44 protein-coding genes, 1 tRNA gene, 3 other RNA genes and 1 pseudogene (2 of these 49 running past the window's edge) are annotated in these 57,671 nt (G+C 64.3%); 17 read left to right on the top strand and 32 right to left on the bottom strand.

Annotated features, from left to right (window positions below; all coding sequences use genetic code 11):
- A protein-coding gene (locus ACZZ0O_RS21910) for a hypothetical protein (protein WP_463591839.1) crosses the window boundary here: on the bottom strand, positions 1-523 show its 5' portion. 125 nt of this gene lie to the left of the window's left edge; the window shows 523 of its 648 coding nt (coding positions 1-523); the start codon lies at positions 521-523; the stop codon falls past the left edge of the window.
- Between the two features lie 357 nt (positions 524-880).
- Between ACZZ0O_RS21910 and ACZZ0O_RS21915 the strand changes: the two are divergent.
- Positions 881-1,021, top strand: a pseudogene (locus tag ACZZ0O_RS21915) (integrase); the annotation flags it as partial.
- A gap of 122 nt (positions 1,022-1,143) precedes the next feature.
- Here the strand turns inward: ACZZ0O_RS21915 and ACZZ0O_RS21920 are convergent.
- From ACZZ0O_RS21920 to aspS, 20 genes are all read right to left on the bottom strand, one after another.
- Positions 1,144-1,219, bottom strand: a tRNA-Lys gene (locus ACZZ0O_RS21920).
- A gap of 47 nt (positions 1,220-1,266) precedes the next feature.
- A complete protein-coding gene (queC, locus tag ACZZ0O_RS21925; protein WP_323518465.1) occupies positions 1,267-1,941 on the bottom strand; it encodes a 7-cyano-7-deazaguanine synthase QueC in 675 nt (224 codons plus the stop codon).
- Between the two features lie 492 nt (positions 1,942-2,433).
- Positions 2,434-2,510, bottom strand: a non-coding RNA gene (locus ACZZ0O_RS21930) — sX9 sRNA.
- A gap of 61 nt (positions 2,511-2,571) precedes the next feature.
- Positions 2,572-3,255, bottom strand: coding sequence for a 7-carboxy-7-deazaguanine synthase QueE (gene queE, locus ACZZ0O_RS21935; protein WP_228323938.1), 684 nt, complete (start codon positions 3,253-3,255; stop codon positions 2,572-2,574).
- A gap of 42 nt (positions 3,256-3,297) precedes the next feature.
- Positions 3,298-4,116: a tol-pal system protein YbgF gene (gene ybgF / locus ACZZ0O_RS21940; RefSeq protein WP_055849101.1), complete on the bottom strand. Its 819-nt coding sequence runs from the start codon at positions 4,114-4,116 to the stop codon at positions 3,298-3,300.
- A gap of 6 nt (positions 4,117-4,122) precedes the next feature.
- On the bottom strand, positions 4,123-4,641 hold the full coding sequence (gene pal, locus ACZZ0O_RS21945) for a peptidoglycan-associated lipoprotein Pal (RefSeq protein ID WP_039423449.1): 519 nt from the start codon (positions 4,639-4,641) through the stop codon (positions 4,123-4,125).
- A 57-nt stretch (positions 4,642-4,698) separates the two neighbouring features.
- Positions 4,699-6,018, bottom strand: a complete 1,320-nt coding sequence (gene tolB, locus ACZZ0O_RS21950) for a Tol-Pal system beta propeller repeat protein TolB (RefSeq protein ID WP_115513619.1) — start codon at positions 6,016-6,018, stop codon at positions 4,699-4,701.
- Positions 6,019-6,285: 267 nt separating this feature from the next.
- On the bottom strand, positions 6,286-7,323 hold the full coding sequence (gene tolA / locus ACZZ0O_RS21955; RefSeq protein ID WP_115513620.1) for a cell envelope integrity protein TolA: 1,038 nt from the start codon (positions 7,321-7,323) through the stop codon (positions 6,286-6,288).
- Positions 7,313-7,762 carry a protein TolR gene (gene tolR, locus ACZZ0O_RS21960; RefSeq protein ID WP_005996094.1) on the bottom strand — a complete coding sequence of 150 codons (450 nt, stop codon included), beginning with the start codon at positions 7,760-7,762 and terminating at the stop codon, positions 7,313-7,315. The genes tolA and tolR overlap by 11 nt, the downstream gene beginning before the upstream one ends.
- 178 nt (positions 7,763-7,940) lie before the next feature.
- Positions 7,941-8,720, bottom strand: a complete 780-nt coding sequence (tolQ, locus tag ACZZ0O_RS21965; RefSeq protein ID WP_005996093.1) for a protein TolQ — start codon at positions 8,718-8,720, stop codon at positions 7,941-7,943.
- Positions 8,721-8,731: 11 nt separating this feature from the next.
- On the bottom strand, positions 8,732-9,190 hold the full coding sequence (gene ybgC, locus ACZZ0O_RS21970; RefSeq protein WP_463591840.1) for a tol-pal system-associated acyl-CoA thioesterase: 459 nt from the start codon (positions 9,188-9,190) through the stop codon (positions 8,732-8,734).
- A 52-nt stretch (positions 9,191-9,242) separates the two neighbouring features.
- The gene (gene ruvB, locus ACZZ0O_RS21975; RefSeq protein ID WP_055849093.1) at positions 9,243-10,283 is read right to left on the bottom strand and encodes a Holliday junction branch migration DNA helicase RuvB; all 1,041 of its coding nucleotides are present in this window, start codon (positions 10,281-10,283) and stop codon (positions 9,243-9,245) included.
- A gap of 39 nt (positions 10,284-10,322) precedes the next feature.
- Positions 10,323-11,444, bottom strand: a complete 1,122-nt coding sequence (locus tag ACZZ0O_RS21980; protein WP_463591841.1) for an SMI1/KNR4 family protein — start codon at positions 11,442-11,444, stop codon at positions 10,323-10,325.
- A 2-nt stretch (positions 11,445-11,446) separates the two neighbouring features.
- Positions 11,447-13,354, bottom strand: a complete 1,908-nt coding sequence (locus ACZZ0O_RS21985) for a potassium transporter Kup (RefSeq protein ID WP_055849087.1) — start codon at positions 13,352-13,354, stop codon at positions 11,447-11,449.
- 54 nt (positions 13,355-13,408) lie between these two features.
- On the bottom strand, positions 13,409-13,993 hold the full coding sequence (gene ruvA / locus ACZZ0O_RS21990; RefSeq protein WP_055849084.1) for a Holliday junction branch migration protein RuvA: 585 nt from the start codon (positions 13,991-13,993) through the stop codon (positions 13,409-13,411).
- A 118-nt stretch (positions 13,994-14,111) separates the two neighbouring features.
- The gene (gene ruvC / locus ACZZ0O_RS21995) at positions 14,112-14,636 is read right to left on the bottom strand and encodes a crossover junction endodeoxyribonuclease RuvC (RefSeq protein ID WP_055849080.1); all 525 of its coding nucleotides are present in this window, start codon (positions 14,634-14,636) and stop codon (positions 14,112-14,114) included.
- 129 nt (positions 14,637-14,765) lie between these two features.
- Positions 14,766-15,494, bottom strand: coding sequence for a YebC/PmpR family DNA-binding transcriptional regulator (locus tag ACZZ0O_RS22000; protein WP_115560144.1), 729 nt, complete (start codon positions 15,492-15,494; stop codon positions 14,766-14,768).
- An 89-nt stretch (positions 15,495-15,583) separates the two neighbouring features.
- Complete coding sequence (locus ACZZ0O_RS22005; RefSeq protein WP_115562662.1) at positions 15,584-16,261, bottom strand: alpha/beta hydrolase; 678 nt, start codon at positions 16,259-16,261, stop codon at positions 15,584-15,586.
- 322 nt (positions 16,262-16,583) lie between these two features.
- The gene (locus ACZZ0O_RS22010) at positions 16,584-17,111 is read right to left on the bottom strand and encodes a GNAT family N-acetyltransferase (RefSeq protein ID WP_055849071.1); all 528 of its coding nucleotides are present in this window, start codon (positions 17,109-17,111) and stop codon (positions 16,584-16,586) included.
- A gap of 426 nt (positions 17,112-17,537) precedes the next feature.
- Positions 17,538-19,289 carry an aspartate--tRNA ligase gene (aspS, locus tag ACZZ0O_RS22015; protein WP_463591842.1) on the bottom strand — a complete coding sequence of 584 codons (1,752 nt, stop codon included), beginning with the start codon at positions 19,287-19,289 and terminating at the stop codon, positions 17,538-17,540.
- Between the two features lie 156 nt (positions 19,290-19,445).
- Here aspS and ACZZ0O_RS22020 point away from each other — a divergent pair, with 156 nt between their 5' ends.
- On the top strand, positions 19,446-20,225 hold the full coding sequence (locus ACZZ0O_RS22020; protein WP_463591843.1) for a DUF3011 domain-containing protein: 780 nt from the start codon (positions 19,446-19,448) through the stop codon (positions 20,223-20,225).
- Positions 20,226-20,437: 212 nt separating this feature from the next.
- On the opposite strand, the gene ACZZ0O_RS22025 is transcribed toward ACZZ0O_RS22020, so the two are convergent.
- The 3 genes from ACZZ0O_RS22025 to ACZZ0O_RS22035 all read right to left on the bottom strand — a co-directional run bounded on the left by ACZZ0O_RS22025 (position 20,438) and on the right by ACZZ0O_RS22035 (position 21,543).
- A non-coding RNA gene (locus tag ACZZ0O_RS22025) (sX9 sRNA) lies at positions 20,438-20,512 on the bottom strand.
- 72 nt (positions 20,513-20,584) lie between these two features.
- The gene (locus tag ACZZ0O_RS22030) at positions 20,585-21,193 is read right to left on the bottom strand and encodes a hypothetical protein (RefSeq protein WP_463592510.1); all 609 of its coding nucleotides are present in this window, start codon (positions 21,191-21,193) and stop codon (positions 20,585-20,587) included.
- 32 nt (positions 21,194-21,225) lie between these two features.
- Positions 21,226-21,543: an FmdB family zinc ribbon protein gene (locus tag ACZZ0O_RS22035; protein WP_055849062.1), complete on the bottom strand. Its 318-nt coding sequence runs from the start codon at positions 21,541-21,543 to the stop codon at positions 21,226-21,228.
- Between the two features lie 528 nt (positions 21,544-22,071).
- Between ACZZ0O_RS22035 and ACZZ0O_RS22040 the strand changes: the two genes are divergently transcribed.
- The 4 genes from ACZZ0O_RS22040 (at position 22,072) to ACZZ0O_RS22055 (ending at position 29,473) form a co-directional block, all read left to right on the top strand.
- A non-coding RNA gene (locus ACZZ0O_RS22040) (sX9 sRNA) lies at positions 22,072-22,147 on the top strand.
- Between the two features lie 194 nt (positions 22,148-22,341).
- The gene (locus ACZZ0O_RS22045) at positions 22,342-23,586 is read left to right on the top strand and encodes an MFS transporter (RefSeq protein WP_055849059.1); all 1,245 of its coding nucleotides are present in this window, start codon (positions 22,342-22,344) and stop codon (positions 23,584-23,586) included.
- A 688-nt stretch (positions 23,587-24,274) separates the two neighbouring features.
- On the top strand, positions 24,275-26,746 hold the full coding sequence (locus ACZZ0O_RS22050) for a TonB-dependent receptor (RefSeq protein ID WP_463592511.1): 2,472 nt from the start codon (positions 24,275-24,277) through the stop codon (positions 26,744-26,746).
- A gap of 579 nt (positions 26,747-27,325) precedes the next feature.
- Positions 27,326-29,473 (top strand): phosphocholine-specific phospholipase C, encoded by a 2,148-nt coding sequence (locus ACZZ0O_RS22055; protein ID WP_463591844.1) that lies wholly within the window; start codon positions 27,326-27,328, stop codon positions 29,471-29,473.
- An 86-nt stretch (positions 29,474-29,559) separates the two neighbouring features.
- On the opposite strand, the gene ACZZ0O_RS22060 is transcribed toward ACZZ0O_RS22055, so the two are convergent.
- On the bottom strand, positions 29,560-30,507 hold the full coding sequence (locus ACZZ0O_RS22060) for an alpha/beta hydrolase (protein WP_463591845.1): 948 nt from the start codon (positions 30,505-30,507) through the stop codon (positions 29,560-29,562).
- A 148-nt stretch (positions 30,508-30,655) separates the two neighbouring features.
- Positions 30,656-31,567 (bottom strand): class A beta-lactamase, encoded by a 912-nt coding sequence (gene bla / locus ACZZ0O_RS22065; protein WP_463591846.1) that lies wholly within the window; start codon positions 31,565-31,567, stop codon positions 30,656-30,658.
- A gap of 100 nt (positions 31,568-31,667) precedes the next feature.
- Between bla and ampR the strand changes: the two genes are divergently transcribed.
- The gene (gene ampR / locus ACZZ0O_RS22070) at positions 31,668-32,543 is read left to right on the top strand and encodes a LysR family transcriptional regulator AmpR (protein WP_463591847.1); all 876 of its coding nucleotides are present in this window, start codon (positions 31,668-31,670) and stop codon (positions 32,541-32,543) included.
- Positions 32,544-32,561: 18 nt separating this feature from the next.
- On the opposite strand, the gene ACZZ0O_RS22075 is transcribed toward ampR, so the two are convergent.
- Complete coding sequence (locus ACZZ0O_RS22075) at positions 32,562-33,059, bottom strand: YcxB family protein (RefSeq protein ID WP_055849043.1); 498 nt, start codon at positions 33,057-33,059, stop codon at positions 32,562-32,564.
- Positions 33,060-33,110: 51 nt separating this feature from the next.
- Complete coding sequence (locus tag ACZZ0O_RS22080) at positions 33,111-34,970, bottom strand: ABC-F family ATP-binding cassette domain-containing protein (protein ID WP_463591848.1); 1,860 nt, start codon at positions 34,968-34,970, stop codon at positions 33,111-33,113.
- 181 nt (positions 34,971-35,151) lie between these two features.
- On the opposite strand from ACZZ0O_RS22080, the gene ACZZ0O_RS22085 reads away from it, so the two are divergent.
- From ACZZ0O_RS22085 to ACZZ0O_RS22100, 4 genes are all read left to right on the top strand, one after another.
- Positions 35,152-37,530, top strand: coding sequence for a TonB-dependent receptor plug domain-containing protein (locus tag ACZZ0O_RS22085; protein WP_463591849.1), 2,379 nt, complete (start codon positions 35,152-35,154; stop codon positions 37,528-37,530).
- A 350-nt stretch (positions 37,531-37,880) separates the two neighbouring features.
- On the top strand, positions 37,881-38,306 hold the full coding sequence (locus ACZZ0O_RS22090) for a VOC family protein (protein ID WP_463591850.1): 426 nt from the start codon (positions 37,881-37,883) through the stop codon (positions 38,304-38,306).
- Positions 38,307-38,581: 275 nt separating this feature from the next.
- Entirely contained in the window at positions 38,582-40,969 is a 2,388-nt protein-coding gene (locus ACZZ0O_RS22095; RefSeq protein ID WP_055849030.1) for a TonB-dependent receptor plug domain-containing protein, read from the top strand.
- A 325-nt stretch (positions 40,970-41,294) separates the two neighbouring features.
- Positions 41,295-43,694 carry a TonB-dependent receptor plug domain-containing protein gene (locus ACZZ0O_RS22100; RefSeq protein WP_055849028.1) on the top strand — a complete coding sequence of 800 codons (2,400 nt, stop codon included), beginning with the start codon at positions 41,295-41,297 and terminating at the stop codon, positions 43,692-43,694.
- A 166-nt stretch (positions 43,695-43,860) separates the two neighbouring features.
- Here ACZZ0O_RS22100 and ACZZ0O_RS22105 read toward each other — a convergent pair whose 3' ends face one another.
- Complete coding sequence (locus tag ACZZ0O_RS22105; RefSeq protein ID WP_463591851.1) at positions 43,861-45,054, bottom strand: cytochrome P450; 1,194 nt, start codon at positions 45,052-45,054, stop codon at positions 43,861-43,863.
- A gap of 769 nt (positions 45,055-45,823) precedes the next feature.
- Between ACZZ0O_RS22105 and ybaL the strand changes: the two genes are divergently transcribed.
- A complete protein-coding gene (gene ybaL, locus ACZZ0O_RS22110) occupies positions 45,824-47,518 on the top strand; it encodes a YbaL family putative K(+) efflux transporter (protein ID WP_463591852.1) in 1,695 nt (564 codons plus the stop codon).
- Between the two features lie 248 nt (positions 47,519-47,766).
- On the opposite strand, the gene ACZZ0O_RS22115 is transcribed toward ybaL, so the two are convergent.
- Genes ACZZ0O_RS22115 through ACZZ0O_RS22125 form a run of 3 tightly spaced genes read right to left on the bottom strand, consistent with a single transcriptional unit; the run spans position 47,767 to position 50,257 of the window.
- Positions 47,767-48,336, bottom strand: a complete 570-nt coding sequence (locus ACZZ0O_RS22115) for a relaxation protein (RefSeq protein WP_463591853.1) — start codon at positions 48,334-48,336, stop codon at positions 47,767-47,769.
- Positions 48,337-48,365: 29 nt separating this feature from the next.
- A complete protein-coding gene (locus ACZZ0O_RS22120; RefSeq protein WP_463591854.1) occupies positions 48,366-49,676 on the bottom strand; it encodes an alpha/beta hydrolase family protein in 1,311 nt (436 codons plus the stop codon).
- Between the two features lie 2 nt (positions 49,677-49,678).
- The gene (locus ACZZ0O_RS22125; protein WP_463591855.1) at positions 49,679-50,257 is read right to left on the bottom strand and encodes a hypothetical protein; all 579 of its coding nucleotides are present in this window, start codon (positions 50,255-50,257) and stop codon (positions 49,679-49,681) included.
- A 750-nt stretch (positions 50,258-51,007) separates the two neighbouring features.
- Here ACZZ0O_RS22125 and ACZZ0O_RS22130 point away from each other — a divergent pair.
- The 5 genes from ACZZ0O_RS22130 to ACZZ0O_RS22150 form a co-directional block, all read left to right on the top strand.
- Positions 51,008-51,427: a hypothetical protein gene (locus ACZZ0O_RS22130; protein ID WP_463591856.1), complete on the top strand. Its 420-nt coding sequence runs from the start codon at positions 51,008-51,010 to the stop codon at positions 51,425-51,427.
- A 333-nt stretch (positions 51,428-51,760) separates the two neighbouring features.
- Positions 51,761-52,522: an HpcH/HpaI aldolase family protein gene (locus ACZZ0O_RS22135; RefSeq protein ID WP_463592512.1), complete on the top strand. Its 762-nt coding sequence runs from the start codon at positions 51,761-51,763 to the stop codon at positions 52,520-52,522.
- A complete protein-coding gene (locus ACZZ0O_RS22140) occupies positions 52,523-54,664 on the top strand; it encodes a TonB-dependent receptor family protein (RefSeq protein WP_463591857.1) in 2,142 nt (713 codons plus the stop codon).
- A gap of 342 nt (positions 54,665-55,006) precedes the next feature.
- Positions 55,007-56,233, top strand: coding sequence for a siderophore biosynthesis protein PvsA (locus ACZZ0O_RS22145; protein ID WP_463591858.1), 1,227 nt, complete (start codon positions 55,007-55,009; stop codon positions 56,231-56,233).
- Positions 56,230-57,671, top strand: partial view of an IucA/IucC family protein gene (locus ACZZ0O_RS22150; protein WP_463591859.1) — the 5' portion only. The gene runs 361 nt beyond the window's last position; the window shows 1,442 of its 1,803 coding nt (coding positions 1-1,442); it begins with the start codon at positions 56,230-56,232; the stop codon falls past the right edge of the window. The genes ACZZ0O_RS22145 and ACZZ0O_RS22150 overlap by 4 nt, the downstream gene beginning before the upstream one ends.

A 57,671-nucleotide genomic window follows, 5' to 3' on the forward strand; every position in this document is an offset into this window, starting at 1 on the left:
GGTCTTCCAGCTGACCAATTGGACCGTGTGTCGGCGAACTGACGAAGCCCATGCTCTTGAGCGTTTGATCGTAATAGGCGAAATCTAGGCTGCAGACGGCACTCATGTCAGCGAAGCGATCACCCGTGTTGACGAACGTCAACTTGACCCCCTTTGAGCTGGAAGGCGACTCGGGGAAGTAATCGAATACGTAGCGCCAACCGCCCCCTAGATCACCACTCGGAAATCCGGCGCCTAGCGCGCCTGGCTCAAGCTTCAGCTCGATACCCATCACTTCCCGAACCCTATCCAGACTGATCTCGTCCCGGGATTTCAGGCCCTCGATCAACTTTAACAGGCGCTTGCCAATCTCCTCGGCACTGAGTGCGAAATTCCTACCTGTGTCGGCCTCGTGCGTTGTCATGGTGCTGTGTTCCTTCGGGGGCGGCTGCGGAGAGTGGGCCTGGGGATGCGCACAGGCACAGAGCGCCGTACCGCAGAGGGTCGCGATGATCAGGAACGGGGCGGCTCTGACAGGCCTCATTGACGCATTCCATGCGGGTGAACGATGGAAGCTAGCCAAGTGAGAATGAACGGCCAGTTAAGTTTTGCGGAGAGTCGACAATCGCCCCGCAGCAGCTGGTTTTTCATGGTGAGAGCCTTCTTGGATTCGCTCGCGGCGATCGGAGGTGAGGCTCTCGGCCTTCAGGTGATTGAGCGTGCCGCAACGCGGGCACTTGATCTGGATTTCATCGAAGGCGCCGGCCTTGCACAGCAGGCGGGCGCAGTCGCCACAACGGAGGTTCTTGAGCATTGCGTGGTCTTGCAGGGGGAAAGGATTACGCGGCAGCTGGCGGCGCATAGTCGGCGAAGGCGATTACCTCATCGCCCACTCAATCGTTATGGACTGAAGCACCGCGGCATCACGGATACCGAGGGCACGCGTGCCGACACGCAGGAAGCTGCCGGCCACAGAACGCGGAAAATGACGCAACGTTATTCCCACGATCTGCCAGTGGTGAAGCCACCTCGCCGGCCTTGATCGGCCGTGGTCTTCGACACAATTGCGGCCGAGGAACGCATCTCCGCTCAATTATTTTCCCGGCAATTTTCCCGGAGACACAAAAAAGGCGCCTACGGCGCCTTCTAAGCTGCTGATTTAGTTGGTGGGCCGTGATGGATTCGAACCATCGACCAAAAGATTAAAAGTCTTCTGCTCTACCGACTGAGCTAACGGCCCACTGACCCGACTTTGCGTCGGGGTGCGCATTCTACCCTACACAGGCGTCAAGACGAAATCGCGTAATGCGTGGGGTCCTGAACGCCGGCGTCGGCAAAGCCGGCGGCGCGCAGCCGGCAGGCGTCGCAGTGCCCGCAGGCGCGTCCGTCGGGGTCGGCGCGGTAGCAGGACACGGTGAGGCCGAAGTCCACGCCCAGGCGTACGCCTTCGCGCACGATGTCGGCCTTGCTGAGGAACTGCAGCGGTGCGTGGACGCGTAGGCCGGCGCCTTCCACGCCGGCCTTGGTGGCCAGGTTGGCCAGCACTTCGAAGGCGCGCACGAATTCAGGGCGGCAGTCGGGATAACCGGAGTAGTCCACCGCATTAACGCCGCAGAACAGGTCGTTGGCGCCGACCACCTCGGCCCAGCCGAGCGCCAGCGACAGCATGATGGTGTTGCGCGCGGGCACGTAGGTGACCGGGATGCCGTCGCCGCCGGCCTCCGGCACCTCGATGTCGTCGGTGAGCGCCGAGCCGCCGATGCTGCGCAGATCCACATCGACCACCTTGTGCGCGACGACGCCCTGCGCCGCGGCAACGCGGACGGCCGCATCCAGTTCGGAGGTGTGACGTTGACCGTAGCGCACGCTCAGCGCGTACACGGCAAAGCCCTGCTCCTGCGCGAGCGCAATGACAGCGGCGGAGTCCATGCCTCCGGACAACAGAACGACAGCTTTTTTCATTTCAGGGCGGCATCGACAACGGAAGACGCAAAGGCTAGCAGGGTCGGCGCCGGGCCGCGATGGCAAGCGGTCTGTTTGGCGCACACATCCGCCGAGACGACATGGCGCAGGCGTTGGAGACTGCTTGGTAACCGAAATCAGGCTGCAGACGCGAGTAGCTCAACAGCGCGCCACTGGCAATGACCAATCGCGCCTCGCCTACTTCCAGCGCCATCGCGTTGATCGACCAGCACCATCCGTCACGACGACCATGCAAGTGCGTCCCTTCGGCATGCCGTTTTCCAAGCAGATTGCAGGCCGTCTGTGCGGACCACTGTCAGCTATCGATACGACTCAAAGCACCACCTCGCGATTGCTTCTGAAGGCACGCAAGCTGGTTGGTGCCGCGCGAGCACGGCAAACGTCGGACATTACCGCCGCGGCGGATACAGTCTCCTTCTTCCGGCCACACCCGCGCCAACGCGCCTGCAACGCAACCGGCGTACTCAGGACGGCCGACAAAACGGAGCGAGCAGTCGTCAGGTGGGGGTTGGCGGCACACTCAGAGCAGGCATGTAAGCGTGGTCCATGCCGCGCCGAGCGCCGGCCGAGCCCGCCGGGCGGTGCGCGCAGTCGTTTTACTAGCCGCTCTTAGCGGCCCGGCTCGTCGTCCCAGAGAATCTTGTGCAGCTGCATCTGGAACCTAACCGGCAGGCGGTCGGCCACGATCCAGTCGGCGAGCTGGCGCGGCGTGACTTCGCTCTTGCTGGGCGAAAACCACACCGTGCAACGGCGGTCGAGCGCGTGCGTCGCCACGATCTCGCGCGACCATTCGTAATCGGCGCGGCTGCAGATCACGAACTTGATCTGGTCGCGTGCGGTCAGCAATGCCAGGTTGTCCCAACGGTTGCGCTGCTCTTCGCCGGAAGCGGGCGTCTTGATGTCGACCACACGCGAGACGCGGGCATCGACCTCGGAAACATCCAGTGCGCCGGAGGTTTCCAGCGACACATCGAAACCGGCATCGCACAGCTTCTGCAGCAGTACCAGGCAGCGCTTTTGCGCCAGCGGCTCACCGCCGGTCACGCAGACATGCCGCACACCATGACTGGCGACCTCGGCCACGATCGCGTCGATGTCATGCCACTGGCCGCCGTGGAAGGCGTAGGCGGTGTCGCAGTAGTTGCACCGCAACGGGCAGCCGGTCAGGCGCACAAACACGGTTGGCCAGCCAGCCGCTTCGGCTTCGCCTTGCAGGGACAGGAAGATTTCGGTGATCTTCAATCGCGGCAACGGCGACTGGACGATCTCGCTGGGGACGGCGGCGGCGTTCATGGGCAAAGTATGCGCCGCGCCAACAGGCGACGACGCGCGGGCTCAGCGCAGTTGCTGGCCGAGACGGATGGACTGCAGGCGTTCCTGGGCGACGCGTGCTGCGTCCGAGCCCTGGTACTGAGAGACGACCTGCTGCAAGGTTTGCTGGGCTTCGTTGTTCTTGCCTTCGCCGTACTGCGACAGGCCGAGCTTCAACAGACCGCCAGCGGCCTTGTCATGCGTGGGATAGCGGCTGACGAGATCGCGGAACTGCGCCTCGGCGAGCTGGAAATTGCGGGTGGCGTAATAACTTTCACCCAGCCAATACAGCGCATTGGGGGTGTAGACACCATTGGGATAGAGCTCGAGAAAGCTCAGGAACAGCTGCGACGCGTCGTCGTATTTGCCGTTCTTCAATGCATCGAACGCAACGTTGTAGGCAGTGCGCTCATCGTTACTGACAGCCAGGGTGCCTGCGTCGCCATGGACGGACGGCGGCTTCTCGGAAGTGGCCGCCGCTGCAGGCCGCGCGGCCGGAGCCGGGGCTGGGGGGACGCTGCCGGTGGCAGAAGGCAGCGGAGGCGTTGCGCCACCTGCACCTTCCAACCGGTTCAGACGTCCGTCCAGGTCCAGATACTGGTCCTTGGACTGTTGCTTGAGTTGCTCGTTGTCGTGCTGCAGCTGTTCAACGGTCGCTCGCAAGCCCTGCAGGTCCGAACGCGCCTGCTGCAACTGGTTGAGAAGATCGTTGTTGGCCTGGCTGTTGGCCTGCTGCTGCTCAAGCACCGCCACACGATCAGCGAGACTGGCTCGCTGGGCGTATGCCGGCGCGGCGACCACAAGGGCCGCCGCGACGAACAGAGATGTCACTCGAAAGCGCATCGTTTCTTACTGAGCCGTGTACACGATTTCGACGCGACGGTTCTGCGACCAGCAGCTTTCGCTGGTTTCGGTGCAGACCGGACGCTCTTCACCGTAGCTGACGACGGTCAGCTGGCTGGCCGAACCACCGGCAGCCTGCAGCGACGACGACACTGCGTTGCCGCGGCGCTCGCCCAGGCCCATGTTGTACTCGCGCGAACCGCGCTCGTCAGCATTGCCCTGCAGGGTGATGCGCGAGGACGGACGGTCGCGCAGGTACTTGGCGTGGCACGCCATGATGGCCTGGAATTCCGGCTTCAGGGAGTCCTGATCCAGATCGAAGTAGACAACGCGCTGGCGCAGGCAAGCATCGGTATCCAGGTCGCCCGGGCCGTACAGGCCAGAGGTGGCCGGGCCGGTGGGAACGGAGGAACCGGCGGTGGTGTCGGTTGCAGGAGGCGGAGTTTCCTTCACCTTCTTCGAGCAACCAGCCAGCACGGCAACGGACAACAGGGAGACAAGCAAGACGCGGGTGGACTTGTTCATGGGATACCTATGGAGGCTCTGGGCCAATGAGTGGTTTAACGCAGCGAAATATTAACATTAATGCGCGGTTCGGTAAGGCCCCCAGGCGGGTTCTCTCACATCACCATCGGCCAGAACCAGACGCTGGCGAACCCGAGCGTCGGCGGATACGGCGTAAAGCACGCCCCGGCCACCCTCACGTGCGGCGTACAACACCATGCTGGCGTTGGGCGCAAAGCTCGGCGATTCGTCCAGCGAACCCGGCGAGAGCGTGCTCCAGCTGGGCGAACCCAGGCTGCGATCCATCATAGCGATGCGGTAGCTGTTGCCGCTGCCCTGTGCCACGGCAATCTTCTTGCCGTCGAACGACACGCTGGCGGTCGCGTTGTAATTGCCCTGGAAGGTCACGCGGTTGGCGCTGCCGCCGCTGGCAGCCACCTGGTAGATCTGCGGACGACCGCCGCGATCGGAGGTGAAATAGATACTGCTGCCATCCGGCGCCCAGGTCGGCTCGGTATCGATGCCGAAGTGGTTGGTCAGCTGGGTCAGCTGCTTGCTGCCCAGATCCATCACGTAGATCTCCGGGTTGCCGCTGCGCGACAGCGCCAGCGCCAGGCGACGGCCATCCGGCGAGAACGACGGTGCGCCATTGATGCCGCGGAAGCTGGAGACCAGCTCACGTGCGCCGGTGGCGATGTCCTGCAGGTAGATCGAGGAATTGCCACGCTCGAAGCTCACGTAGGCCAGCTTCTTGCCATCCGGGCTCCAGTTCGGCGACAGCAGCGGCTCGGCCGAGCGCACGATGGTCTGCGGGTTGTAGCCATCCGAATCGGCCACCATCAGCGCGTAGCGCATGGCGCCACCCTTGCCGCTGGCGGTCACGTAGGCGATACGGGTCCAGAACGCGCCGCGCACGCCGGTGATTTTTTCGTAGATCGCATCGGCCATCTGGTGCGACACGTCACGCATCGCATTGGCGCGCGCGGTCATCGCCAGGCCGAGCATGCGCTCGCCCTTGGCCACGTCGAACAGTTCGTACTCGACACGATATGCGCCCTCGCCCGCATCCATCACGCGGCCGACGACGATGTAGTTCTGCTTGAGGGTGCGCCAGGTCTGGAACTGCACCTCGGTGCCGCGGGTGGGCTTTTCGACGATCTGCGCTGCCGGCAACGTACGGAACTGGCCGGAACGATCCAGGTCGGCGCCGACGACGGCAGACACATCGGTCTGCGGTGCGGTGCCGGAGCCCTGGTAGGGCATGGGGATGACGGTGATCGGCGTCGCCGAGGCGCTACCGCCCACGATGTCGATGGTGAGCCCTTGCTGTTGCGCGAGTGCGCTCAGCGGCAACAACAGGGCGGTCAAGGCAGCTAGCCAACGCAGCGGTTTTTTCATGGACGGCTCGGATCGGGCAGGAAAAGTGTGCAAGGGATACCAATCAGCGAGTGAACATACTCGCAATCATGAACGAGACAACGTGAAAATGGAGCGAGCGGTCGAGCGGCGAGGCAACTTCGTCAGGCCTGAATCCGGTCGGGCGCTACCGAGCCGCAATCGACGCCGGCAAGACATGAGACGACAACGCATTGACCCGGCTGTCATCCGGCGCCTCGTCCCCCGGTGCAGCGCTCGCAAGCTGCCACACCGCGATCCACCCAACGATTACTGATCCTGCGCGGTGAATACGAAGGTCAGATTGCGCTGGAACACCGACTCGAACCCGCGATACGGCAGCGGCTGTGCGCTCAACACCGCAGCCTCGATCGAGCGCTGGCCGGCCTCGTCGTACGGGCAACCCGGCGCGACCTTGGCCTCCATCACGCTGCCACCAGGCAACTGACGGATGTTGATCGTGCACTTCTGCCCCGGCGGCACCGATGGCGGGCGCACCCACTGGGCAAGCACCTTCTGCTGGATCGCGGCGGCGTACTTGGCCGACAGGTCGGTGCTGGTGCCGCCCTGCCCCGCGGTCGGCTGCGCACTGGTCGCTGCCGCGGCAGAGGCCTGCTGCGCGCGCGCAGCCGCAACCTGGCGCAGCTTCTGCTCGGCCAGCGTAGCTTCCTTGGTGGCTTGCTCACGCTGGCGGCGGATGTCGGCGATTTTCTTCTGGCGCTCGGCGTCGGCCGCCTGCTCGGCAGCGGCCTGCTTCTTCTTGGCGTCGGCCTCTTCCTGCTGCTTGGCCAGGCGCAGTTTCTGCTCAGCCTCGTCCTGACGCTTGCGCTCGGTCAGGTCGATCTGCTCCTGGCGGCGCTTGGCTTCCTGTTCCTGCTTGGCCTTCTCTTCGGAAATGGCCAACGCATCGACCTTGTCCTGGTCGACCTTGTCCGGCTGGGCAACGCGTTCCTGCGCCTGTGCCTGCTGCTGCGTAGGCGCATCCTGCGGGCGCAGCTCCGGGATCGGCTGCGGCGGCGGCACACTTTCTTCCGGCGCGGGCTCGGGCAACGGTGCCGGCGGCGGGGGTGCTTCCACCGGCGTGGCCTTCAGCGCCTGACGCGCGACGCGTGCCTCGGCGGCGGAGACGTCCAGCGAGGCTTCCATACTGGGATCGCCCGCAGCCGGTTCGACCGAGCGTTCGGGCGACCACAGCCAGCCGGCGATGAACACCAGCGCGACCAGAATATGCACGACCAAGGCCAGCATGACCGGTCGCAGCCAGCCATCCTCGCGCGCGCCCTGGGTGGGGAGTGCGTCAGCGTGCATCGCTGCCTGCAGTGCCGCCGGAGTCGGAGATCAGGCCGACCTTCTCGACCTTGGCCTGCTTGAGCACGTCGATGGCATCCATGATCTTTTGATACGGCGCGGCGCGATCGCCGGCCACCACCACGCGTGCATCCTTGTCCTGCGCCACGATGGCGGCCAGCTGCGCCTGCAGCGCATTGACGTCCATGGCCTGCGGCTTGCCCTTGGGCAGCTGCAATGCCAGTTGGCCATCGGCGGCAACCACCACCACGATCGGGTCCTGCTTGCTTTCCAGCGCCTTGGCGCGCGAGCTCGGCAGGCTGACGTCGGTGCTCAGGGTCAACAGCGGCGCGGTCACCATGAAGATGATCAGCAGCACCAGCATCACGTCGATGTATGGCACGACGTTGATGTCGGATTTGAGCTTGCGCTTCTTACGGCGGGAAATACCGGAAATCATCGCGAAACGTTCCTAATTAATCCCTCGCACAGACGTGTGCGATCTGTCGCCAGTGGCTTGCCTGTCCAGGTGCTGCAGACCAGTGCGTGCGCATTGGCGGCGGACGCATCCAGCCGCCGCGCGGTGCAGGTTCCTGCAACGCGCGCGCGCAGGCCAGAGAGCTTGCGAGAGAGGCGCATTACTCGTCCGCGCCAGCCTGGCGCTGCAGGATGGAGCTGAACTCGTCGGCGAAGGTTTCGTAGCGCACCGACAGCCGTTCCACGCGGGTGGTGAAGCGGTTGTAGGCCCACACCGCCGGGATCGCCACGAACAGGCCGATGGCGGTGGCGAACAAGGCTTCGGAAATACCCGGCGCCACGGCCGCGATACCGGCCTGCTCGCCGCTGCTGACCATGTCGTGCATGGTCACCATGATGCCGAACACGGTACCGACCAGGCCGACGTACGGCGCGGTGGAGCCGATGTTGGCCAGCAGTTCGAGATTGCGCTCCAGCTGATCGACCTCACGGGTGAAGGCGGTCCGCATGGCGCGCTGTGCGCCTTCGAGTTGCACGCGCGCATCCAGGCGGCGGCGATCGCGCAGCCGCGAAAATTCGCGAAACCCGCTTTCGAACATCGATTCCAGACCGCCAACGGTGCGGTTGCGGTCGGTTGCCGAAGCGTAGAGCTTGGCAAGATCGGCGCCGGACCAGAAGCGGTTTTCGAACTCGTCCGCCTCGCGGTTGGCCTGCTTGAACGCACGCGCCTTGCGGAAAATGATCACCCAACTGATGAACGAGCCGATCAACAGCAACAGCACGATGATCTTCACCGGGATGCTGGCGCGCAGGATCAGATCAACATAGTTGATGCTGCTGTTATGCGCCGCCGTGGCGGTTTGCGCCGCGGCCGCGGTGACTTCCTGCGGTAGTGCTTCCACTACCGTGTCCTGCAGGGCCAGGAGCAATGCAATCGACATCCGTTGGTTCCTCAGTAATCTGATTCTGGGGTTTCTAAAGCTTTCAACACGTCATACAGCGCATCGTCCATGCCGCGCGGGCGGAAGTCGCTGGTGCCGAGTGCGGCGATGCGCACCTCGGCAGTCAACAGCACCTCGCCTTCGCGACGGACCGACTGCGCAAACAGCAGGCTGGCCCGTTTGCATTTCAGCAATACCGCCGACACAGACAGCGCGTCGTCGAGCCGGGCCGGCTTGAGGAAATCCAGTTGCATCGAGCGGACCGCAAACACCAGACCTTGGTCCTGGCGCATCAGATCCTGCCCGTAACCGACCGCGCGCATCCACTCGGTGCGCGCGCGTTCCATGAAAGCAACGTAGCGCGCGTGGTAGACCACCCCGCCGGCGTCGGTATCTTCCCAGTAGACGCGTGTCGGCCAACTGAATACAGGCGGGGAATCGGGAGACGGGAATCGGGAATCGGTGGTCATGGGGACGGATTATTGGTCGAGACGGCCTGAGCAAGCGACAAGCGGAGCGTCATCAGAACAGGTCTCCCGGCTCGCCGATGGCTGGTGCGCGGTCGCGCGGCGGCTTCAGGCCCAGGTGCAGATAGGCCTTGGTGGTGACCATGCGGCCGCGCGCGGTGCGGATCAGAAAACCCTGCTGGATCAGGTAGGGCTCGATCACGTCTTCCAGCGTGCCGCGCTCTTCCGACAACGAGGCGGCCAAGGATTCCACACCCACCGGGCCGCCGTCGAAATGCTCGACGATGGTGCGCAACATGCGGCGATCGAGCTCGTCGAAGCCTTCCGGGTCGACCTTGAGCATCTGCATGGCGGCCTGCGCCACCGGCAGATCGATATGGCCGGCGGCTTTGACCTGGGCGAAATCGCGCACGCGGCGCAGCAGCCGGTTGGCGATACGCGGGGTGCCACGTGCGCGACGCGCGATTTCGGCGGCGCCGTCGGGCGTGCAGTCGATGCCCAGAATCGCGGCCGAGCGGATCACGATGCGGGTGAGCTCTGCCGGCGAATAGAACTCCAGCCGCTGCACGATGCCGAAGCGGTCGCGCAACGGCGCGGTCAGCAGGCCGGCGCGGGTGGTGGCGCCAATCAGCGTGAAAGGCGGCAGATCAATCTTGATCGAGCGTGCGGCCGGGCCGTCGCCGATCATGATGTCGATCTGGAAATCTTCCATCGCCGGGTACAGCACTTCTTCCACCACGGGCGACAGCCGATGGATTTCGTCGATGAACAACACATCGTGCGGCTGCAGGTTGGTCAGCAGCGCGGCCAGATCGCCGGCCTTTTCAATCACCGGCCCGGAGGTGGAGCGCAGGTTGACGCCCAGCTCATTGGCAATGACGTGGCTGAGCGTGGTCTTGCCCAGGCCGGGCGGGCCGAAGATCAGCACATGATCCATCGCCTCGCCGCGCGCCTTGGCAGCCTGGATGTAGATCTCCATCTGCTCGCGCACCGGCTGCTGGCCGAGGTAATCGGCCAGGCGCTTGGGGCGGATGCTCGCATCGGCGGCATCGTCTTCGCGGGTGGCGCTGCTGGCGATGATGCGCTGTTCGGTCATCCCGCCATCTTCGCATGCCGCGCGCGGGCGGCGCAGCCTCTAGAAATCAAGATCGGCCTGCCGCAGCGCGCTGAAGAACGCATCGAAGCTGGGCGCGCGCCAGGTCGGGACCAGCCCCTCCCATTTCTCGAAATAGACGACTTCCGGCTCGCCCTGCGGGCCGCGCGCGCGATAGTCCAGACACAGCAGGCAATCGATGTTGTGGCACGACAGCACCAGCACCTGGTCCAGGCCGGCATGCAGGCACGCCATCGCACTGAAGTCGCCCGGGTCTTCGAAGGCCGCGGCCAGGTCCAGCACGCTGCCGATCTGTGCAAGCGGCGATAGATACCGATCCACCAGCACGCATTCCCAATCCACGTGATGCGCGGAAGCAAAGCGCGTGCGCGGCACCCAGCAACAGCCCGTGTCGCCGCCGTCCTGGACGCTGTACAGGCGCTTGAACAACGCTGGCAAGCGCACGCCCAGTCGCGCTTCGGCAGTGTCCAGCGCATCGGCGTCTGCAGCCGCTGCGGTGTCGTTCCAATGCCCGGGCCCGCTCCAGAAGGTGCGCAATGCCGGTGGCTGAGGCTGCCAGTGCACCAGCTCATTCTCATCGTGCTTGGCCTGCAATGCAGGCGACCAGTACACGACATCGACCAGCTGCGACAGCAGAGCGTCCACGTTCTCGAACACGATCAACCGACGGTTCCCGCCGGCATCGACATAGACCAGGGTGGGCTCGGCGCCGGGCACGGAATAATCCAGACACAAGGCCCGACTGGGTGAGCGGTGGTCGGCGGCGATGACGATCAGGCGGCGATCGTCGCCACCGGCGGCCAGACCGGCAAATGCGTCATCGCGGTAGTCCTCGCGGGCACGCACCTGCGCGAAGGAAAACAGCTCCGCGCTGCCAAGCAGGCGCGCGCGCGGAATCAGCCATTCGGCGGTGAGCCAGTCGTCCGGCTGCTCCAGCGACTGACCACGCGCCATCTGCACCGCGCCGCCGTCATAGCGCGCATACAACGTGCGTAGCCACGTCGGCAGATGCACCTCGAGCCGCGCTTGCGCAGCGGCGATGGCGGCCTCGCTGGCCGGTACACGCCCGAGATTCAGCGCTTCGTCCCAGAAGGTGTCCAGGCTCGGCGAGCGGCCGTAGACCATCCACTGCAGACCAGCCACGCTCAGATCTCCACTTGCGCGCCCAACTCGACCAGGCGGTTACCGGGGATGCGGAAGAAGCCGGTGGCCGGGGCGGCGTTGCGATGCATCAGCGCAAACAGCTTGTCGCGCCAGATTGGCATGCCGCGGTTGGCGCTGGCCACGATGGTTTCGCGGCTGGCGAAGAAGGTGGTGTCCATCGGGTCGAAATGGATGCCGCCCTGGTCGCAGGAGCGCATCAGCGCCAGTGGCACGTCGGGCGTTTCCATGAAGCCGAAGCGCACGTAGACGCGGTAGAACTCGTCGCCGATCGATTCGATCTGCAGGCGCTTGTCCACCGGCGCGTACGGGATCGGCAAGGTGTCGACGTTGAGGAAGATGTTGCGTTCGTGCAGCACCTTGTTGTGCTTGAGGTTGTGCATCAGCGCATGCGGCACGACCATCGGGTCGGCGGTCAAGAACACCGCCATGCCCGGCACGCGCGCCGGCGGGGCCAGCATCAGGCCAGGCAGGAAGCTGTCGATGCGGATGCCGTCCTTGCGGATCTCTTCACGCAGCAGCGCGCGGCCACGCCGCCAGGTGCGCATCAGGGTAAACACCACGATGCCCAGCGCCAGCGGGAACCACGCACCCTGCAGCAGCTTGGCGCCGTTGGCGATGACAAACGCCAGCTCGATGATGAAGAACACCACGCACAGCGGCAGCACCCAGTTGCGCCAGCGCGGCCACAACGACCGCGCCACCAGGGCCAGCAGCAAGGTGTCGATCAGCATCGTCATCGAGACCGAGATGCCGTACGCCACGGCCAGATTGGTGGAGCTGCGGAAGATCAGCACCAGCGCGATCACCATCACCATCAACAGCCAGTTGATGCCCGGCACGTAGATCTGGCCGATGGTGGTGCGCGAGGTGTGCTTGATCTGCATGCGCGGGATGTAGCCCAGCTGCATGGCCTGGCGGGCCACCGAATACGCACCGGTGATCACCGCCTGCGAGGCGATCACCGCTGCCAGCGTGGCCAGGATGATCATCGGGTACAGCGCCCAGCTGGGCACCGCTTCGAAGAACGGGTTTTTCAGTGCGGCAGGGTGATTGAGCACCAGTGCGCCCTGGCCCAGGTAATTGAGCAGCAGCATCGGCAGCACGAAGAAGTACCAGCCATGGCGGATCGGGCGTGCGCCGAAGTGGCCCATGTCTGCATACAGCGCTTCACCGCCGGTCACCGCCAGCACCACCGCGCCGAGGATGAACACCCCGTGCCAGCCGTGCTCCATGAAGAAGCGGATCGCCCACCACGGATTGAAGGCTTTCATCACTTCCGGCGCATCGACGATGTTCCAGATGCCGATCGCGCCCAGCGACAGAAACCACAGACAAGTGATCGGGCCGAACACCTTGCCGACCGTTTCGGTGCCGAAGCGCTGCACCATGAACACGATCAGCAGCACCACCACGGTGATCGGCACGATGAAGGGATGCAGGCTGGGCGCGGCGATTTCCAGGCCTTCCACCGCGCCCATCACCGAGATGGCCGGCGTGATCACACCGTCGCCGAAGAACAGCGAGGCGCCGAAGATCCCGAGGATGCCGACCACGTACGCCGAGCGCGAGCCCTGCTTGAGGGTGCGCTGGGTCAGCGCCATCAGCGCCATGATGCCGCCCTCGCCCTCGTTGTCGGCACGCATGATGATGGTGACGTACTTGAGCGTGACGGTGATCATCAGCGCCCAGAACGCCAGTGACAGCACGCCCAGCACGGTGTCGTGATCGCTGGTCAACCCGTAGTGCGGCGAAAACGCCTCCTTGAGGGTGTACAGCGGACTGGTGCCGATATCGCCGAAGACGACGCCGATGGCGCCGACGACCAAGGCCATATGGCTGTTGGCAGGCGCGTGGCCGTGGCCAGCTGCGGGAGTGGAGGTCTGTGACATTGAGTGGGCAGGTTATCGCTGAAGGGCGTGAAGAATGAGAAAGGCCGAGCTCGCTTAACGCAGCGCGGCCTGGAGTGCCTTGCGAATGACCGTGGCGACTTCGTCGCCTTCTGCCCCGGCCTCGCGTGCCATGCGTGCAGCCTCGGCCGGCTTGTAACCCAGTTGCTGCAAGGCGACCGTGGCTTCGGACACCGCATCCGGACCCAGCTGGCCGGTGATCGGCGCGCCGCTGCTGAAGTCGGCGGCGCGGTCGCGCAGCTCGACCACCATGCGCTCGGCGGTCTTCTTGCCGATGCCCGGAATGCGCGTCAGCGCGGTGATGTCGCCGCCGGTGACCAGGCGGGCGAACTCGTCCACGCTGACCCCGGAGAGCACCGCCAGCGCGATCTTGGCGCCGATCCCGGTGACTTTTTGAACGTCGCGGAACAGCCGCCGCTCGCCCTCGCGCAGGAAGCCGTACAGCGCGACGCTATCTTCCTTTTGCGCGTAATGGGTGAACAGGATGACATCGCGACCGACATCGGGCAGATCGTAGAAGGTACTCATCGGCGCCTCCAGCTCGTACCCCACCCCGCCCACGTCGATCACCAGCCACGGCGGCTGCTTGTAGGCCAGGATCCCGCGCAGACGGCCGATCATTGGGCACCGCCTTGGCGGTGCCGGGAATGGGGAATCGGGAATGGGGAATCGAAACAGCACGCGCCGTTATGAACTCCGCTCTGGGCGTTTTCGATTCCCGATTCCCGATTCCCGATTCTCATTTCTTGCGGCTCCAGGCCTGTTGGGTAGTGACGCCCAGACGCTGCGCGGTGGCGCGGACGTGGGCGTGGGTGATGGCGACCGCCAGTGCATCGGCGGCGTCGGCCTGCAGCTTGCCTTTCAGGTTGAGCATGATGCCGACCATGTGCTGCACCTGCACCTTGTCCGCGCCGCCCTTGCCGACCAGCGCGAGCTTGATTTCAGTGGCAGCGTACTCGTGCACCGGCAGATCGCGCATGACGACCGCGCAGATCGCCGCGCCACGTGCATGGCCGAGCTTGAGCGCCGAAGCGGCACTTTTGCCCATGAAGACCTTTTCGATCGCCACTTCATCCGGCCGGTAGGTCTCGATCAACTCGCCCAACCCGTGCAGCAGGCGCTTGAGCCGCTGCGCAAAGTCGCCCTCGCCCAGCAGCACCAGCGGTGCGTGATGCACATGCCGGCTGCGACCGCCCTCGTCGATGTCGATGATGCCGACCCCGGTGCGCTGGGAGCCGGGATCGATGCCCAGGATGCGGGTCATCGAGGGGCCGGGAATCGGGAGTCGGGAATCGGGAATGGGTAAAGCGGCCTACTGGCGTGCTCGACGTCGCCGAGCACCGCAGGATGCAGTCGTTTCGATTCCCGATTCTCCATTCTCAATTCCCGGCACCTACGCGCCGAAACTCGATTGATCGACGTTCGAATACACATCCTGGACATCGTCCAGGTCTTCGAGCAGATCGAGCAGCTTGCGGACCTGCAGCGCGGTGTCGCCGTCGACAGCGATGTCGTTTTCGGCGCGGAAGGTGACTTCGGCGTGGGCCGGTTCCAGGCCGGCCGCGGCCAGAGCGTCCTTGACCTGGGCGAAGGCATCCGGGGCGGTCAGCACGTCGATGGCGCCGTCTTCCGGGTACACCACCACGTCGTCGGCGCCGGCTTCGATGGCCGCGTCGGTGAGGGTGTCTTCATCGATGCCGGCGGCAAAACTGAGCACGCCCAGGCGCTTGAACATGAAAGCCACCGAGCCATCGGTGCCCATGTTGCCGCCGCATTTGCTGAAGGCATGCCGCACGTCGGCCACGGTGCGCACGCGGTTATCGGTCAGGCAGTCCACGATCACCGCCACGCCGCCGGGCGCGTAGCCTTCGTAGCGCACTTCTTCGTATTCCACGCCTTCCAGCTCGCCGGTGGACTTCTTGATGGCGCGTTCGATCACGTCCTTGGACATGTTCGCCGACAGGCCCTTGTCCATGGCGGTGCGCAGGCGCGGATTGTTGGACAAATCGCCGCCGCCGGCGCGCGCAGCGACGCTAATCTCGCGGATGATCTTGGTGAACATCTTGCCGCGTTTGGCGTCGGAGGCGTTCTTGCGGCCTTCGATCGAGGGGCCTCTACCCATGGGTGATTCCAGACTGGCTTGGATGACAGGGCGCGGATTTTACCTGATTGCTTGCACTCACCGGGGCCGCGACATCCGCCAGCGGATGTTCAAGACGAAAAGCGGCCGCTGCGCAGGAAGGCCAACGCCTGCCGGGCGGCCTCGGGCGAGCGCAACAGCCCGCTGTGGCTGGCGTGCACCACGCAGTGGTCGCGCAGCCCCGGCAGACGGGTTTCGGCCAGCGCCACGGTGCCGTCCGAGCCCTCGGCCAGCGGCGCCAGCCAGCGGCCGACCCCGCGCGGCACGCACCCGGCGACCTGGCCGATCTCGACCGGGCCGTCCCAGCGCGCAAACCCTTGCTGCAGCAGGGCGGCGCTGCGCCCCATCGCCCAGACGCCCCCGCGCCGCGCCAGCCCGCGCGCAGCGGCGCTGCCGCACAGGGGCGAGCCCAGGCAGACCACGCGACGCACCGGTAGGTCGGGGGCATCGCACAAGGCCTGCAGGGCCATCAACCCACCCAGGCTGTGACAGACCAGCAATTGCGCGCGGCTGGTGCGCAGGCGTTCGATCAAGCGCGGCACTGCCTGCGCCGGCCCGCCGAGCACGCTGGCATAGCCGAACAACGCAGGCGCCAGCCCATCGGCGCGCATCCGGCGCGCAAGCGGCAACAGCCAGTGCGCGGTATTCCAGATGCCGTGCACCAACAGCACATCGGCGGTGGCGGCGGCCGCGTGCTTACGCGGACTGCGCCGAGGGATGACAGGGATGGCCGACGATGCGTTGGACAAGGACGTGGTTACCGGAAGGGAGGGTGAGCGTCAGGCGAATGTCTGACGCGCATAGGGTCTGCAGCACCGACTGCGCGATTGCGATCGCAGGTTCGCTGCGCCGATCTTGCGGCAAGCGCAGTCGCGCCTGGGCAGGACAAAATGCTTTGCAGCGCCGCGCCGCCACGGCAGGCCTGGCCTGGAGCCGCGCATACACCTTAGCGACGGCTGCCAGGCGGGTGTGGACGGCGCACGGGAGACGGCGTGTACGAGCGACACATGCCGATTCCGCGGCACCGGCCGCGCTGGTCCGATGCGCGTACAGTCGCTTGGGTCGTCGCGCTTAGTCGGCCGCCAGCACCGGCTTGCGGCGCAGGATGAACTCGCGGTCGACGATCTTGCCCACCGGGAAATCGTATTCGCCGATTTTTTCGAAGCCGTAGCGGGCGTAGAAGCGCTGCGCGCCGAAATTCTCCGACCACACACCGATCCACAAGGTGTGTGGGCCGTCGCGTTCGAGCCATTCCAAGGCGGTTTCGAACAACCGACTTCCCCAGCCGCTGCTCTGGTAGTCCTTCAATAGATACAGGCGCTTGAGTTCCCTGTCGCCGGGGCGCACCTCGTCGTGCGGCAGGCCGCATGGGCCGGCGGCGGCGTGGCCGACCAGCAGGTTGTCCAGCTCCAGCAACCAGATCGCGTAATCCGGATGCGCCAGCACGATGCGCGCACGCTCCACCGCATAGGTCTCTTCCAGAAAACCGCGCAGGTCTTCTTCCGGATACAGATGCCCGAAGGTTTCGGTAAACGTCTGCGCAGCCAGAAGCGACAGCGCTTCGGCATCGTCCGGCGTGGCGCGGCGGATGCGGGTCATGCGGGCCTCTCGTGCCGGGTGGACGTGGCAGCTTCTCGCATGCGGCGGCGGTTCTGCAAGTTGGGGAATCGGGAATCGGGAATCGGGAATCGGACAAGCATCTGCGGTGCCTGGATTAACCGTGTGCAGGATTCGGCGTGGGCGCTGATGGTTTTGGCAAAGCGCGCGACGCTGGCTGCGCACCGCAACGTGTCGGAAAGATAACCACCACGTGCGAGGCACGGCCATGTACTAGCGCAACGACGGTCGGTTCGAAACGGACCTAAAGGCAAACCGCCGCCGGTTGAACGACGGCGATTGGAGGGCCGTGACCCATGCACAGCCTACGGCACTAGCGCTGACGGTTCCGCCAAAGTGCGCAGCGCTGGCTGCGCTGGGCGCCTTGTACAGATGACCACGCATACCGCGGCCATCTGCTCGCGCAGGTCAGACCTGCTTGGGGCGCACCTGCACGTGCACTTCGGCCAGCTGCTCGGCGGCGATCGGCGATGGGGCGTCGGTCATCAGATCCTGCGCGCCGGTGGTCTTGGGGAACGGGATCACGTCGCGGATCGATTCGGTGCCGGCCATCAGCGCGGCGATACGGTCGATACCGAAGGCGATGCCGCCGTGCGGCGGGGCGCCGTAGTTCAACGCATCCAGCAGGAAGCCGAACTTGGCGCGCGCTTCTTCCGCGCCGATGCCGAGCAATTCAAACACGGCGCTCTGCATGTCCGGGCGGTGGATACGGATCGAGCCGCCGCCGATTTCATTGCCGTTGAGCACCATGTCGTAACTGCGCGACACCGCAGTGCGGGCGTTGGCGCGCAGGTCGGCGATATCGTCCACCGCCGATGCGGTGAAGGGATGATGCAGGGCGACGTACCGCTGTGCTTCGTCGTCCCACTCGAACATCGGGAAATCGGTGACCCACAGCGGCGCCCAGGTATCGGCGACCAGCTTGAAGTCCTTGCCGGCTTTCAGGCGCAGCGCGCCCATGAAATCGGACACCTTGTTGTAGCCGCCGGCACCGAAGAACACGATATCGCCGTTGCTTGCACCCACGTGCTTGAGCAGCGCGGCGAACGCCTCTTCGGAAAAGAACTTGGCGATTGGCGAGCTGACTTCGCCGGTCTCCGACAGCTTGATGTAGGCCAGCCCCTTGGCGCCGTATTTGGCGGCATGCGCGGCATAGTCGTCGATCTGCTTGCGCGACAGCGCTGCGCCACCGGGAATACGCAGCGCGGCCACGCGGCCGTCGGCATCGTTGGCGGCGGCGGTGAACACCGGGAATTCGCTGGATTTAACCAGCTCGGCCACATCGATCAGTTCCAGCGCGATACGCAGGTCCGGCTTGTCCGAGCCATAGCGACGCATCGCCTCGGCCCAGGTCATGCGCGGGAACTGCGCGGCCAACTCGACGTCCACCACTTCCTTGAAGATGGCGCGGATCATGTCTTCGACGAAATCCTGCACATCGCGCTCGCGCACGAAAGCGAATTCCATATCGAGCTGGGTGAATTCCAGCTGGCGATCGGCGCGCAGTGCTTCGTCGCGGAAGCAGCGCGCGATCTGATAGTAACGGTCGAAGCCGGCCACCATCAAAATCTGCTTGAACAGCTGCGGGCTCTGCGGCAAGGCGTAAAACTCGCCCGGATGCATGCGCGCCGGCACCAGGAAGTCGCGTGCGCCTTCCGGGGTGGCCTTGGTCAGGATCGGGGTTTCGATGTCCAGGAAATCGCGCGCGTCCAGATGGCGGCGCAGCGCCTGCACCAGCTTGATGCGAGTGCGCTGCATGCGCTGCATTTCCGGACGACGCAGGTCCAGATAGCGGTACTTCAGGCGGGTTTCTTCGCCCGGATTTTCGTGCGCATGGAATGGTAGCGGCGCCGCCTTGTTGAGGATGCTGATGCGGGTGGCGATCACTTCGACCTTGCCGCTGCGCAACTTGTCGTTGACCGCATGCCGCGCACGCACCACGCCATCGACCTGCAGCACGTCCTCGTAGCCCAGGCTGGCGGCCACCGGGAACACTTCGGCGTTCTCCGGTTCCACCGTCACCTGCACGATGCCTTCGTGGTCGCGCAGGTCGATAAAGCACACGCCGCCCAGGTTGCGGGCCACGTCGGTCCAGCCGGCGAGAGTGACGGTTTGGCCGATCATGGTCTCGTCGACCAGGCCGCAGAAGTGGGTACGCATCGAAAGCTCCGCTGAAAACCCGACGCAGGCAGCGCCGGAAAGCCGGATATTCTGGGGCCGGCGGGCGGCAGGAGCAAATGCGGCGACGGTCACCGGCGCTTAAGTCAGCGCCCGGCTGAATAGGCGCCACGCCCCTCCCGTACCAAGGACGTCACGATGCTGCGCACCGCCCTGCTGATCTCCGGCTTCAGTCTTGTCGCCCTCGCCGGCGCCCTGGTCAGCCGCCCCGCCGCCGCGCAGGACCGCGGCTTCAATGGTCCCAGCATCACCTGCTCCAGCAACGATAACCGCCGCCGCGAGTGCGACACCCCGTTCCGGGGGCGCGCCGCGCTGGTGGAAAACATCTCCGGCACCCGCTGCATCGAAGGCCGCAACTGGGGCAGCGACCGCGGCCGCGTCTGGGTGGACAACGGCTGCCGCGGCCGCTTCGTCGAGGCCCGCGGTGGCTGGGGCGGCGGTGGCTGGAATGGCGGCGACGACCGCCCCGGCAATGCGGCCGCCGGCACCGTGCGTTGCGAAAGCCGCGACCAGCGCCAGTCGATCTGCAACACCGGCTGGCGGCGCGCGACGATCGTGCGTCAGCTCTCCGGCACGCCCTGCGTGGAGGGCCGCAACTGGCATCAGGAAAACGGCCGGATCTGGGTAGATGACGGCTGCCGCGCCGACTTTGCGCAGGCCCGTGGCGGTGGCGGCTGGGATCGCGATGATGGCTACGGCGGCCGTGACGATCGCCCGCGTGGCGACTACTCGGTGACCTGCAGCAGCGACGACCGCCGCCTGCGCAGCTGCGACTGGGACGTGCGCGCCGGCCGCCCGGTGCTGACCCGCCAGTTGTCGAACACCCGTTGCGAAGAAGGTCGCACCTGGGGCTTCGATCCGCGCCGCTCGGCGGTGTGGGTCAACGATGGCTGCCGCGCGCGGTTCGACGCGCGCTGAGGTTTCCAGGCTTGGCGTCTTTTGTGTTTGTCGCAACAGGCCGGTTCGTGATGAGCCGGCCTGTTTGCGTTGGCGCTTTGCGGTTTTGCAACAAGATGAGCGGCCGCGCTATCTGAGCGACAGATTGGCGGTGGCAGGACCGAGGATGCTATTTGCTACCGGCCGGGCGACTCAGTCACGCGCAACCAAGCGTCGCTATCCACTCTTAGAGGGGCCGACCAAACGTAGCGCGCCGTTGTCAGGTGTGCGTGGACGGCTTACAGGAGCCAGAGTCCGCGCGTGGCAATGAGGATGCCGAGCACCGGCCGCGCATGCATGCGGTGAGCGCCGTCGTTTTGTCCGCCGCTTTTGGCCGGCTCTCAACTTCCCCAAGGCGCCGGAGGTAAGGGCACCGGCCGGGTAAGATCGAACTCCACCCGAAGTAACCGCCCGCCCGGGCGACTCAGCTCGTACACCACGCTGCGCCCGGGCTGGATCTCCATCGCCCAGGTGTTCTGCAACGAGGCGGTGGCACCCAATCGCTTGAACAAGGCAATCGACTCGGCATCCACCGGGAATTCCTGACGCGTGGCACTGCCCGCGCCACGGCTGTCGCCGCCGTACTGGGTCAATGCATCCGCACTGCCATCGGCATGCCGATGATCGTGTTTGAGGCGTAAACCGGCCTGCGTGCGGGTCAGCACCCAGGTGCGCGAGTGGTCGTCGCCCACATGGAACGGCACCCGCAGCTCGCGGCGCGGGTCGGCGCAACCGCGCACATGCATCACCAGCGCCTTGCCAGCGAACGGACTCGGCGTTGTCGATGCGGGCGTGTCGACCAGGACACGACCGGCAAACGCCTGCCCGCAGTGCGCCGCAAGCGCGGAGAGAAAGCGGTCGGCTGGCACGACGGCGGTGCTGGGCGGCGGGACGGCGCTGGCGCAGCCGCTGATTGCGATGGCCAGCAGCCACGGCGCCAAGCGCGACATCGCGCTGACGACGCTGCCGCGCATGTCGACCATCACGCCGCGCCGGATGCCGGCTTTGCGGCGGGCGCGGCCGGTGCGGCTGCGGGCTTGCTGTCGCTGGCCGCCGCCGGCTTGGCATCGCCGCCGCCTGCGCTGCTGCTCTCGGTGAGGTTCTTCTTCTTTTCGCCAGCCGACTTGAAATCGGTCTCGTACCAGCCGCTGCCGGACAAGCGGAACGACGGCGCGGTGACCTGGCGCTTGATGGTGGCCGCCGCGCAGGAAGGGCAGGTCTGCGGATCGGGGTCGGCCATCTTCTGCAGGCGGTCGAACGAGTGGCCGCAGGTGGTGCACTGGAACGCGTAGATGGGCATGACAGATTCGCTGAAGACGATGCAAGGGCGCCGATTCTAGACGGATGCGGGCATGTCGGCGCAATGATCGAATCGCGCGCTGGCGCATGGCCGGGCTGGCGGGAGAGTGCTGGGCAGTGACCGACGCATTGCGGATGCACGTGCGGTGCGTCGGGCCTCTTGGCACGCTGGGGCGTCTCGCAGGCTGGACCGCTTGAGGCTGCTGGCTGTTGGCTTCTGGCTGTTGGCTTCTGGCTGTTGGCTTCTGGCGGTTGGCTTCTGGCGGTTGGCTTCTGGCGGTTGGCGGTTGGCGGTTGGCGGCGGCATCGAGACGAGTAGCGGATTCGCTGCGTCAACCAAGACGCTTTCTGTCTGCTCGTCAGTCACGGCCTGGAACGCTTTCCTTTCTGTAGAAAGCGGCTTGACCACGCCATTTTGATCTTGCACTTCCGGCGGCGCTCTTTCACCAGCGCGGACCTGACACTCAGAGCAGCCAACAAAACTCCTTCGCTCACCGCCAGGCGGACGCGGCCTGCCCGTGGAATTCTCATGTAGCACTCGTACACCCAGGTTCCTGCGTGCCGTCCGCAACCACCTGACGACTTCTCGCTACGCATTGTTGGTCGCTCCAAATGCACGCCGGCCTGCATCTTCGCCAATACATGGCGATGGTGCGCAACCGCACTCCATCGGCAGCGAGCTGCTCAGCCATCGCCACCTGATCGCGTTATGCGAGCCACATCGATCGAGTAGCAGCAGCGCGGCTGCTACACTCGATCGCGTGATCGACGCGCGTTTTCCCCCACGAGGGCCGCATCCATGTTGCGGCTGACTGCCCTGTTGCTGGGCGTTGCCCTGCTGCTGACCGGCAGCGGGCTGCTCGGTACGTTGCTTGCCGTGCGCGGCGGTCAGGCCGGGTTCGATGCGCGTGCGCTGGGCCTGATCATGTCCGGTTATTTCGCCGGCTTTTTTCTTGGCACGTTTTTCGCGCCGCCGTTGATTCGACGCATCGGGCATATCCGCGCGTTCGCGTTCTACGCATCGCTGGCGGCCATTGCCGTGTTGTTGCATCCGATCTGGCTCGATCCCTGGGGTTGGGGTGTGTTGCGCCTGGTCACCGGCGCTGCCCTGGTGGGCTTGTACACAGTGATCGAAAGCTGGCTCAACGCCGAGCCGGATGCACGCCGACGTAGCCGGGTTTTCTCGGTGTACATGGCGATCAATCTGTCGGCGCTGGCGCTGGGCCAGATTCTGCTGACCGCCGGCGACGCGCGAGCACCTGCCATGTTTACGCTGACCGCCATCCTGATCTGCGCAGCGGTAATGCCGGTCGTCACCACGCGCTTGATTCCGCCGGAGGTGCCGCAGGTGTCGCGCCTGCGCCTGAAAACGCTGTATGCACTGGCGCCGGTCGCCACCGTCGGCGCCGGATTGTCGGGATTGGCGATGGGTGCGTTCTGGGGCTTATTGCCGGTGTATGCCAACCGCATCGGACTGGATGCAGATGGCGTGGCGATGTTCATGCTCACCGCAATCGTGGGCGGTGCCGTGCTGCAATGGCCGATCGGGCGCATCAGCGACGGGCACGACCGACGCATCGGCCTGGTCACGGTGAGCGTGCTGGCCGCCGCCATCGCCATCGCTGCTGCAGTGCCGATGGTGCAGTCGCAAACCACTGTCTTGTTTATGTTGTTTTTCGTTTACGGCGGGCTGGCGTTTTCGCTGTACCCGTTTGCGGTGGCGCACATGCTCGATTACCTGCCGCGCGAAGACCTGCTATCGGGCTGCAGCAGTCTGTTGCTGGTGCATGGCGTGGGTGCTGCCATCGGCCCGGCGCTGGCGGGCGGGGCGATGCAGAAGTTCGGCCCTGCGGCGCTCCCGGTCTATTTCGCAGTGATGTTGTTGGCGCTGGCCGGCTTCACGCTGTCGCGCTTGCTGCGGTTTGCACGTCGTCGCACGCATCCCATCGCGTTCCGGCCGATGCTGCGCACCACGCCATCGGCACTGGAATTGATGCCGGAAACCCAACAGATCGAAGCAGCGCCAAACGCCAAGAAGCGCTGAGAACGCGATGTCTGGGTCGTAAGCTACCGACGCTGGTGCGATACGCGGGATACAGCTCGCAGCGGCATGTATCTTTCGCACAGATCTGGTCTGCGTGAGATGCCCACAGGCCCTGCCGGTTGCTCGCGATGTTTTGTCAGCCGCTTCAAGACCTGGAGCACCCGTTGTGGTGCGGCTGGACGCTTTGAATGCGTCGAGTGCAGAGCGTGGATCTGCGCTTTGCTGCAGGGCCCTTGCCCGCCCACCATCGCAGGACACGCTGCAAGTACGTCCATGTAAGCTCTTTGGCCGCATCCATGCCGCCAAAGGTCCCGCGACGGTGGGCGGGCAAGGACCATCCAAGATGGTCGGTTTGTAGGTTTTCAACAAAACAACCCACACACTTTCTGGCGTGGTGTCCTCACTGCTTGCGGGACCCTGTGGCGGCATGGATGCCGCCACGGAGCGTCCATGGATGGATTCACAGCGTGTCCCGCAAGCGGTGAGGACATCGCGCACTCGACCAACCGACCACACAACTTGCGCACCCCCCAAACAGCATTGAATCGCGCACGGTGAAGACACCACACGCCAGACCAACCGAACACGCAGCATACGCATTGCCAAATAGCGCTGAATCGCACTCAGACTAGAGGCAGAGAAGCTGCGCACATCCACCCAGTGATCGCAGCCCATCTGTAGCGCGGTCATCATCACGCAATGCAAGCACGGCAGTCTGCGGCCATCTCCCCCCGCTCATTGGATTGCAATGGATTTGATCACCTGCCCGCGCGTGCGACATCCGGCGGCGCTTGCCCTGCTGCTGGTTCCATTCGCCCTACCCGCTTACGCGCAGCAGGCACCGGATGGCGCCACGCCGGCAGCGCCGAGTTCAGAAGTGCTTGCCAGCGGCGAGCAGGTGTCCACGCTCGATCAGGTGCAGGTGGTCGGGCAGGCAATGACGTACTCCAAGACAACCGTCAGCAAGGAAATGCTCGACCGCCAATTCGTGCTGGGCAGCGTCAACGACGCGCTCAACGAACTCCCCGGCGTGGTGGTCACCGAAGCCGATGCATTCGGCTCGTCCGATTGGGGCACGCAGATCAGCATGCGTGGCTTTGTCAGCAACCGCGACACGCAGCAGATCGGCACCACCATCGATGGCGTGCCCAACGGTGGCTCGGCGTATGGCGGCGGCTCCAAGGCCAACCGCTTCATCGACATGCCGGACCTGGAAACGGTGGAAGTGAGCCAGGGCACCGCCGATATCGCATCGCGCTCGAACGAAGCGCTGGGCGGCACACTGAATTACCTCACCGGCGAGCCGCTCGAGGAACAGCGTGTGCGCGTGATCGGTGGCATTGGCGACAACCAGGCGCGCAAGTATTACGCGCGCTACGACACCGGCCTGCTCGGCGGCAACACACGCGCCTGGATCAGCGGTTCGTCGGCGCGCAACGACGACTGGATCGACGGCAGCGGCCACACGAGCCGCGACCATCTGGCCGGCAAGTTCGTCAGCGCGTTGAACAAGTGGACGCTGAGCGGCTACGCGTCCTACGACGATGCCGACGAATCCGAATACACCAGCGTGACCCCCGAGCAGTTCGCGCGCGACCCGGAACACGATTTGTTGACCGGCACGCTCACCGGCATTCCGTATCTGGATCAGAACTACCGCTCCGGCTCGCGCGCGCTGCGCAAGAATACCTTCGGTTATCTGCGCGGCGCCTTCGATGGCGGCAATGGGTTCAAGGCCACGCTCACTGGCTACGCGCATCGCATGCAAGGCCGAGGCGACTGGATTCCGCCGTATCTGGTGGACGTCACCAACGATGGTGTCGGCGCGCCGGAATCGGAGGCGCGCGGCGGCAACACCGTGTATGCCGGCAGCGACCTGGGCAAGCTGTATTACCTGACCCCAGGCGGTGCGGCGGCAACGCTGCTGGCCGGTTGCGCCGGCAGTACGGCGGTGCCGGCCGAATCCAATCCGGCCTGCTATCCGGCAGGTTCGGTGCCGGTGCAGTCCTATCGCCATAGCCATTACGACAATCACCGCGCCGGAGCGATGGCCGATGTGGAATGGCGCCACGATCTGGGCCAGATCGACAACACCGTGCGTGCCGGCGCCTGGCTGGAACGTTACGACCGCAGCGTCACCCGCGACTGGCATCGCCTGCTAAACGTCGGCACCAACATCAGCTTCGACCATCAGCCGTACTGGGTGCAGTTCAAGGACAACTACCAGACCGACGAGCAGATGTATTACGTCGAAGATGTGATGCGTTACGGTGCCTTCGCCTGGCGCGTCGGCGTGAAGCAGTTCTTCCTCGACCAGACCCGCGACCGCCGCATCGGCGATGCGCAGCATGTGGAGTCGGATGCGCACTCCGACCCGCTGCTGTCGGCGGGCCTGACCTGGACCACACCGGTGCAGGGGCTGGAAGCCTTCGCCGGGTATTCGCAGAATTTTGCCGCGATTCCGTCCGGCGTGCTGGGCGAAACCGACCCGGTCGCACTCAGCCGCGTGCAGCCGGAAACTGCCGACAATATCGAGCTTGGCCTGCGCATCAGCCGCTGGCCGTTGACCGGCAGCGTGACCTTGTACGACATCCGCTTCGACAATCGCATCGTGTATGTGCCGGCCAACTTCGTCAGCGGCATCGACTATCTGGGCGAGACCGACGGCGTGTATGAAAACTTCGGCGGCGTGCACGCGCGCGGCGTGGAAGCGGCGCTGGGCTACGGCTGGGACAACGGCTGGCGCCTCAATGGCGCCTACACCTACAACAAGGCCGATTACCTGGGCAGCGGCGATGCCGCGCGCGATACCGCCCTGGATATCACACCCGGCGCGCAGGTGATCGGCCAGCCGCGCAACACCTTGGTGGTCTCGGCCGACTGGCGTGGGGAAGCATGGCGCTTCGGCGTGTCCGGTCGGTATCTGGGCAAGCGCTATCTGGATGCGTCCAACCGCGCCGCGCTCGATGGGGTGACCACCTTCAATGCGAACCTGGGTGTGGAGCTGTCGCAGCTGTCGGCGCAACTCAAGGGCCTGCAGCTGGCGCTCAATGTCAGTAACCTCACCGACAAGCGCTACCTGGAAGGCGTGGACGGCAGCGATAGCGCCTTCATCGCCGCGCCGCGCACGTTGGGGCTGACGCTGACGCTGGATCTGTAACGGCCACCTGCCATGCTGACGTGCACGCCGGGACTGTCTTCCTCTCCCGCTTTGCGGGAGAGGGCTGGGGTGAGAGCACAGCGCCCCCATCCGCCCTTCGGGCACCTTCCCCCGCAGGCAGGGGAAGGGACTCGGACGGATTCAGCCACTTAATAGCGCCTTCATCGCCGCGCCGCGCACGTTGGGGCTGACGCTGACGCTGGATCTGTAACGGCCACCTGTCATGCTGACGTGCACGCCGGGACCGTCTTCCTCTCCCGCTTTGCGGGAGAGGGCTGGGGTGAGAGCACAGCGCCCCCATCCGCCCTTCGGGCACCTTCCCCCGCAGGCGGGGGAACGGACTCGGACGGGTTCAGCCACTCAATAGCGCCTTCATCGCCGCGCCGCGCACGCTGACGCTGACGCTGGATCTGTAACGGCCACCTGCCATGCTGACGTGCACGCCGGGACTGTCTTCCTCTCCTGCTTTGCGGGAGAGGGCTGGGGTGAGAGCACAGCGCCCCCATCCGCCCTTCAGGCACCTTCCCCCGCAGGCGGGGGAAGGAACTCGGACGGGTTCAGCCACTCAGAGGTGACACGATGATCGACCTGCCCCGCCGCCGTTTGCTGCAAGCCGGCCTGACCAGCGGTGCGGCCGCACTGTTGCCCAGCATCGCGCGCGCCGCCGCCATCGCGCCGGACCGCCGCAGCGGTACGCTGGAGGATCTGCAGCACGTGGTGATCCTGATGCAGGAAAACCGCGCCTTCGATCATTACTTCGGTGCGCTGCCCGGCGTGCGCGGGTTCGGCGATCGCTTTCCGATCCCGGCCCCGCCGCTGCCGGGCGCGCCCTCGCGCACGGTGTGGTTGCAGCCCAGCGAAGACGGCATGCAATGGCTCACGCCGTTTGCATTGGATACCGCAGCGCAATTCGGCTTCATGCGCATCAAGGGCACGCCGCATAGCTGGCCGGATGCACAACAGGCCTGGGACCACGGCCGGCTCGGGCAGTGGGCGGCAGCCAAACACAATCACGCGCTGGGCTATTACGGACGGGCGGATATTCCCTTCCAATACGTGCTCGCCGATGCATTCACCATTTGCGATGCCTACCACGCCTCGATCCAGACCGGCACCAATTCCAATCGCGTGTTCCTGTGGACCGGCGGCAACGATCCGCACGGGCGCCATGGCGGGCCGGTGATCGGTAACTCGCACGACAACTTTCCGGAGCTGGGCGGGTTTGCCGAGCCGTATCGATGGACCACCTATGTGGAACAGCTGCAGCGCGCGGGCGTGAGCTGGCAGATCTATCAGGACATGGCCGATAACTTCACCGACAACCCGCTGGCCGGGTTCGAGGCGTTTCGGCAGGCTTACAGCAACGCGCCCGGTCACGATGCGCAGCTGCGTGCGCGCGGCATCAGCACGCGGGGCGTGGAGCAGTTGCGCGCAGACGTGATGGCCGGTCGGCTGCCGTCGGTGAGTTTTGTCATTGCCGATGCGGCCGGCAGCGAACATCCGGACCCGTCCAGCCCGGCGCAAGGCGCGGCCTACACCGCAAGCGTGCTGGATGCGCTCACCGCCAATCCGGCGGTGTGGAGCCGCACTGCATTGCTGCTGATGTTCGATGAGAACGACGGCTTCTTCGATCACATGCCGCCGCCGGCACCGCCATCGCCGGACCCGCGCGCAACCGGCGGGTTTGCCGGCGCTTCCAGCGTCGCCACCGACGACGACTACCATCGCCAGCCTGCATCCGGTGAGCAAAAAGTGGATCTGCCAGAGCTGCACGGCCGCCCCTACGGGCTTGGTCCGCGCGTGCCGCTGTATGTGATTTCGCCGTGGAGTCGCGGTGGCTGGGTGGATTCGCAGGTATACGACCACACCTCGGTGCTGCGCCTGCTGGAACGACGGTTTGGCGTGCAGGCGTCGGAGATCACGCGATGGCGGCGCGCGGTATGTGGCGACCTGACCAATGCGTTCGATTTCCGCAACGCCGATGCACGCCAATTCGTCGCATCGCTACCCGATGTAGGCGATGCGGCAGCGCGCGCAGCAGCCTTGCGCGAGCACACGTTGCCGCCGCTGCCAGCCACGTTGCAAGCGCCCGAGCAACCGTTTGGCGTGCGTCGTTCGCGCGCCGTGCCGTATCGCCCGAGCGTGCAACTGGCGCATGTGCAAGCGCGCGGCGAGGTGCAGCTACGCCTGCGCAACAGCGGCGCGGCGGCGGTGCTGCATGTCTACGACCGCTACGACCTGGCGGCGATCCCGCGCCGCTACACGGTAGGCAACGGTGCCACGCTGGACGGCGACTGGACCACCTACGATGGCCGTTACGATCTGTGGCTGATCGGCCCCAACGGATTCCATCGCCACTATCGCGGCGACCTGAGCGCTGCATTGCTGCTGGCCGACATCACCCAGGCAGCGGACGACCCGGGGGCGCTGTCGTTGTCGTTGCACAACACCGGCACCACGCCGATCCAGATCGCACTGCAACCGGCCGCGTATGCGCAGGCGCAACCGCGCGAGCAACTGCAGCTTGCGGGCGGCCAGACCTGGCAACGCAGCTGGAAGGCGGCAGCCAGCGGCGGCTGGTACGACCTGTGGATCGAACACGACGGCGCAAGCCAACGCCTGGCCGGTCGCATCGAAACCGGTGCAGACAGCGTCAGCGACCCGGCGATGGGTGGGCCGGCGCGGCTGCATCAGGACAGGCCTATCGTGATTGGCCCACTGGGCTGAGCCGTGCGGCCTTGCGCCGTGCGAAGGCTGCGCGCAAGTGCGGGATCGCGAGCGAAGGTCACTCCGTGCAAGCAGCGCAGCGGCGGTCAGTGCCCTGCGGCCGGGGCCAACACGCCGATAGTCCCCAGCCACGTCTCCACCAGACTTGGCCAGTGCGCGATCGGCAGCCCCTTGGCGCGCAGACCAAAGGCATGCCCGCCCTGCGCGTAGAGATGCATTTCCGTCGGCACGCCGGCCTGCTTCAGCGCAACGTAGTAGGCCAGCGACTGCGTTACCCCATCCACCTCGTCGTCCTCGGCCTGCAGCAGAAAGGTCGGCGGGGTATCGGCGCTTACGGTGATGTCTGGACGCAGCTGTAGGTGGGTTGGATCGCGCTTGGCATGATCCTCATCTTCGTGCGCCCACAGATGGCCCGGATAGACCGCGATGGCAAAATCGGGACGGCAACTTTCCGCATCCGCAGCGTCCACCGGCTGATAGGTGCGCTTTGTAAAGTGCGTACTGGCCGCCGCCACCAGATGACCGCCGGCAGAAAAGCCAAGTACACCAATCTTGTGCGGGTCCACGCCCCACTGGCTGGCTTGTGCGCGCACCAGCCCTAGCGCGCGCTGTGCGTCCTGCAAGGCTGTTTGCACCTTTGGGTAATAGCGGCGACCGTTGTTCCAGGTCGGCCCCGAGTTCGGTACGCGGTATTTCAACAGCACACAGGTAATGCCGCGCCCGGTCAGCCGATCACAGATCTCCGTCCCTTCCAGATCCATGGCCAGAACTTGATAGCCACCACCGGGGAACACCAGCACCGCCGCACCGGTGTTGCGATTTTTTGGCAGATACACCGTCATCGTTGGGCGGCTGACATCGCTCACCTTGGTCCACGGAAATCGCCCTTCACCGGTGCCCACCGTTTCGGGCTTTGGATTGCGCAAGGCATCAGGCACCGCCTGCGGCCAGAGCGGTATCTCTATCTGGCCAGGCGCCGGTTGCCAGGCACGTGCCGGCACAGACCCATGAACAAGTAGCAGCGCAACTGCCATACACCAATGACTCAACTTTGTTTGCACCGTCGAACCTCAAGAGTGGAAGCGGAATAGGAAGCACGTTGCGGACTGACACGCGAAATGAAGCCGGCAAACACTTGGGCGATGCGTTGCGATCCGGTGGCGAGCGCCGCCACGCCCGTCGTCATCGCGCGAACAGGTCCACCGCAGTGACAGCGTCCGCGACGGCGGCTGCGACCGCCTTCAACGCCGCATCGCGCCCAGCGTCGTCGACCTTGGCGCCGTTCAAATACGTCGTCAGCAACAGCGGCGCCCTGCCCTTCGGCGGCCACAGGATCGCGATGTCGTTGCGGGTGTCGGTGCCGTTGCTGCCGGTCTTGTCGCCGATCTTCCAGTCGCGCGGCAGACCGGCACGCAGGCAATCGTCGCCGGTGCGGTTGTCGATCATCCAGTCGGCCAGTTGTTTACGCGAGGCAGGTTGCAGGGCATCGCCGAGCAGCAGCGTGCGCAGCGTGGCGGCCATTGCCGCAGGCGTGGTGGTGTCACGCGGGTCGCCTTCGGCATAGCGGTTCATTTCCGGCTCGTGGCGGTCGCTGCGGGTGTGCGTATCGCCGATGCCACGCAAAAACCCAGTCAGCCCGGCCGGCTCGCCAACCAGTGGAAACAGCAGATTGGCGGCCGGGTTGTCGCTGTAGATCATGGTGGCCCGGCACAACTCGGCCACGCTCAGCGACCCGCCGACATGCCGCTCGGTGACCGGCGCATGCGAAAGCATGTCGGAGGCGCGGATCTTCACCCGCTGCGCCAGCGTCAGCTCCCCCTGGTCCACCCGCTGCAGCACCGCCGCAGCCAATACAAATTTGAAGGTGCTGCACATTGGAAAGCGCTCGTCCTCACGCTGGCCGATGCGTTTGCCGGTGGCGCTGTCGAGCAAGTCGATGCCCAGCCGGCCGCCGGTCCGGCGTTCGATCTCGGCCCATTCCGCTCGCAACACGTCGCCCAGCAACATTGCGGGAGTCAGCGCAGATGCGGGCCTGGACACCGCAAGCAGCACGCTCGCGCCGGTTGCGCACAAGAATTGTCGACGGTTCAACATGGGCCAGCCTCCTCGGGAGAGCCCGCAGTATCGGCGCAGGCCGGCAGCCGGAGAATTGCGATGTTTCGATCCCTGACATGAATTGAACTAATCTCTACGCATGCCCCGCCCTCGCCTTCCACTCAATGCCCTGCGCGCCTTCGAGGCGGCCGCACGCCATCAAAACCTGACCCGCGCAGCCGGCGAGTTGTGCGTGAGCCAGGCCGCGCTCAGCCACCAGATCAAGGCATTGGAACAGCAGCTGGGCACCAGCCTGTTTCACCGCCTGCCACGCGGCGTGGCGCTCACCGACGAAGGGGCGGCGCTGGCACCGGTGCTTGGCGAGGCCTTCGACCGCATCGCCGCCACCCTGGAGCGCTTTGCCGATGGGCGCTATCGCGAAGTGCTCAGCGTGGGCGTGGTGGGCACCTTCGCCACCGGCTGGCTGCTGCCACGATTGCCGGCGTTTCATGCCGCGCATCCGGATATCGAATTGCGCCTGTCCACCCACAACAACCGGGTCGATCTGGCCGGCGAAGGACTGGATCTGGCAATCCGTTTCGGCGACGGCGACTGGCAGGGCCAGATCGCGCAGGCGCTGATGAAGGCACCGTTTGCACCAGTCTGTGCGCCCAGCATGGCGCGTGGCTTGCGTACGCCGGCCGATCTGGCGCAGCTGCCGTTACTGCGCTCGTATCGTTTGGACGAATGGCCGCAGTGGTTCCGCGCGGCGGGCGTGGCCGATGTCCCTGCACGCGGGGCGATGTTCGATTCGTCGTTGACCCTGGCCAGCGCGGCGGCGGCCGGGAGCGGTGTGGCGTTGCTGCCGTTGCCGATGTTTCGCCAGGATCTCGACACGGGGCGCCTGGTGTGCCCATTCCCGATCCAGATCGACGCCGGACGCTACTGGCTCACCCGGCTGCGCTCGCGCCCAGAGAGCGAGGCCGATGCCCGATTGTTCGATTGGCTGGTGGCGGAGCAACAGCGCTCCGGTTAAGCGCGCTCAAGGTGCCGCTCAGCGGCGCGCCGCCTCGATCCCCTGCACCGCCACGCGGCGAAACGCCTCGTAGTGCGCCTGGTCGGCGAACCAGTGCGGGGCGAACAGCTCGAACAAGCGGTCGTTGTGATACAGCAGCAGCACGCGCTCGTTCTCGCGGTAACGGATGTAATCGGACCAGGGCCGGCGCAGCCGCCCGTCCACCCAGGTGATCTCAAGCCCGCTCTCGTCCCACGCAAACGTATAGGCATACCGCAGCGAGGCCTGCTGGGCGTGCAGGCGTTTGATCTTTCGCGGCAAGCCCCACGCGTGCAACACGGCCAGGCCGATCAAGCCGCCGCCACCGCCGCCGAGCAGCACCGACCCAATGATTTCGCTGGCCCCGATCAGTTGCAGCATGCCCGCCCCGATCAGCAGCAGGACCACCAGGATCACGATCAACAGCTTGCCCGTCTGCCGCGCATGCAGGCGCTGTGCGGCCAGGTGGTCTTCCAGACTGATGGTGGCGCTGATCATGTTCGCTCCTTCCTTAGTGCTTGGCCCGAGGCGCATCGTAACGCCTGCGCGTTAAGCGCCCTCGATCAACTCCATCCACGCCGCTTCCGCTGTGGCCAGCTGCTGCGCCGTCGCCTCACGGTCGCGGCCCAGCACCGCCATCTTGTCGGTGTCGGAGTAGTTCCCCGGGTTGGCCAGTTCGCGGTCGAGCTCTGCCAGCAGTGCTTCCAGCTCGCCCACGCGCTTTTCGGCGCTGGCCAGCTTGTGCGGGTTGACGGCTTTTTTCGGCGGCAGTGGTTTGGTCGGCGGTGGCGGGGTCGGTGCCACTTCGGCCATCTTCTGCTTGGTGCCTTGCGCTGCCGGGCGGCTGCGCAGCCAGGCGGCGTATTCGTCCAGATCGCCATCGAACGGCTCGACCACGCCATCGGCCACCCGCCAGAAACTGTCGCAGACCAGGCCGATCAGATGGCGGTCATGCGAGACCATCACGATGGCGCCTTCGAAGTCGCTCAGCGCCTCGGCCAGGGCCTCGCGCATTTCCAGGTCCAAATGGTTGGTCGGCTCGTCGAGCAGCAGCACGTTGGGCTGTTGCCAGGCGATCAAGGCCAATGCCAGACGCGCACGCTCGCCACCGGAGAAGCCATCCACCACTTCGAAGGCGCGGTCGCCGGCGAAATTCCATTTACCCAGGAAATCGCGGAACGCCTGATTGGAACCATCCGGCGACAGATCGCGGAAGTGATCCATCGGCGACTGACCTTCGTGCAGCGACTCCACCGTGTGCTGGGCGAAGTAGCCGATGCGCAGGTCCGGATGCGCGTTGCGCTCGCCCGCCAGCGGCGCCAGCTCGCCGACCAGGGTCTTGACCAGCGTGGTCTTACCCGCGCCGTTGGGACCGAGCAGACCGATGCGGTCGCCGGCCTCCAGGCCGAATCCGACGTCGTGCAGAATCACCGAATCGGCGCCATAGCCGGCTTCGATATGGTTCAACCGAATCAGCGAAAACGGCAGCCGATTGGGCTGCGCGAACTGGATGCGGAATTCGCGCTCGGCGCGCACCGCCTCGGTGCCGGCCATCTTGGCCAGGCGCTTCATGCGGCTCTGCGCCTGCGTCGCCTTGCTGGCCTGCGCCTTGAAGCGGTCGATGAAGCTCTGCAAATGCGCGCGCTCGGTCTGTTCCTTGTCGTGCGCGATCTGCTGCTGGCGCAGGTGTTCGATGCGCTGGCGCTCGAAATCGGTGTAGCCGCCGACGTACAGCTTGGCGGTGCCGCCATGCAGATGCAGCGTGTGGGTGGCCACGTTGTCCAGAAACTCGCGGTCATGGCTGATCAACAGCAAGGTGCCCGGGTACTTGAGCAGCCATTGCTCCAGCCACAGCACCGCGTCCATGTCCAAGTGGTTGGTTGGTTCGTCCAGCAGCAGCAGGTCGCTGGGCATCATCAGCGCGCGCGCAAGGTTCAACCGCACCCGCCAGCCGCCGGAGAACGACGACACCGCGCGGTGGTGCGTATCGGCCGGGAAGCCCAGGCCGTGCAGCAGCTTGCCGGCACGCGCTTCGGCATCGTAAGCGCCGAGTTCGGCCATCTTCTGGTGCGCATTGGCGACCGCTTCCCAGTCTTCGCGGGCGGTGGCTGCCGCTTCTTCCTGCAGCACCGCGGACACCTCGATATCGCCGCCGAGCACGAACGACAGCGCCGGGTCCGGCAACGACGGGGTTTCCTGCGAGACGCTGGCGGTGCGCACCTTGCCGGGCAGATCCACATCGCCCTTGTCGGCCTCCAGCTCGCCCTTTACCGCGGCGAACAGGCTCGACTTACCGGTACCGTTCCGCCCCACCACGCCGACGCGGTAGCCGGCATGCATGGTCAGGTCGACGTTGGACAACAGCAGACGCTCGCCGCGTCGCATGGAGAAGTTGCGCAGGGAAATCATTGATGGACAGTCCGATAGAACGAAAAGGAATGAGCAGATGAGCAGCATTCCTGCGACGCCATTCTAGCGTTAACGAATAATTAGCGCCTTCAGGTTGAACGACACGCGCGCTTCGCACGGCCGTGATCGCCACCCGCCCAGTCTAGTTGGCCCCGCTCGGGCTGCCGTTTTCGGAGTTGTCATGAATCACCCCCTGTCCTTGCTTGCGACCGCCGTGGTCGCTGCACTGCTTGCTTCTCCCGCCCTGGCGCAGGACGCCGCGCCGGCCACCGCCAATACCCTGGATACGGTGATCGTCACCGGCACCCGCGTGGCCGACCGCACCGTGGCCGAGTCGCAATCGCCGATCGACATCATCAGCGCCGAGTCGCTACAGGCCACCGGCACCCCGGAACTGGCCACCGCGCTGGCGCGCGCGCTGCCGTCGCTGAACTTCCCGCGCCCGGCGCTGAGCGACGGCACCAGCGCGATCCGCCCGGCCCAGCTGCGCGGCCTGTCGCCCGACCAGGTACTGGTGCTGGTCAATGGCAAGCGCCGCCACACCTCGTCGCTGCTCAACCTCAACGGCACCATCGGCCGCGGCGCGGCGGCGGTGGATCTGAACACCATCCCGGTCGCGGCGATCGCGCGGGTGGAAGTGCTGCGCGACGGCGCGTCGGCGCAATACGGCTCCGATGCCATCGCCGGCGTGGTCAACATCGTGCTCAAGGGCGCGGAAAAGGGCGGCAGCCTGCAGGCCGGGTTCGGCCAGTATTCGGCCGGCGACGGCAACAACTACGAGCTGTCTGGCGACACCGGCGTGGCCTACGGCGGCGACCGCGGCTGGCTGCATGTGGCCGCCCAGCTCAATCAGCAGGACCCCACCGACCGCGCCCGCGGCTATGCCGGCGCGCCCAGCGTGTCGCAGCCGGCCGTGGGCCAGAAGGCATTCAAGATCGGCGACCCCGACGTCAACGCGCAGGCCGCCTCGCTCAATACCGAATACCAGTTCAGCGACAGCATCACCGGCTACGCGTTCGCCACCGCCAGCAACCGCGATATCACCTCGTTCGCGTTCTTCCGCGCGCCGGGCAGCAGCCAGAACATCCTGTCGATCTACCCGCAGGGCTTTTTGCCGGAGATCCAGAGCTACGCCAAAGACCGCTCGCTGGTGGCCGGCGTGCGCGGCTCCACCGCCAGCGGTTGGGACTGGGACGCCAGCTACAACTACGGCTACAACCGTATCGATTTCCACACCCGCAACACGCTCAACGTGAGCCTGGGGCCGACCTCGCCGACGTCGTTCTACGACGGCGCGTTGGAGACCACGCAGAACATCGTCAACCTGGACGTCAAGCGCGGTTTCGACTGGGGCCTGGCATATCCGGTGACAGTGGCCTTCGGCGCCGAATACCGCAACGAAAAGTGGAACCAGTCGCCGGGCGAAGTGGGCTCATATCCGCAGAACGGCACCTTGGCTGGTGGCGCGCAGGGCTTCGGCGGATTCGCACCCAGCGTGTCGGGCCAGTATTCGCGCAACAGCTATGCGCTGTACGCCGACCTGGAAGCCGACTTCACCGACAAGTTCTCCGCAGGGCTGGCCGGCCGCTACGAAGACTATGACGACTTCGGTAGCCAGGCCTCGGGCAAGTTGTCGGGGCGCTATGCGTTCACCGACAAGATCGCGTTGCGCGGCACGGTGGCCTCGGGCTTCCGCGCACCGTCGCTGGCGCAGCAGTATTTCCAGTCCACCAGCACCACCTTCCTGGCCGGCAACCCCAATCCGTTCGAAATCCGCACCTTTCCGGCCGACAGCAATGTCGCGCGCGCCTTCGGTGCAGAACCGCTGGATGCAGAAACCTCGCTGTCCTACAGCCTGGGACTGGTGTTGCAGCCAACCGATGCGCTCTACCTCACCATCGATGCCTACCAGATCGACGTGGACGACCGCATCGTGCTGTCGTCCAACCTCACCGGTGCCGGCGTGCGCAGCCTGCTGGAAGCGCAGGGCATCTTCGGCATCAACGGCGGGCGTTACTTCACCAACGCGGTGGATACGCGCACCCGTGGTGTGGACGTGGTGGGCAGCTACCGCTGGCAGCTGGCCGCCAGCAGCGTGGACCTGACCGCCGGTTACAACTACTCCGAAACGGAAGTGCGCAATGTGGCGGCCAACCCGGCGGCATTGTCGGCCAACGGACTGAGCCTGGAGCGCATCGACCGCACCGAGCGTGGGCGCATCGAAGAAGGCTTCCCGCGCGACAAGTTCCTGGTCAACGGCAGCTGGAATTCCGAGCACTGGACGCTGGCGCTGGGCGCCACCCGCTACGGCGAATACAGCACGCGCCCGGCGGCGGCGATCAACGACCAGACCTTCGGTGCCAAGTGGGTGGTGGATGCCTCGGCCAGCTACAAGGTCGATCGCTGGACGCTCACGCTGGGCGCAGACAACCTGCTGGACGAGTATCCGGACGAGAACAACTTCGCCAACTCCACCAGCGGGCAGTTTGCGTACAGCAATCTGTCGCCGTTCGGCTTCAACGGTGCCTATGTCTACGGGCGGATCAACTACCGCTGGTAAACACGGCCAACGCCGCTAGCGACGGCTGACGATGGAACGCGGCTGCACGTTGATGTTGTGCAGCGCTGCGGCGTCGACATCCAAGGTTTGACCACACGCCCCGGCCAGCCCGGGGCGTGTGCGTTTTTACGGTTGTGCGCTTGTGACAGAAGCGCAAGCAGGCGCAACCGCTCGCCGGATGCCGCTCTGCGTTGCGTGACATGTGCACAGCACGCGCACCACAGGCTCGCCATCAAGCTGCGGTGCGCTGGCTGGCTGCCATGCGTCCACACAGCTCAGGCAACGCGATGACGATGCGTACGCCCGGTGCGTGCTAAGACCGGTGCTCCTGTCATTGCCGGAGTACGCCAATGGAAGCATCGCAGCTGTGTCGCGGCCGCTTGATCGACCACCTGCATCTGGTGGTGCACGACCTGCCGGCAAGCCGCCACTTCTACCAGGCCGTACTCGAGGTCCTGGGCATTCCCATCGGCGGCGACGGCGATGGCTACTTCTGGGCCGACGAACTATTCGTTTCCAACCGCGACACGGTGGCGCAAGGCGTGTTGACCGGCCGCCATCATCTGGCCTTCCAGGCGCGCGATGCTGCGATGGTCCAGGCCTTCCATGACGCCGCGCTGGCCAACGGTGGGCGCTACAACGGCGCGCCGGGTTTGCGCCCTTATCACCCGAGTTATTACGCGGCGTTTGTGCTCGACCCGGATGGCAACAACATCGAGGTGGTCTTCCACGGTCCTGCGCAACGCAGTGCCGATGCGGTGCAGATCACGTTTTGATGCACAAATTTCATAACTGGTATCGATGCCCAAAATGGGGCAACGCAATCCGTTGCCCAGCGTAGGGAACTGCAATCGACGCCTCACTTTGGTGCACGATGACAACGTTGGCACAAGCATACGTTCGATGACAGTTGCATGCGGAACGTAACCAAAATTTGACATGTGGTTACGCGTGGTTAATGGTTGAGAACGTACCGCAGCTGCCGCAACGGACGCGGCCTGGGAGGGGGCCCACTGCGCTGCATCCGTTCCCCACTCGGAGTTGTTACCGCATGAATTGCAAGTCCAGTCCACTCGCAGTCGCTGTCGTTGTTGCCTTGTCGTTTTCCGCTTCAACCGCAGTTGCGCAGTCGCAAGCTCCCACCCAGAAAACCCTCGACACGCTGATCGTGACCGGCACGCGCGTGGCCGACCGCACCGTGGCCGAATCGGCATCGCCGATCGACATCATCTCGCCACAGGCACTGGAATCGACCGGTACCACCGAGTTGGCTACCGCGCTGTCACGCGCGATCCCCTCGCTCAATTTCCCCCGGCCCGCCATCTCCGACGGCTCGGATGCGGTGCGCCCGGCACAGCTGCGCGGCCTGTCGCCCGATCAGGTGCTGGTGCTGGTCAACGGCAAGCGCCATCACAGCACCGCGCTGATCAATCTCAACGACACCCAGGGCCGTGGCTCGTCGCCGGCCGATCTCAACACCATCCCGATCGCCGCGGTGGAGCGCATCGAAGTGCTGCGCGACGGTGCGTCGGCGCAATACGGCTCCGATGCGATTGCCGGCGTGATCAACATCGTGCTCAAGGGCAGCGGTGAAGGCGGCAGCGTCAATGGCCGCTACGGCAAGTACAGCGCTGGCGACGGCGAGCAGTATCAGCTGTCCGGCGACGCCGGTTTCAGCTTCGCCGGCACCGGCAAGGTGCATCTGGCCGCACAGGCCGGGCATTCGGATCAGACCAACCGCGCGTTGCCATTCGGCGGCCGCGTGGAGCAGCGCTACGGCGACCCGGAGATCGACCAGGGCGCCATCTCGTTCAATGGCCAATACAGCCCCACCGATTACCTCACCTTCTACTCGTTCGGCATGGTCAGCCGGCGCGAAGTGCTGTCCAACGGCTATTTCCGTTTTGCCGGCGACAACCGCAATCGCCCGGAAATCTATCCGGACGGCTTCCTGCCGCAGATCTACAACGTCAGCAAGGACGTGTCGTGGGTCGGCGGCTTGAAGACCTCCACCGAAGGCGGATTGAACATCGATCTGAGCTACAACTACGGCCAGAACAATCTCACCTTCGATGTGCGCAACAGCTTGAACAACAGCCTGGGCGTGACCAGCCCGACCGACTTCCATGCCGGTACGCTGGAAGTCACCCAGAACGTGCTCAATGCCGACTTCACCAAGACCCTCGATTGGGGCCTGGCCTACCCGGTCACGCTGGCCTTCGGTGCGGAATGGCGCGGCGAGAAGTTCAACCAGTCGCCTGGCGATGCGGCCTCGTCGGCCAACGGCGGTATTCCGTCTGCAAACGGCGCGTTGATTCCTGGCGCGCAGGTGTTTCCGGGCTTCAAACTCTCCGATGCCGGTTACTACGACCGCAACAGCCATTCGGCGTATGTGGATCTGGAAGCGGATCTGACCGAGAAGTTCTCGGCCGGCCTGGCCGGGCGCTACGAGAAGTACAGCGACTTCGGCGACACCGCCACCGGCAAGCTGTCGCTGCGCTATGCGTTCACCGACAAGGTGGCGCTGCGTGCTACCGCCTCCACCGGCTTCCGTGCGCCGTCGCTGCAGCAGCAGAACTTCCAGTCGATCGCCACGCAGTTCCTCAACGTGGCCCAGCCCAACGGCTCGGTGACGGCGATTCCTTTCGAGATCGGCACCTTCCGCACCGACAACCCGGCCGCCATCGCGCTCGGCGCCGAACCGCTGAAGGCCGAGGAATCCAAGAACTACGGCCTGGGCGTGGTGTTGCAACCGGTCGAAAACCTGTACATCACCGTCGATGCGTACCGCATCGATATCGATGACCGCGTCGTGCTATCGGAGAACCTGACCTCCATCGCCGCGCGTAACTATCTGCAGGCCAATGGCTTCCCGGGTATCGGTGGCGGGCGCTATTTCACCAACGCGGTGGACACCAAGACCCAGGGCGTGGATGCGGTCGGCACCTACCGTTGGAACCTGGATGGCGGCAGCGCGGAGCTGACCAGCGGCTACAACTACAACAAGACTGAAGTAGAGAAGATCGCCGACAACCCGGCAGCGCTGGTGGCGATCGACCCGAATGCAGTACGCATCGGCCGCGCGGAACTGGGCCGTATCACCGAAGGCACGCCGCGCGACAAGTTCTTCCTGGGCGGCACCTGGGCGCCGGGCAACTGGTCGTTCACCGGCACGGCCACGCGCTGGGGCGAGTTCAGCACCTTCGGCACCAACGCCGGCAGCGATCAGACCTACGCGGCCAAGTGGACGCTGGATCTGGCTGCTTCCTACAAGCTGGGCGCCTGGAACTTCACCGTCGGTGGCGACAACGTGCTCAACGAGTATCCGGACCGTCAGGAAGCCGGGCTGGGCACGCGCACCTACCTGCCCTACAGCAGCGCCTCGCCGTTCGGTTTCAACGGTGCGTTGGTGTACGCCAACGTGAACTACAAGTGGTAATCGCAGGCGTCGGTCGCTAGCGACCGATGCTTCCCTTGCACGGCAGCGCAGTACAGCGCGTTGCCGACTGCAGCGGTCTTGCGCCTGCACTCTCGCGACGCGGAGTGCGGGCAATCGAATCTTCGTTTCGCCGCTTTCGCAAGGACGCCCCGCAAGGATGCACAACGCGCTGCATGGCGCGTTGCAGATCGCCGGTATTGCCACGCCTGCCGCTTTGCATCTGCAAAGACCCAACGTGCATGCCCGATCGCCCCACGCAGTTGTCTTCTCCCGGTTACACGCACTTCACCGCTGCGTCCTTCATCCCCTTTGAGCCTTGATTCCCATGCACACCTCCAACGCACTCTCGCTGGCGATTTCAGTCGCACTCACCGTCTGTTCGTTCGCTGCCAGTGCGCAGTCGCAATCGACCCCGCCGCAGAAAACCCTGGACACTCTGATCGTCACCGGTACCCGCGTCAGCGACCGCACCGTGGCCGAATCCGAATCGCCCATCGACATCATCACCGAGCAATCGCTGCAGGCCACCGGCGCCACCGACATCGCCACGGCGCTGGGCAAGCTGCTGCCGTCGCTGAACTTCCCGCGCCCGGCGATTTCCGATGGCAATGACGCCTCGCGCCCGGCCACCCTGCGCGGGCTGTCGCCGGATGCGGTGCTGGTGCTGGTCGATGGCAAGCGCTATCACACCTCTTCGCTGATCAACTACAACCCGTACGTGGGTCGCGGCTCGGCGCCGGCCGATCTGAACTCGCTGCCGATGTCGGCAATCGCGCGGATTGAAGTGCTGCGCGATGGCGCATCGGCGCAATACGGCTCCGATGCCATCGCCGGCGTGGTCAACATCGTGCTCAAACACGGCGCCGCTGCGGGCAGCAACAGCATCTCGGTCAACGGCGGCATCATGGACAAGGGCGATGGCGAGCAGAACGGCATCGATGGTTCGGTGGGCCTGGCCTTCGGCGGCAGCGGCGGCGACACCGCGCCGGGCTGGGTGCGGCTGTCGTGGAACTACCAGAACACCATGAGCACCAATCGCGGCGAAAACACCAACCGCGCCACCACCGTGCCGGGGACGCCCAATCCGGGCGGTGTGCCGTATCAGCGCCACGGCGACCCGGCGTCCAACTTCTATCAGGGCCTGGCCGCATTCGGCTATGAGTTCTCGCCCAATGTGGAGCTGTACGGCCATCTGAGCATGAGCCGTCGCGAAGTCACTTCCAACGGCTATTACCGCGCCGCCGACAACACCGCGCGCAATGTGCAGGCGATCTATCCCAACGGCTTTCTGCCGCAGATCTACAACCCCACCAACGACCGCTCGGCCGTGTTGGGTCTGAAGGGCAGCACCGAGAACGAATGGAATTGGGACGTGTCGGCCACCTACGGCAAGAACGACATGACCTTCAACATCCTCAACAGCATCAACACCAATCTGTACTACACCACCGGCGCCTCGCCGACCAACTTCAACTCCGGCGGCTTCGAAACCGAGCAGGGTACTGTCAATGTCGACGTCAACAAGTCCTTCGACTGGGGCCTGGCGTATCCGGTCAATGTGGCCTTCGGTGCCGAGCACCGTCAGGACCGCTATGAGATCACCGCCGGCTCGCCGGCTTCGTACTTCTTCGATCCCAACACCATCAATCCCGACACCGGCGCGCCCTACCCCGGTGGCGCGCAGGTGTTCTCCGGCCTGGAGCCCTCGGTGGCCGGCCGCTTCGGTCGTCATAGCAATGCGGTCTACGCCAACCTGGAAGCGGACATCACCGACAAGCTCTCCGGCGGCATTGCCGGGCGCTTCGAAAACTACAGCGACGCCGGCTCCACGCGCTCGGGCAAGCTGTCGGCGCGCTACGCATTCAGCGATACGTTCTCGTTGCGCGGCACCATCTCCAACGGCTTCCGCGCCCCGTCGCTGGCGCAACAGAACTACGCTTCGGTGGTGACGCTGATCCAGAACGGCGAGCTGGTGCAGGTCGGCACCTATCGCACCTCCGACCCGGTGGCTGTCGCATTGGGCGCCCGCCCGCTGAGCCCGGAAAAATCCACCAACTACGGCCTGGGCGGCGTGTGGCAGCCCACCGCCAACTTCACCTCCAGCCTGGACGTCTACCAGATCCGCATCTGGGACCAGATCCTGTATTCGGATCAGCTGCAGCTTGCGCAGCCGATCGGCCAGGTGGCGGCGGTGCAGTTCTTCGTCAACGGCGCCACCAGCCGCACCCGCGGTGTGGACTGGATCAACAGCTACCTGGCCGATCTAGGCAACTACGGCAAGCTCAATCTCAGCGCCAGCGCCAACTACAACAAGACCACCATCCTGGAGCTGTCCAACCCCAACTTCGGCCGCGCCAGCCAGGGCCTGCTCACCGATGCCACGCCGCGCACCAAGTACATGGCCGCCGCGGACTGGTCGATCGGCGGATTCGCGCTGAACTTCAACGCCACCCGCTACGGATCGATCAAGCGCATCAGCGACCCGGCCGATGGCAGCCAGGACCAGACCTATGACGCGCGCTGGCTGCTGAATCTGGCCGCCAGCCAGACCTGGGACGCGTTCACCTTCACCGTGGGTGCGGACAACATCACCAACCAGTACCCGACCAAGGCGCAGCTCACCACCGCCTACGACGACCGTGCTGGCGGCCTGCAATATTCGTCGCTGTCGCCGTTCGGCTTCAACGGCCGCTACTGGTATGGCCGGGTCACCTATCGGTTCTGATTCGGGACGTGTATTGGCTGTTTAGCGCCCGCGCTGATCGCAGACTGCGATCAGCGCGGGCGTGGCACAGGCATCGCCGATCGCTTGGCGATGCCTGTCGCTGTCATCGCGACCACGCGTGTGCCAGTTCCTAACGCGCGGCTCGTGCAAGGCAGCACGCGTTGCTTCACCACGACGCCGGCAAGGCATCCACGCCACGCAGATTGGCGCGGTCATTCCATGTCAGCGTCTCAGGTTGCTCCAGGCGCAACGCCGGCAACTGCTCCAGCAGTGCAGCAAGCGCTGCCTCCATTTCGATCAAGGCCAGCCGGTTGCCCAGGCAGTGGTGAATACCGCCGCCGAACGACAGCGCACGCCCTTGCTGTCGGCGGATATCCAGCACCTGCGGGTCGCTGAATTGCACCGGGTCGTGATTGGCCGCGCCCAGCATCAGATACACCATCTCACCTTCGCGCAACGCGCTCCCAGCGATCTCGAAGTCCTGCAATACCGTGCGCGTGGCCATCTGTACCGAGCTGTCGTAACGCAGGCATTCGAGTACAGCATTGGGCAGCAAGGCCGGGTTCTGCTGCAGCAGCGCCAACTGCTCGGGATGCCGATGCAGGGCGACCAGTGCATTGCAGATCATGTTGGAGGTGGTTTCGTGGCCGGCGAAAAACAGCAGGATCACATTGGAGACGATCTCGTCGCTGCTCAGCCGGTGCCCCTGATCCTCTGCACGAATGAAGCGTGAGATCAGATCGTCGCCATCACTGCTTCGACGCGCTTCGATCACCGCATGAAAGTAGCGTTCCAACTGCAGATACGCCGCGCTGGTGGCTTCCAGCTCTTTGGGCGTCATCAACGGGTCGAACACCTTGGCCAGTGCGCTGGTGGCCTGCCCGACCGTGATGGCGTCGGCAGGATCGATGTCGAGCATGCGGCAGATGATGCTGATGGGCAGCGGAAACGCGAAATCGCGCAACACATCGCAGTGGCCCTGTGCGCGAAAGCCAGCAATCAGCGCCGCAGCGGTGTCGCTGGCCACCTGACGCATCGACTCCATCTGCCGCGCATTGAATGCCTGGGTCATCAGCCCGCGCAGACGCGTGTGCACCGGTGGATTGACCATCAGGAACATGCGGCTCATGCCCTGAAACAGCGGCATCTCCACGGCGGCCTCGCCATAGCGCAGACGGATGCTCTGCAGATAATCGCGACCGACGCGTCGGTCGCTGAGAAGACTATCGACCAACGCGTAGTGGCCGGTCATCAAGCGGCGTTCTGCCACCTCCACCAGCGGCCCTTCGGCGCGCAGGCGTGCATAGGTCGGATACGGATCCTGACGAAACTGTTCTGTTGCGAAGTCGCTGAGATGCATGACCTGGGCTCGTGAAGCCTGATCGCGGGGGAAGCGATTAAGGCGTGGCATGGGGAGGGAGTGCAGACCGCTTGCGCGAAGCGACGCCTGGATTGTCAGCCGTCGTTGCGCATCTGCCTGACACAGGCGCGAAGCCGTGTCGTCAAACTTCAAACCCTGTGCGGCGGCGCCGTTGCGTCATAGCGCGTGCGCATCGATGACAGCGCGCAACCGTCTCCACGATTGCCGCGTTGCATGCGCAACGTCGCACGCGTTGCGCGTTGCGAGACACGCGCGTAGCCGCGTAGCGATCGATTCGCGCCTGTTGCAACCAAGGGCCAGCGATGGCGTACACACGCAAACCACTGCCTGTGCGGGTGACATGGGGACGTGCAATCGGCCATGGTTACGTGGCGCGTCGTCATAACGCTATTCAGCGCTGCGGCACAGTCGTAGTGCGCTGTCGATGGTGGCCGGTGTCGATGGATGTGCTGTCCGGCGACGCCGCGGCCGCAGCGGTCCGTCGGTTGGCAGTGCTGGCATCGGTTCGAGCGACCCGCATCACCGTCACCAACGGATCGCCCCTCGCGGCCGCATGCGCTACGTGTCGCATCGCGTTAATCATGCGCTGTGTACTATGGGCGTCCGGCCAACCGGACCGCTCTGCGGCTCTGGTCCCCCGCGCCGGATTCCAGCACTTCATTCGCGATGCCCGCAGGCGCTGCCCGGCGCAGTTCGTTTGGCTGGTCACGCCGTTTCATCACTTCGGACACTCTCACAACGGATTGGAATGCACCACGACACCAGCCTCATCGACATCATCGCCGTCGGCCTCGCGGTCGCCTTCATCCTGGGCACGCTCGCGCAGAAGATGAAGCTCTCGCCGCTGGTCGGCTACTTGTTGGCTGGCGTCTGCGTTGGGCCGTTTACACCGGGATTCGTGGCCGATCAGACCATGGCCAACCAGCTGTCCGAGCTGGGCGTGATGTTGCTGATGTTCGGGGTGGGCCTGCATTTCTCGCTCGAAGACCTGATGGAAGTGAAGTGGATCGCGGTGCCCGGTGCGCTGGCGCAGATCGTGGTGGCCACGCTGCTCGGCTGGGCGCTGGCCTGGAGCATGGGCTGGCCGTTGATTCATGGCCTGGTGTTCGGCCTGGCGCTGTCGGTGGCTAGTACCGTGGTGCTGTTGCGCGCGCTGGAAGAACGCCGCTTGCTGGACACCCAGCGCGGCCGCATCGCGGTGGGCTGGCTGATCGTCGAAGACCTGGTGATGGTGCTGGCCCTGGTGTTGTTGCCGGCGCTGGCGGATGCGCTCGGGACCGGTACGCCAGCTGCGCACGACGGCGCGTCCAGCTCGCTGCTGGCCGCGCTCGGGCTGACCTTGCTCAAGATGGTGGCGTTTGTCGCGGCGATGCTGGTGATCGGCCGGCGAGTGATTCCCTGGTCGCTGGAAAAAGTGGCTGCGACCGGCTCGCGCGAGCTGTTTACCCTGGCCGTGCTCGGTATCGCGCTGGGTGTGGCATTCGTGTCGGCCACGTTGTTCGGTGTGTCGTTTGCGCTGGGCGCGTTCTTCGCCGGCATGCTGCTCAAGGAATCCGAGCTCAGCCACAAGGCGGCCAGCGATTCGCTGCCGTTACGCGACGCATTTGCGGTGCTGTTCTTCGTGTCGGTAGGCATGTTGTTCGACCCGATGATTCTGATCGCGCACCCGTGGCAGGTGCTGGCCACCTTCCTGACCATCACGTTGGGCAAGTCGCTGGCGGCATTTGTGATCGTGCGTGCATTCGGCCATCCCACCGGCACGGCGCTGACCATTTCCACCAGCCTGGCGCAGATCGGCGAATTTTCTTTCATCCTGGCCGGGCTGGGCGTACAGCTGGCGATCCTGCCGGAGACCGGGCGCGATCTGATCCTGGCCGGCGCGTTGTTGTCGATCGTGGCCAACCCGTTCCTGTTCTCGTGGCTGGACCGTTGGCAGGCCAAACAGGCACAGGACGCACCAGCCACGGTAGAGCCGGAACTGCCGCCCGGCCCGCCATTGCCGGCCGACGGGCATGCCATCGTCATCGGCTACGGCCGCGTGGGCAGTGCGCTGGCGCAGCTGCTGCGCAGCCGTGGCGTGCCGGTACTGGTGATAGACGACAACGGCGACCATGTGGCCAAGGCGCATGCGGCCGGTATCCCCGGCATCCGTGGCAGCGCAGCGGCAGACCGGGTTCTGGCCGAAGCACGTCCGGAGAACGCAAAAATCGCGATTCTGGCGATCCCGCAACCGCTGGAGGCCGGCGAAGCGCTGGCCAAGCTGCGCGCGATCAACCCGTCGCTGACCTTGCTGGCGCGCGCGCATAGCGATGCCGAGGTCAAGCATCTGCTCGAACACGGCGCCGACGGCGCAGTGCTGGCCGAACGCGAACTGGCCTACTCGCTGGCCGAAATGGTGATGTCCACGCCGCCGTACCGTGCGTTGAACGTGCCGGCGTCGTAAGAGCGGCCGGAGGGCAAAGCCGACGACACTGCAGATAAAGCCATTGGGCAAACGTAGACATCGCGCCGCAGCACCACAGGTGCGATACGCACCGGGCGCAGATTCCTGCGGCAACTACCCCGGCCGAAACTCCAGCCGCTGCGCCGGCCCACTGCAGGAGTGGATGTCTGACAGACCTGCGCTCGCTGCGTCCGCCGAATTTGCTGGATGAGCGGTGCGGCCGGTGAACTGGTGAGTGACGCAGAATATCAGCGCGGCCTCACTGGCCGATATTGTCGTCGGTCGCCATAGGCTGCGCCCTTTGTCTCGACATTGGCGCAGAGCCTGCCGTCGCATAGGGTGACATCGGCTGCGTTGTAGGCGCGCAGTAATTCGGCACGCAACTGATTGTCACGAATCTCATCGCGATACTGGGTCAGCAACCATCCGCCACCAGCCAGTAAGAGCAGCAGACTCCCGATAACGACGGCCGCACCCTTCCACAACAACACGCGCTGCCCGCGCTCAATGCGCTTAAGTTGATCGGACAAGGAGTGCGCGCCTTCACCGATCAAGTTACCAGCCTGCTGCAGCCGCTTCTCGAAACCGGCGACGGGTTGCTCCATTCCTTGCTGCATGCTCCGAATCAATGTATCGGGCACACGCTGCAGCGTCTGTTCCGTCGAACGGGTCATCACGCCAGGCAGCGAATGCGCAACTTGCTCCAGCTGTTGCGCGAGGCGGTTCTGCTGCTGTTCCAATTCGATGCATCGGCGCTCGAACTGCTCCATGAGCGAGGCTGCCTTGCTAACCAGCGCAAGCGGATCTTGTGCGTTCATCGTGCGTCCTGCCTTTCTCCTGATGACGACTACAGGCTGCGCGCGCCGACGCGCATCGTTTCCTGCTGTTGTGTCTCTGCCTGCTGCCGCTGCGCCTGCATCGCTTGCTGCGCGGCCTGCTGTTCGTGCTGGTTCACCGCCTCGACGGCTTCGGCGCGTAGCGCACGGCCTGGCGGCTCGCTGGCCAATATCTGGGTCATCTGCCGGAACTGGTCGCGGTCACCGCTTTGTGCAGCAGCCAACATGCGGTCAAGGAACACGCCTGGATCTTCCCGCACCGATGGAGATCCGCCCCCCTGCGGTGCTAGCGCTCGATCAACTTGCACGTCTTCCCTCAGCGGAACCTGCCATGCCTGCGGTGCATGGCTACGCTCGCGGTCGCGCTGAAACTCCTGCATCTGCTGCTGCCAGCTCGGCGCCTCCATTTCCAGGCGCCCAACACCCGGCTCCACCGGACCACGCAGGTGGTCAACTCCATCGCGAACAAGGCCCGGCGCGCCTCGCGAATACAACGTCACCCCTGAGCGCAGCGCTTCTATGTCATCGCGATACTTTGCGATCATCGGCGCGTATTGCCGTGCCAGCTGCTGTGTTGTCGGGTCTTCCAGCACGGAGCGATCTGGTTTGCCAGCGCCATCGACCGGAAGGAAGTTGTGCATGCGGTGCGACTCGCCCAACCTGACTGCAGCAGACAAGGGATCGCGCGCGTCCAGCACACTGTTGTCGTTGGCGTAATCGGACTTTTTCAGCGTAGCGATTTCATTCGGCGTGGCATAGATCTCGACCCGCCCGTAGTGCCGGCTGGCAGCGCTGACCGCATCGCCGGCCATGACGTGATTGATAACATCGTTGCCACCTTCCAGAATCCGCCGATCCAGACTGACCGCACCGTAGGCGTCGAAGGTCTGGCCGTTGAGGCCGAAGTGATGCGCGGTGACCTGGGCGAGGTCGCCGCCTAAAGAATGGCCGGTGACGGTGACTTCCGGCTTGTGTCCGTCACGCTTTGACTGATGCTCTGCCAACGCGATCGCGTATTGGGTGAGCTCGACTGCATCGGAAACCTGAGCGTTATGACGCGTGGAGACCATCCCCCCGTCGGCGTAGAGACCGTCCTGTAATGGTTGACGGTCAAATTCTGTACCGCGGTGGGCGACGACCATCTCTTTATTGTCCATCCGCTGATAGATCATCCCCTGATACCCCGAGGGTTTTTCCACGTACTCCAATCGCTTGTAAAGAACACCACCGATTGCAACAGGCTCACTATCACTACCTGTTTCTCGCGGCTTATCATATACATCGCTGGCAATAGCAGCCGCTTGCTGAGCTGTCAAAGTCATTATCAAAGTTCCTCTTTTCTTAGAAGTAAAGTCACCTTGAATAAATCATTACGAAGATCTTCCTTGAAGCGAGCAGGATCAGGCTCACCTTGATCTGGAAAGCCATCCAAATTGTCTCTCGGATACCCACCAGACCAGAAATAGGTGACCTTTGATCTACCATCTCCAATTTCGCTCTTGAAGAGCCCAGGCTGAAACCGCGTATCTTCTTTTCTTTCCGTCGCTTTTAAGGTAATCCCAACACCATTTAATTCAAAGCGACAGATTCCTTTTCCATAATAATCAGCATCAATCATCCCATCAAAAAATACAATCGAAACGTATTCATTTTCATTTATTTTTTTGAAATCTAGTGGAATCCCATCACCCTTGGATTTACTCCATACGCCTGCAACTGGCTCCACGGGCGTGCATTGTAGATGGTTATTCATCTGATAAAACGCAGTTCCTGACACCGCGGCGAATGGTCCTGGCGCACCCTCGATGGTCATCCTAATTTGATAAGCCTGCTTGGGATGCGGATTCTTCCGGTAAACAGGATCGCCGTCAGCTTCACTCACCTGATTATCCTGTGACTGCATGCTCGTCTCCTTTGTACTGCAAGCGCACAATGTTGTGATAAGGGATACGCAAAGCAGTAAGGCGTAACTGCGACACATGATGTTTTTCGCCAATAAGCATCCTTCTGCAGGAGCCTACGCTGCTTGCATGGAGCACGCAAGATTCGCTGATTTTTGCCTCTACGTTGGATAGGCCTGCAAAGGCGTCAGTTATGTCCTGTAACGAAGGCCGGCTAACGCTGCGGGTCGACGATGTCGCACGCTCACTGCGCTTTTCTGCTCTGCTCCTGCCGCACATGATTGCGGGCGCGCGCGAATACAGCGTTAACCCTGCGCAAAACTCTTTTACCCTATCGCGGTACTCTGCGATCATCGGCGCGTATTTCCATGCCAGCTACTGTGTTATGGAGTCTTCCAGAACGAAGCGGCACGGCCTGCCAAGGCTATCGATTTGCTATCTAATTTTAGGCATATCCCTTGATTGTGTCAGCACCCGTTAGTAAGCACCAGCAGGCGCGGAATTTTTGAAATACCTTAGATGTGCACAAAAGTCAGACCCCACAAGGTGATATGCGCGTTATGAGGCACAACGACAACTGCTACGTTGCAACCACACTTACCTCAACCGACAATAGCAAAAAGGTAACACGTTAGACTTCGAACAACCTCTAGCATATACAAGGCAGCCAGAGATCGGCAGCGAACTTAGCGACTTTGCCATCGCAATTGCAGCCTCCCTAGGATGCACGATAAATTTAAGGAGAGAACAAGGTGACAGCCGAAGAAAAAATTCTGGCACGATGGCGCAAGGCAAGAAATTGGATCGTCTACCCCTACATTCCAATCTTCATTCTTTTACTTTTATTTGGACTTCCCGTTATTGGCAATATTTCATATAGCTACATTTCAAGCTATCTATCAGCGGGGTGTCAAAGAAGCATCGAAGGATTGCCAGTTAACTGCTTCTTTAATGGGGTTGATATCGGCGACCTGAGCGATGGTTATTTTATTGGAATATTTTTCTTGGGACTACCCAATCCAATACTTGCCCTCGACTTACTCTCTATTTTTATACCAAAATCCATTGTCATTGGGTGGTCCTTTATCGCTGCGACCATCACCTTAAGGATATGGCAACTAAAGAGCCGAGTTCGCGCGCTCAAGGAATCCAAGCCACGAGCCATACCTTAAGTTGCCATCATGCGAAGTACTGCCAATAAAGAACGCATGCTCCCATCGCCACCGAAGTACTTGGCATGAAGATACAGAGCGAAATGACCATTCGGCTTGCTTGTAGATATGTGCAGCGCTTCATCGAGGGCCGATGAAGGCGACAGATCTGTCCCTCATGATCAACCTTCTTCATGTGTCCGCCAATTCAACGGTGGCTAAAGTGCGCGTTAGTGGTCAAGGGACCGAGGAATGCTGGGAGTCCATGGCCTTAAAAAGTAACCAACTCAACAAACTTGATAATCATTCCCATCAAGAGCAGGATGAGCGCCCGTTTCCTTGGCAGCCTCTTCCATGGCGTATGCGGTTGGCGTTCTGAATGCATTGCCCAGCGTGCAGCTGTGCGAGCTGCTGGGCCGCATTGGCTATGGGTTTGTGGTGCTGGATCTGGAGCACGTGTTGCGCGCGCCGGACGAGCTGGAACACGCGATCCGCGCCTGTGAGCTGTCCGGCTGCGAGGCGTGGGTGCGGGTGCCGGAGGTGGACGAAAAACTGATCGGCCGGGTGCTGGATGCCGGCGCGCGCGGCATCGTGGTGCCGCGTGCCGAATCGGCGCAGCAGATGGCGCGCGCCGTCGCCGCGGCGCGTTTCCCGCCGCTGGGCCGGCGCGGGATCACCGGCGGCCGCGTCACCGGCTTCGGCAACGTCGATCTGCCCACGTATATCGCCCAGGCCAACCGCGATATCCGCATCGTGCCGATGGTCGAAAGCGCTGCCGGCGTTGCCGCGCTCCCTGAAATTCTCGCTGTACCCGGCGTGGCCCTGGTGATGGAAGGCGCGCTCGATCTTGCACTGGACCTGGGCCTGGGACCGCAGCCCACGCATGCACAGGTGTGGGACTTGCTGCTGCAGCTGCACGCGCACTGCCGCGCCGCCGATGTGCCGTTCTGCCCCAATCCACGCACCGATGCGCAACGCGCGCACTGGCTGCAACAACCGGATCTGCGCTGGCTGCTCGCCGGCGAAGATCGCGCCCTGATTCAACGCGCGCTGCGCGGCCATCTGGCCACCTTCGACGCGCCCGCCTCCCTACCCGCTTGCAGGAGCACGCCGTAGATGTCGCCGATCCGTTTGCACACCCTGACCCTCGCCATCGCCGCGGCCTGCTGCGGTCTGCCGCAGGTGGCGCTTGCCACTGATGCGCCGGCTGCCAATGAAGCCACTGTCGTCGATGGTCAGACACCGATCCGTGCACTGGATGCGATCCAGGTACAGGGCAGCCTGCTTGGCCGTTCCAAACCGGATGACGTGCAACGTTACGCGGGCAGCCGCCAGGTGATCGACCGCGAGCAGCTGCGCACTGGCGGCAATCGTTCGCTCGACGATGCACTGCAACGTGTGCCGGGCATCAAGATCTTCGACGAAACCGGCACCGGCGCACTGCCGCAGATCATGTTGCGCGGCCTGTACGAAAGCCGCAGCGGCCGCGTGCAGGTGCTCGAAGACGGCATCCCGCTGGCGCTGGCGCCGTATGGGCAGACCAGCTTGTCGTTGTTTCCGGTGGGTCTGAATCAGATCGATCGCATCGACATCGTGCGCGGCGGCGCGGCCGTGCAGTACGGGCCGAACAATGTGGGCGGGGTGATCAATCTGGTCAGCAAGGAGATTCCCAGCGATTGGAGCACCACGCTGGCGCACAAGGTCACTGCCGGTGGCCAGGGCCAGTTTCTGCAGGACAGCGCGCTGAGCAGCGGCGGCTATCTCACCGACAATTTCGGCGTGCAGGTCGATGCCAATCGCACCTGGGGCGAATATTGGCGCGCACATAGCGATACCGACATCAGCAATCTGCGCGTGCGTGCGGAGTGGTGGCTGGACGACACCAAGTTAATCAAGGCCAGCGTGCAGCGGTATCTGGTGGACATGGATCTGGCCGGTGCGCTCAGCCCGGACGATTATCGGCGCGACCCGCGCCAGTCCACGCGCCCGCTGGATAGCTTCAACGGGCGCACCACGCGTGCATCGTTGAGCTATGAGCAACTCTTGGGCGATTGGGGGCCGCTGCAGGATGTTCGGTTGTCCTGGACCAATTTCAGCGCGCGCAGCAGCCGCAATTTCATCGTCGGCATGCGTCAGGCCGCCACCGAAACCTGGCGCTCGGACCTGCCGCCGCAACTGCGCCAGACCGCGCCGCGCGACTTCCGCGTGGTGGGCAGCGAGCCACGGCTGAACTGGAGCATGGGCGAGGCCGGCGGCGTGCGTCAGCAGTGGACCGCCGGCGTGCGCGCGGTCCGCGAGGACATCGATTTTCTGGTTGGCAACCTGCGCTTGCGCGATGGCCTGTTCACCAGCGTGCGCGATTGGCAGTTCGAAGACCGTGCGTTGGCTGCCTATGTCAGCAATGCGATCACGCTGCCGGACGAGCGCATCACTATCACCCCCGGATTGCGCTACGAGCGCCTGGATTCGCGCTATTTCAACCGCACCACCGGGGTGAGCACGCTCAACCAGACTCGCGACGTGCTGCCCGGCCTGACGGTCGGTTTCCAGGCCAACGCGCAATGGTTCTTCTATGCGGACGGGCAGCGCTCGATGCGCGCGCCGCAGGTCACCCAGATCATCTTCGGCAACAATCTGGATGCCGAGCTTGCGTGGAATTACGAAGCCGGCACACGCTATCAACCCAATGACCGTACCCGCATCCAGGTTGGTGGCTACCTGATCGACTTCGATCAACAGATCCAGCTGGACAACACCACCCGCGTGTTCCGCAACCTGGGCAAGACCCGCCATCAAGGTGGCGAGGTGGAGCTGCAATGGAGCCCGGAACAGCTGCGTGCGCTCACCCTCAACGCAGGCTACGCGTACCTGGATGCCAGCCAGGAATCGGGGGCGTTCCGCGGTTTCCGTGTGCCCTACACCTCGCGCAACCAGATCACCCTGGGCGGCAACTACGCGCTCGGTCATACCACTGTCGCGCTCTCCGGCTACTACTTCAGCAAGGCCTTCAGCGATGCGGCCAACACGGTGCAGGAGAACGCCATCGCCTCGGTGGGCCAGTTGCCCGCCTACATGGTCTGGAACACGCAGGTGAGCCATACCTTGTTCGAACGCGATGGACAAAAATTCAGCGCGTCGCTGGCGATCAACAATCTGTTCGACCGGCAGTACTGGTTCCGCGGCGTGGACACCAGCCCATGGGGCCGTCAGGCCGCACCCGCACGCACGTTCACTGCAGGTCTGGAGTACACGTTCTAACTGCAATACGCGCGGTGGGCGATAGCAAAAAGCAAGCGCTACTCGCGTAGTTGTTCGTCGCCGCCACGCGCACCTGATCGAGGGTTGCACCGTTTTATCAGCGTCACGCTGCACGCAGCAGCAGCACCACACGACCGATGTACAGGGGCATCAGTCGCCCACGACGGCAACGGCGATCCCGCTGTAGCCGCCGCCAGAAACACTGCGTGCACGAAGCACGCATCAGCGCCGCAGCACGCGGCATTGCGATCACTGCATCGCAGGCCACCCAACGCCGATCATGGCGCCAGGCAGCCCGTTTCAGTACCGGTTTTCCCACCGCCCTGTCGAACGAGAACTGCCATGACTGCAACATCCGCTGCACCGTTGGTGATCCTCACCCATGTCTGCCACCCGGCCATCACCGACGGCTTTTTGCCGGCCGCGCACGCGCAAGGCGTTCCGGTGTGGTTGCTGACCGACCATCGCCTCGATCACCTGGCCCATTTCCGCGACCACCCTGCACAGGCGCCGCAGCGGGTGATCGAATGCGATGTCTTCAATCCGCTGGGCGTGCTGGATGTTCTGCATGACGCCGGCATTGCGCCGCGCGCGGTCTTCAGCAATAGCGATCATCTGCAGACCAGCACCGCGCTGGTGGCTGCCGGCTTTGGGCTGCCGGGCAAAGACTGGCAGGTGTGTTACGCCGCCAAGAACAAGGCAGCGATGCGGCAACGCCTGCGTGCACGCGGCCTGCCCTGCCCGTGGTTCTGCACGCTGACGTCGGGCGCCGCAGTGCCAACGGATATCCCCTGGCCGGTAGTGGCCAAGCCGCGCGAAGGCGTGGCCAGCCTGGATGTACGCCACTGCGCCGATGCTGCGCAATTGCAAAGCTATCTGGACGATCTGTGGCAGCGCCACCCGCAGCGCACCGTATTGCTGGAAGGCATGTTGCACGGACCGCTGTTCACGCTGGAAACGCTGGGCGATGGGCACACGCTGCACGCCATCGGCGGTTTCAAGGTGCGGCTGTCGCCACCGCCGCATTTCGTCGAATGCGAAGCGCAGTGGGATGCGCATGTACAGACCCCGGTGATTGGGCAGGCACTGCAGCAGCTGCGCGCCTTCGGCGTCGGATTCGGTCTATGCCATAGCGAATTCATCCTCACCGCCGATGGTCCGGTGCTGGTGGAAATCAACTACCGCAGCATCGGCGACCGCCGCGAATTTCTGCTCGACGGCATGTTTGGCGGGCAATGGTTCAACGCCGCGCTGGCGCCGCATCTTGGCCAACCGTTGCCGCAGCTGCGCAGCGACCGCGCGCATGCCTTGCTGCGCTATTACGTGGCCGAGCGCGACGGCGAGCTGGTCACCGCCAGCGAAGACCGCCGTCATCACGATGCGCACAGCGACGTGCAGTACCGGCGCATGCGTGCACCGGGCGAGCGCATCCAGCTGAGCCATTCCAACAAGGATTACCTGGGCGTGTTGAGCGCCGTAGCCAGCGATGCACAGGCGCTGCAACAGGCCGTGGTGCATGCCGAAGCGGGCCTGCACTGGCGCATCGACAACGCGCAGGTGCGCACATGAGCAGCACCGCCGACCAGCGCTACATCGCCACCCGCATCATCGATGCCTGCCTGCGCGAGGACCTGCGCGCGATCGTCAGCCGTGGCACGCCAGCCACGCCCGACGCAAGCGTATTGGCCGCGTGGCCCGACCCCAGCCCGGTGGACGGCTGGTGGCGCATCGCGCATCTGCCCAACGGCACGCTGTGGTTGCCGATCCATCGCCACGGCGTGCTGCAGGACATCAGCGCCTGCGGCGATCGCTGGATCGTGCAACGTTCCGACGCTGCGTATGTCGAACAGGGCGCGCGCGCATGGCTGCAACGCATGAGCGCCGAGCTGGATGTGCAGACTCAGGAGCTGCATCGTGCCTATGCCGACGAAGCCGAGTGCGCCGCCGCGCACCGTGGTCTTGCGCAACAGGCGTATGCCGCGCAGGCGCCCGCATTGGCCAAGGCGCTGCAGCATGACGATGCCGCCGAACGCGCGTACCGCTGCGACCAGCTGGCCAGCTACCGCGATCATCCGTTCTACCCCACCGCACGCGCCAAGGCCGGCCTGGACGCAGACGAACTGCGCAACTATGCACCGGAATTTGCGCCCACCTTCGCGCTGCGTTGGCTGGCGATTCCGCGTGCACTGGCCAGTTGCACCAGCGCGCCGCCAGAGGCGTTATGGCCGGACTTCGCTACCCTGGGCCTGCCGCCCGCGCTCGCCGCGACGCATATCGCCTGGCCGGTGCATCCGCTGGTCTGGGAGCGTCTGGAACAGCCGGGCTTCGCGCTTCCACCCGGGACGTTGCGCGCACCGCAGACCTGGCTGGAGGTGCGTCCCACCCTGTCGGTGCGCACGCTGGTGCCGCTGCTGCATCCGCACCTGCATCTCAAACTGCCGATCCCGATGCGCACGCTGGGCGCATTGAATCTGCGCCTGATCAAACCTTCCACGCTGTACGACGGGCACTGGCTGGAGCGCGCGCTACGCCGTATCGATGCGCACGACCCCGCATTGCAGGGGCGTTGCGTGTTCGTCGACGAGTCGCATGGCGGGCATGTCGGCGACACCCGGCATCTGGCCTATCTGGTGCGGTGCTATCCGCCGCTGGACGCCGCCACGCTGGTCCCGGTGGCCGCGCTGTGCGCACCGATGCCCGATGGCCGGCCGCTGGCGCTGCATCTGGCCGACCGGTTCGCGCACGGCGATGTGCATACCTGGTGGCGCGAATACACCGAACTGTTGCTGGCTGTGCATCTGCGTCTGTGGCTGCGCTACGGCATAGCGCTGGAAGCCAATCAACAGAACAGCGTGCTGGTTTATGCGCACGGCCAGCCCACGCGCCTGTTGATGAAGGACAACGACGCCGCGCGGATCGCCATGCCGCAAGTGCGTACGCAACTACCGGACATCGACACCCTAGGCGCGCTGCAGGACGCACGGATCGCGGTGGACGAGACACACGC

This window comes from Xanthomonas sp. AC360 (assembly GCF_979258225.1).

What these genes read in the sequence shown, in the direction of transcription:
- queE (WP_228323938.1), bottom strand. Translation starts at nt 3,255, where the DNA reads ATGAACGCCGCCGCCGTCCCCAGCGAGATCGTCCAGTCGCCGTTGCCG.
- ruvB (WP_055849093.1), bottom strand. Translation starts at nt 10,283, where the DNA reads ATGACCGAACAGCGCATCATCGCCAGCAGCGCCACCCGCGAAGACGAT.
- ACZZ0O_RS22135 (WP_463592512.1), top strand. Translation starts at nt 51,761, where the DNA reads ATGGCGTATGCGGTTGGCGTTCTGAATGCATTGCCCAGCGTGCAGCTG.
- ACZZ0O_RS22030 (WP_463592510.1), bottom strand. Translation starts at nt 21,193, where the DNA reads ATGTCGCGCTTGGCGCCGTGGCTGCTGGCCATCGCAATCAGCGGCTGC.
- ACZZ0O_RS22010 (WP_055849071.1), bottom strand. Translation starts at nt 17,111, where the DNA reads ATGACCCGCATCCGCCGCGCCACGCCGGACGATGCCGAAGCGCTGTCG.
- ACZZ0O_RS22060 (WP_463591845.1), bottom strand. Translation starts at nt 30,507, where the DNA reads ATGGCAGTTGCGCTGCTACTTGTTCATGGGTCTGTGCCGGCACGTGCC.
- ACZZ0O_RS21985 (WP_055849087.1), bottom strand. Translation starts at nt 13,354, where the DNA reads ATGTCACAGACCTCCACTCCCGCAGCTGGCCACGGCCACGCGCCTGCC.
- bla (WP_463591846.1), bottom strand. Translation starts at nt 31,567, where the DNA reads ATGTTGAACCGTCGACAATTCTTGTGCGCAACCGGCGCGAGCGTGCTG.
- ACZZ0O_RS22035 (WP_055849062.1), bottom strand. Translation starts at nt 21,543, where the DNA reads ATGCCCATCTACGCGTTCCAGTGCACCACCTGCGGCCACTCGTTCGAC.
- tolR (WP_005996094.1), bottom strand. Translation starts at nt 7,762, where the DNA reads ATGATTTCCGGTATTTCCCGCCGTAAGAAGCGCAAGCTCAAATCCGAC.
- tolB (WP_115513619.1), bottom strand. Translation starts at nt 6,018, where the DNA reads ATGAAAAAACCGCTGCGTTGGCTAGCTGCCTTGACCGCCCTGTTGTTG.
- tolA (WP_115513620.1), bottom strand. Translation starts at nt 7,323, where the DNA reads ATGCACGCTGACGCACTCCCCACCCAGGGCGCGCGCGAGGATGGCTGG.
- ACZZ0O_RS22105 (WP_463591851.1), bottom strand. Translation starts at nt 45,054, where the DNA reads ATGCATCTCAGCGACTTCGCAACAGAACAGTTTCGTCAGGATCCGTAT.
- ybgC (WP_463591840.1), bottom strand. Translation starts at nt 9,190, where the DNA reads ATGACCACCGATTCCCGATTCCCGTCTCCCGATTCCCCGCCTGTATTC.
- ACZZ0O_RS22145 (WP_463591858.1), top strand. Translation starts at nt 55,007, where the DNA reads ATGACTGCAACATCCGCTGCACCGTTGGTGATCCTCACCCATGTCTGC.
- ACZZ0O_RS22140 (WP_463591857.1), top strand. Translation starts at nt 52,523, where the DNA reads ATGTCGCCGATCCGTTTGCACACCCTGACCCTCGCCATCGCCGCGGCC.
- ACZZ0O_RS22100 (WP_055849028.1), top strand. Translation starts at nt 41,295, where the DNA reads ATGCACACCTCCAACGCACTCTCGCTGGCGATTTCAGTCGCACTCACC.
- ybaL (WP_463591852.1), top strand. Translation starts at nt 45,824, where the DNA reads ATGCACCACGACACCAGCCTCATCGACATCATCGCCGTCGGCCTCGCG.
- ACZZ0O_RS22075 (WP_055849043.1), bottom strand. Translation starts at nt 33,059, where the DNA reads ATGATCAGCGCCACCATCAGTCTGGAAGACCACCTGGCCGCACAGCGC.
- ACZZ0O_RS22120 (WP_463591854.1), bottom strand. Translation starts at nt 49,676, where the DNA reads ATGACTTTGACAGCTCAGCAAGCGGCTGCTATTGCCAGCGATGTATAT.
- ACZZ0O_RS22125 (WP_463591855.1), bottom strand. Translation starts at nt 50,257, where the DNA reads ATGCAGTCACAGGATAATCAGGTGAGTGAAGCTGACGGCGATCCTGTT.
- ACZZ0O_RS22045 (WP_055849059.1), top strand. Translation starts at nt 22,342, where the DNA reads ATGTTGCGGCTGACTGCCCTGTTGCTGGGCGTTGCCCTGCTGCTGACC.
- ruvC (WP_055849080.1), bottom strand. Translation starts at nt 14,636, where the DNA reads ATGACCCGCATCCTGGGCATCGATCCCGGCTCCCAGCGCACCGGGGTC.
- ybgF (WP_055849101.1), bottom strand. Translation starts at nt 4,116, where the DNA reads ATGCGCTTTCGAGTGACATCTCTGTTCGTCGCGGCGGCCCTTGTGGTC.
- ACZZ0O_RS22055 (WP_463591844.1), top strand. Translation starts at nt 27,326, where the DNA reads ATGATCGACCTGCCCCGCCGCCGTTTGCTGCAAGCCGGCCTGACCAGC.
- ACZZ0O_RS22090 (WP_463591850.1), top strand. Translation starts at nt 37,881, where the DNA reads ATGGAAGCATCGCAGCTGTGTCGCGGCCGCTTGATCGACCACCTGCAT.
- ACZZ0O_RS22095 (WP_055849030.1), top strand. Translation starts at nt 38,582, where the DNA reads ATGAATTGCAAGTCCAGTCCACTCGCAGTCGCTGTCGTTGTTGCCTTG.
- ruvA (WP_055849084.1), bottom strand. Translation starts at nt 13,993, where the DNA reads ATGATCGGCCGTCTGCGCGGGATCCTGGCCTACAAGCAGCCGCCGTGG.
- queC (WP_323518465.1), bottom strand. Translation starts at nt 1,941, where the DNA reads ATGAAAAAAGCTGTCGTTCTGTTGTCCGGAGGCATGGACTCCGCCGCT.
- ampR (WP_463591847.1), top strand. Translation starts at nt 31,668, where the DNA reads ATGCCCCGCCCTCGCCTTCCACTCAATGCCCTGCGCGCCTTCGAGGCG.
- ACZZ0O_RS22020 (WP_463591843.1), top strand. Translation starts at nt 19,446, where the DNA reads ATGCTGCGCACCGCCCTGCTGATCTCCGGCTTCAGTCTTGTCGCCCTC.
- pal (WP_039423449.1), bottom strand. Translation starts at nt 4,641, where the DNA reads ATGAACAAGTCCACCCGCGTCTTGCTTGTCTCCCTGTTGTCCGTTGCC.
- ACZZ0O_RS22115 (WP_463591853.1), bottom strand. Translation starts at nt 48,336, where the DNA reads ATGAACGCACAAGATCCGCTTGCGCTGGTTAGCAAGGCAGCCTCGCTC.
- aspS (WP_463591842.1), bottom strand. Translation starts at nt 19,289, where the DNA reads ATGCGTACCCACTTCTGCGGCCTGGTCGACGAGACCATGATCGGCCAA.
- ACZZ0O_RS22080 (WP_463591848.1), bottom strand. Translation starts at nt 34,970, where the DNA reads ATGATTTCCCTGCGCAACTTCTCCATGCGACGCGGCGAGCGTCTGCTG.
- ACZZ0O_RS22000 (WP_115560144.1), bottom strand. Translation starts at nt 15,494, where the DNA reads ATGGGTAGAGGCCCCTCGATCGAAGGCCGCAAGAACGCCTCCGACGCC.
- tolQ (WP_005996093.1), bottom strand. Translation starts at nt 8,720, where the DNA reads ATGTCGATTGCATTGCTCCTGGCCCTGCAGGACACGGTAGTGGAAGCA.
- ACZZ0O_RS22085 (WP_463591849.1), top strand. Translation starts at nt 35,152, where the DNA reads ATGAATCACCCCCTGTCCTTGCTTGCGACCGCCGTGGTCGCTGCACTG.